At 34.4% G+C, this 57,671-nt stretch carries 53 protein-coding genes (2 of these 53 only partly in view); 25 read left to right on the top strand and 28 right to left on the bottom strand.

Features of this window, described 5'->3' with window-relative positions; genetic code table 11:
* From LPC20_RS02310 to proC, 5 genes are all read left to right on the top strand, one after another.
* Positions 1 to 118 carry the final stretch of a tetratricopeptide repeat protein gene (locus LPC20_RS02310; protein ID WP_229326100.1) on the top strand. It extends 1,661 nt beyond the left edge of the window, so 118 of the gene's 1,779 nt are visible here — the last part of the coding sequence; the start codon falls outside the window, past its left edge; the stop codon is at positions 116 to 118.
* 104 nt (positions 119 to 222) lie between these two features.
* Positions 223 to 537: a DUF4286 family protein gene (locus tag LPC20_RS02305; RefSeq protein WP_229326098.1), complete on the top strand. Its 315-nt coding sequence runs from the start codon at positions 223 to 225 to the stop codon at positions 535 to 537.
* A gap of 39 nt (positions 538 to 576) precedes the next feature.
* Positions 577 to 1,356, top strand: coding sequence for a 16S rRNA (adenine(1518)-N(6)/adenine(1519)-N(6))-dimethyltransferase RsmA (rsmA, locus tag LPC20_RS02300; protein ID WP_229326096.1), 780 nt, complete (start codon positions 577 to 579; stop codon positions 1,354 to 1,356).
* Complete coding sequence (mgtE, locus tag LPC20_RS02295; protein WP_229326094.1) at positions 1,346 to 2,698, top strand: magnesium transporter; 1,353 nt, start codon at positions 1,346 to 1,348, stop codon at positions 2,696 to 2,698. Before rsmA ends, mgtE begins: the two co-directional genes overlap by 11 nt.
* A 50-nt stretch (positions 2,699 to 2,748) precedes the next feature.
* Positions 2,749 to 3,525 carry a pyrroline-5-carboxylate reductase gene (gene proC, locus LPC20_RS02290; protein WP_229326092.1) on the top strand — a complete coding sequence of 259 codons (777 nt, stop codon included), beginning with the start codon at positions 2,749 to 2,751 and terminating at the stop codon, positions 3,523 to 3,525.
* A gap of 170 nt (positions 3,526 to 3,695) precedes the next feature.
* Here proC and LPC20_RS02285 read toward each other — a convergent pair whose 3' ends face one another.
* The 6 genes from LPC20_RS02285 to nhaA form a co-directional block, all read right to left on the bottom strand.
* Positions 3,696 to 4,115: a hypothetical protein gene (locus LPC20_RS02285; RefSeq protein ID WP_229326090.1), complete on the bottom strand. Its 420-nt coding sequence runs from the start codon at positions 4,113 to 4,115 to the stop codon at positions 3,696 to 3,698.
* A 167-nt stretch (positions 4,116 to 4,282) separates the two neighbouring features.
* The gene (locus LPC20_RS02280) at positions 4,283 to 4,423 is read right to left on the bottom strand and encodes a hypothetical protein (protein WP_229326088.1); all 141 of its coding nucleotides are present in this window, start codon (positions 4,421 to 4,423) and stop codon (positions 4,283 to 4,285) included.
* Complete coding sequence (locus LPC20_RS02275) at positions 4,407 to 4,913, bottom strand: hypothetical protein (RefSeq protein ID WP_229326086.1); 507 nt, start codon at positions 4,911 to 4,913, stop codon at positions 4,407 to 4,409. The genes LPC20_RS02280 and LPC20_RS02275 overlap by 17 nt, the downstream gene beginning before the upstream one ends.
* A 204-nt stretch (positions 4,914 to 5,117) precedes the next feature.
* Positions 5,118 to 5,474: a helix-turn-helix domain-containing protein gene (locus tag LPC20_RS02270; RefSeq protein ID WP_229326084.1), complete on the bottom strand. Its 357-nt coding sequence runs from the start codon at positions 5,472 to 5,474 to the stop codon at positions 5,118 to 5,120.
* Positions 5,475 to 5,483: 9 nt separating this feature from the next.
* Positions 5,484 to 5,777 carry a type II toxin-antitoxin system HigB family toxin gene (locus tag LPC20_RS02265; RefSeq protein ID WP_229326082.1) on the bottom strand — a complete coding sequence of 98 codons (294 nt, stop codon included), beginning with the start codon at positions 5,775 to 5,777 and terminating at the stop codon, positions 5,484 to 5,486.
* A gap of 164 nt (positions 5,778 to 5,941) precedes the next feature.
* On the bottom strand, positions 5,942 to 7,081 hold the full coding sequence (nhaA, locus tag LPC20_RS02260) for a Na+/H+ antiporter NhaA (RefSeq protein ID WP_229326080.1): 1,140 nt from the start codon (positions 7,079 to 7,081) through the stop codon (positions 5,942 to 5,944).
* Between the two features lie 85 nt (positions 7,082 to 7,166).
* Here nhaA and LPC20_RS02255 point away from each other — a divergent pair, with 85 nt between their 5' ends.
* Both LPC20_RS02255 and LPC20_RS02250 read left to right on the top strand, forming a co-directional pair.
* Positions 7,167 to 8,111 carry a 2-hydroxyacid dehydrogenase gene (locus LPC20_RS02255; RefSeq protein WP_229326079.1) on the top strand — a complete coding sequence of 315 codons (945 nt, stop codon included), beginning with the start codon at positions 7,167 to 7,169 and terminating at the stop codon, positions 8,109 to 8,111.
* Between the two features lie 14 nt (positions 8,112 to 8,125).
* The gene (locus LPC20_RS02250; RefSeq protein WP_229326077.1) at positions 8,126 to 8,407 is read left to right on the top strand and encodes a TM2 domain-containing protein; all 282 of its coding nucleotides are present in this window, start codon (positions 8,126 to 8,128) and stop codon (positions 8,405 to 8,407) included.
* Positions 8,408 to 8,498: 91 nt separating this feature from the next.
* Here LPC20_RS02250 and LPC20_RS02245 read toward each other — a convergent pair whose 3' ends face one another.
* Positions 8,499 to 10,304 (bottom strand): GNAT family N-acyltransferase, encoded by a 1,806-nt coding sequence (locus tag LPC20_RS02245; RefSeq protein ID WP_229326075.1) that lies wholly within the window; start codon positions 10,302 to 10,304, stop codon positions 8,499 to 8,501.
* 140 nt (positions 10,305 to 10,444) lie between these two features.
* On the opposite strand from LPC20_RS02245, the gene LPC20_RS02240 reads away from it, so the two are divergent.
* From LPC20_RS02240 to LPC20_RS02230, 3 genes are all read left to right on the top strand, one after another.
* Complete coding sequence (locus LPC20_RS02240) at positions 10,445 to 11,209, top strand: exodeoxyribonuclease III (RefSeq protein ID WP_229326073.1); 765 nt, start codon at positions 10,445 to 10,447, stop codon at positions 11,207 to 11,209.
* 170 nt (positions 11,210 to 11,379) lie between these two features.
* Complete coding sequence (locus LPC20_RS02235) at positions 11,380 to 12,321, top strand: OmpA/MotB family protein (RefSeq protein ID WP_229326071.1); 942 nt, start codon at positions 11,380 to 11,382, stop codon at positions 12,319 to 12,321.
* A gap of 177 nt (positions 12,322 to 12,498) precedes the next feature.
* Positions 12,499 to 13,536 (top strand): NADP(H)-dependent aldo-keto reductase, encoded by a 1,038-nt coding sequence (locus tag LPC20_RS02230; protein ID WP_229326069.1) that lies wholly within the window; start codon positions 12,499 to 12,501, stop codon positions 13,534 to 13,536.
* A gap of 160 nt (positions 13,537 to 13,696) precedes the next feature.
* Here LPC20_RS02230 and LPC20_RS02225 read toward each other — a convergent pair whose 3' ends face one another.
* Both LPC20_RS02225 and LPC20_RS02220 read right to left on the bottom strand, forming a co-directional pair.
* On the bottom strand, positions 13,697 to 15,688 hold the full coding sequence (locus LPC20_RS02225) for a transglycosylase domain-containing protein (protein WP_229326067.1): 1,992 nt from the start codon (positions 15,686 to 15,688) through the stop codon (positions 13,697 to 13,699).
* 61 nt (positions 15,689 to 15,749) lie between these two features.
* Positions 15,750 to 16,313, bottom strand: coding sequence for a 5-formyltetrahydrofolate cyclo-ligase (locus tag LPC20_RS02220; protein ID WP_229326065.1), 564 nt, complete (start codon positions 16,311 to 16,313; stop codon positions 15,750 to 15,752).
* A 117-nt stretch (positions 16,314 to 16,430) separates the two neighbouring features.
* Between LPC20_RS02220 and uvrC the strand changes: the two genes are divergently transcribed.
* The 9 genes from uvrC (at position 16,431) to LPC20_RS02175 (ending at position 30,166) form a co-directional block, all read left to right on the top strand.
* A complete protein-coding gene (gene uvrC / locus LPC20_RS02215) occupies positions 16,431 to 18,224 on the top strand; it encodes an excinuclease ABC subunit UvrC (protein WP_229326063.1) in 1,794 nt (597 codons plus the stop codon).
* A gap of 5 nt (positions 18,225 to 18,229) precedes the next feature.
* Complete coding sequence (locus tag LPC20_RS02210) at positions 18,230 to 20,560, top strand: patatin-like phospholipase family protein (protein ID WP_229326062.1); 2,331 nt, start codon at positions 18,230 to 18,232, stop codon at positions 20,558 to 20,560.
* Between the two features lie 390 nt (positions 20,561 to 20,950).
* The gene (locus LPC20_RS02205) at positions 20,951 to 21,721 is read left to right on the top strand and encodes a DUF3108 domain-containing protein (RefSeq protein WP_229326060.1); all 771 of its coding nucleotides are present in this window, start codon (positions 20,951 to 20,953) and stop codon (positions 21,719 to 21,721) included.
* A complete protein-coding gene (locus tag LPC20_RS02200; RefSeq protein ID WP_229326058.1) occupies positions 21,718 to 22,662 on the top strand; it encodes a tryptophan 2,3-dioxygenase family protein in 945 nt (314 codons plus the stop codon). Before LPC20_RS02205 ends, LPC20_RS02200 begins: the two co-directional genes overlap by 4 nt.
* Positions 22,663 to 22,665: 3 nt before the next feature.
* Positions 22,666 to 23,895, top strand: coding sequence for a M23 family metallopeptidase (locus tag LPC20_RS02195; protein ID WP_229326056.1), 1,230 nt, complete (start codon positions 22,666 to 22,668; stop codon positions 23,893 to 23,895).
* Between the two features lie 102 nt (positions 23,896 to 23,997).
* On the top strand, positions 23,998 to 25,641 hold the full coding sequence (gene pgi, locus LPC20_RS02190; protein WP_229326054.1) for a glucose-6-phosphate isomerase: 1,644 nt from the start codon (positions 23,998 to 24,000) through the stop codon (positions 25,639 to 25,641).
* Between the two features lie 242 nt (positions 25,642 to 25,883).
* The gene (locus tag LPC20_RS02185) at positions 25,884 to 29,126 is read left to right on the top strand and encodes a TonB-dependent receptor (RefSeq protein WP_229326052.1); all 3,243 of its coding nucleotides are present in this window, start codon (positions 25,884 to 25,886) and stop codon (positions 29,124 to 29,126) included.
* Positions 29,127 to 29,205: 79 nt separating this feature from the next.
* Positions 29,206 to 29,628 carry a hypothetical protein gene (locus tag LPC20_RS02180; RefSeq protein WP_229326050.1) on the top strand — a complete coding sequence of 141 codons (423 nt, stop codon included), beginning with the start codon at positions 29,206 to 29,208 and terminating at the stop codon, positions 29,626 to 29,628.
* A 58-nt stretch (positions 29,629 to 29,686) separates the two neighbouring features.
* A complete protein-coding gene (locus LPC20_RS02175) occupies positions 29,687 to 30,166 on the top strand; it encodes a septal ring lytic transglycosylase RlpA family protein (RefSeq protein ID WP_229326048.1) in 480 nt (159 codons plus the stop codon).
* 1 nt (position 30,167) lies between these two features.
* Here LPC20_RS02175 and LPC20_RS02170 read toward each other — a convergent pair whose 3' ends face one another.
* A complete protein-coding gene (locus LPC20_RS02170) occupies positions 30,168 to 30,635 on the bottom strand; it encodes a CYTH domain-containing protein (protein WP_229326046.1) in 468 nt (155 codons plus the stop codon).
* Between the two features lie 68 nt (positions 30,636 to 30,703).
* Here LPC20_RS02170 and dinB point away from each other — a divergent pair, with 68 nt between their 5' ends.
* Complete coding sequence (gene dinB, locus LPC20_RS02165; RefSeq protein ID WP_229326044.1) at positions 30,704 to 31,786, top strand: DNA polymerase IV; 1,083 nt, start codon at positions 30,704 to 30,706, stop codon at positions 31,784 to 31,786.
* 55 nt (positions 31,787 to 31,841) lie between these two features.
* On the opposite strand, the gene LPC20_RS02160 is transcribed toward dinB, so the two are convergent.
* The 6 genes from LPC20_RS02160 to LPC20_RS02135 form a co-directional block, all read right to left on the bottom strand.
* On the bottom strand, positions 31,842 to 32,603 hold the full coding sequence (locus tag LPC20_RS02160; RefSeq protein ID WP_229326042.1) for a Bax inhibitor-1/YccA family protein: 762 nt from the start codon (positions 32,601 to 32,603) through the stop codon (positions 31,842 to 31,844).
* 124 nt (positions 32,604 to 32,727) lie between these two features.
* The gene (gene pyk / locus LPC20_RS02155; RefSeq protein WP_229327115.1) at positions 32,728 to 34,158 is read right to left on the bottom strand and encodes a pyruvate kinase; all 1,431 of its coding nucleotides are present in this window, start codon (positions 34,156 to 34,158) and stop codon (positions 32,728 to 32,730) included.
* Positions 34,159 to 34,166: 8 nt separating this feature from the next.
* The gene (locus LPC20_RS02150; protein WP_229326040.1) at positions 34,167 to 34,652 is read right to left on the bottom strand and encodes an IPExxxVDY family protein; all 486 of its coding nucleotides are present in this window, start codon (positions 34,650 to 34,652) and stop codon (positions 34,167 to 34,169) included.
* A gap of 113 nt (positions 34,653 to 34,765) precedes the next feature.
* Positions 34,766 to 35,506: a ribonuclease III gene (gene rnc / locus LPC20_RS02145; protein WP_229326038.1), complete on the bottom strand. Its 741-nt coding sequence runs from the start codon at positions 35,504 to 35,506 to the stop codon at positions 34,766 to 34,768.
* A 9-nt stretch (positions 35,507 to 35,515) separates the two neighbouring features.
* Positions 35,516 to 36,769, bottom strand: coding sequence for a beta-ketoacyl-ACP synthase II (gene fabF, locus LPC20_RS02140; RefSeq protein WP_229326036.1), 1,254 nt, complete (start codon positions 36,767 to 36,769; stop codon positions 35,516 to 35,518).
* Between the two features lie 174 nt (positions 36,770 to 36,943).
* On the bottom strand, positions 36,944 to 37,180 hold the full coding sequence (locus LPC20_RS02135; protein ID WP_007137004.1) for an acyl carrier protein: 237 nt from the start codon (positions 37,178 to 37,180) through the stop codon (positions 36,944 to 36,946).
* Positions 37,181 to 37,356: 176 nt separating this feature from the next.
* Here LPC20_RS02135 and purN point away from each other — a divergent pair, with 176 nt between their 5' ends.
* The 4 genes from purN (at position 37,357) to LPC20_RS02115 (ending at position 41,462) form a co-directional block, all read left to right on the top strand.
* Positions 37,357 to 37,923 (top strand): phosphoribosylglycinamide formyltransferase, encoded by a 567-nt coding sequence (gene purN, locus LPC20_RS02130; RefSeq protein ID WP_229326034.1) that lies wholly within the window; start codon positions 37,357 to 37,359, stop codon positions 37,921 to 37,923.
* Between the two features lie 61 nt (positions 37,924 to 37,984).
* The gene (gene rnhA, locus LPC20_RS02125) at positions 37,985 to 38,464 is read left to right on the top strand and encodes a ribonuclease HI (RefSeq protein ID WP_229326032.1); all 480 of its coding nucleotides are present in this window, start codon (positions 37,985 to 37,987) and stop codon (positions 38,462 to 38,464) included.
* A gap of 106 nt (positions 38,465 to 38,570) precedes the next feature.
* On the top strand, positions 38,571 to 39,494 hold the full coding sequence (locus tag LPC20_RS02120) for a PfkB family carbohydrate kinase (RefSeq protein ID WP_229326030.1): 924 nt from the start codon (positions 38,571 to 38,573) through the stop codon (positions 39,492 to 39,494).
* Positions 39,495 to 39,563: 69 nt separating this feature from the next.
* A complete protein-coding gene (locus LPC20_RS02115) occupies positions 39,564 to 41,462 on the top strand; it encodes an amidophosphoribosyltransferase (RefSeq protein WP_229326028.1) in 1,899 nt (632 codons plus the stop codon).
* Between the two features lie 234 nt (positions 41,463 to 41,696).
* Here LPC20_RS02115 and LPC20_RS02110 read toward each other — a convergent pair whose 3' ends face one another.
* The 3 genes from LPC20_RS02110 to LPC20_RS02100 all read right to left on the bottom strand — a co-directional run bounded on the left by LPC20_RS02110 (position 41,697) and on the right by LPC20_RS02100 (position 43,551).
* Positions 41,697 to 42,305 carry a superoxide dismutase gene (locus LPC20_RS02110; protein WP_229326026.1) on the bottom strand — a complete coding sequence of 203 codons (609 nt, stop codon included), beginning with the start codon at positions 42,303 to 42,305 and terminating at the stop codon, positions 41,697 to 41,699.
* Positions 42,306 to 42,426: 121 nt separating this feature from the next.
* Entirely contained in the window at positions 42,427 to 42,816 is a 390-nt protein-coding gene (locus tag LPC20_RS02105; protein WP_229326024.1) for a hypothetical protein, read from the bottom strand.
* Between the two features lie 51 nt (positions 42,817 to 42,867).
* Complete coding sequence (locus LPC20_RS02100) at positions 42,868 to 43,551, bottom strand: ComF family protein (RefSeq protein ID WP_229326022.1); 684 nt, start codon at positions 43,549 to 43,551, stop codon at positions 42,868 to 42,870.
* A gap of 98 nt (positions 43,552 to 43,649) precedes the next feature.
* Between LPC20_RS02100 and LPC20_RS02095 the strand changes: the two genes are divergently transcribed.
* Complete coding sequence (locus tag LPC20_RS02095) at positions 43,650 to 45,197, top strand: glycine--tRNA ligase (protein ID WP_229326020.1); 1,548 nt, start codon at positions 43,650 to 43,652, stop codon at positions 45,195 to 45,197.
* Between the two features lie 121 nt (positions 45,198 to 45,318).
* Here the strand turns inward: LPC20_RS02095 and thiL are convergent, their stop codons facing one another.
* From thiL to LPC20_RS02050, 9 genes are all read right to left on the bottom strand, one after another.
* Positions 45,319 to 46,365, bottom strand: a complete 1,047-nt coding sequence (gene thiL, locus LPC20_RS02090; RefSeq protein WP_229326018.1) for a thiamine-phosphate kinase — start codon at positions 46,363 to 46,365, stop codon at positions 45,319 to 45,321.
* Between the two features lie 225 nt (positions 46,366 to 46,590).
* Positions 46,591 to 47,289 carry a DUF2490 domain-containing protein gene (locus LPC20_RS02085; protein ID WP_229326016.1) on the bottom strand — a complete coding sequence of 233 codons (699 nt, stop codon included), beginning with the start codon at positions 47,287 to 47,289 and terminating at the stop codon, positions 46,591 to 46,593.
* A 71-nt stretch (positions 47,290 to 47,360) separates the two neighbouring features.
* The gene (locus LPC20_RS02080) at positions 47,361 to 48,956 is read right to left on the bottom strand and encodes a SulP family inorganic anion transporter (protein ID WP_229326014.1); all 1,596 of its coding nucleotides are present in this window, start codon (positions 48,954 to 48,956) and stop codon (positions 47,361 to 47,363) included.
* A gap of 19 nt (positions 48,957 to 48,975) precedes the next feature.
* The gene (locus LPC20_RS02075; protein WP_229327114.1) at positions 48,976 to 50,844 is read right to left on the bottom strand and encodes a proton-conducting transporter transmembrane domain-containing protein; all 1,869 of its coding nucleotides are present in this window, start codon (positions 50,842 to 50,844) and stop codon (positions 48,976 to 48,978) included.
* Positions 50,845 to 50,848: 4 nt separating this feature from the next.
* Positions 50,849 to 53,341: a YbcC family protein gene (locus LPC20_RS02070; RefSeq protein ID WP_229326012.1), complete on the bottom strand. Its 2,493-nt coding sequence runs from the start codon at positions 53,339 to 53,341 to the stop codon at positions 50,849 to 50,851.
* Positions 53,342 to 53,839: 498 nt separating this feature from the next.
* Positions 53,840 to 55,636, bottom strand: coding sequence for a translation elongation factor 4 (lepA, locus tag LPC20_RS02065; protein ID WP_229326010.1), 1,797 nt, complete (start codon positions 55,634 to 55,636; stop codon positions 53,840 to 53,842).
* A 127-nt stretch (positions 55,637 to 55,763) separates the two neighbouring features.
* Complete coding sequence (locus LPC20_RS02060) at positions 55,764 to 56,429, bottom strand: GIN domain-containing protein (RefSeq protein ID WP_229326007.1); 666 nt, start codon at positions 56,427 to 56,429, stop codon at positions 55,764 to 55,766.
* Positions 56,430 to 56,440: 11 nt separating this feature from the next.
* Positions 56,441 to 56,797: a hypothetical protein gene (locus LPC20_RS02055; protein WP_229326004.1), complete on the bottom strand. Its 357-nt coding sequence runs from the start codon at positions 56,795 to 56,797 to the stop codon at positions 56,441 to 56,443.
* 106 nt (positions 56,798 to 56,903) lie between these two features.
* On the bottom strand, positions 56,904 to 57,671 hold the 3' portion of the coding sequence (locus LPC20_RS02050; protein ID WP_229326002.1) for a helix-turn-helix domain-containing protein. Its footprint extends 450 nt past the window's final position; 768 of the gene's 1,218 nt are visible here — the last part of the coding sequence; the start codon falls outside the window, past its right edge; the stop codon is at positions 56,904 to 56,906.

Here is a 57,671-nt window from a genome sequence, read left to right as displayed (position 1 = left end):
ATTGCCCGAGAAAGCGAAGCCATTTTATGAAAAAATAATTTTCAACCACCAAGACAGTATTTATTTTGTGGAGGCAAGGCGAAAATTTAGAGAATTAAGAGGAGATAGTAATTTGTAAAAAAGGTTATGTGTTTAATGGGTTATATGTTTATTAGTTTATTTGGTTAAGAATAACCCATAAACTATTAACCCCATAAACTATAAACTTATAAACTGAAAAAAATGATACTTTACAACGTAACAGTTAACATACACGAAAGCGTTCAAGACCAATGGTTACAATGGATGCAGCAGACACGAATTCCGGCGATTTTGGCGACAGGGAAATTTTCTTCGGCTAAGATTGTGAAAGTTTTGATTGAAGAAGAAATGGGTGGAACTACCTATTCTATCCAATTTACGACGGATAGTAAAGCGACTTTAGAAAAATATTATACAGAAGATGCACCCCGATTTCGTCAAGAAAGTTACCAGTTATTTGGCGAAAAAATGCTGGCTTTTAGAACGGAACTAGAGCTAATTTCTGAACACAATTAAAATAAACAGCGAGATGGCGTAGTGCCTCGCAATGACTCAATGGAAAAAGTAAAAGCTAAAAAACATCTCGGACAACATTTCTTAAAAGACGAAAGCATTGCTAAGGCGATTGCCGATACGTTGAGTTTGGAAGGGTACAATGATGTGTTAGAAATAGGACCTGGAATGGGTGTTTTGACCAAATATTTATTGGACAAACCCACCACTACTTACGTAATTGAAATCGATACGGAATCGGTGGCGTATTTGGACTCGAATTATCCGAAATTGAAAGATAAAATCATTTCGAAGGACTTTCTACGTTACGATTGTAATGAGGTTTTTGAAGGAAAACAATACGCTATCATCGGGAATTTCCCATACAATATTTCGACGCAAATTGTATTTAGAACCTTGGAGTTCCGCCATCAAATTCCAGAGTTTTCGGGTATGTTTCAAAAGGAAGTAGCACAGCGTATTTGCGAGAAAAAAGGAAGTAAAGCTTACGGTATTTTATCGGTTTTGGCACAAGCGTTTTATCATGCCGAATACTTGTTTACGGTAGATGAACATGTTTTTGATCCGCCACCAAAAGTAAAATCAGGGGTAATGCGTTTGCGACGAAAAGAAGACTTTAGTTTGCCTTGTGGCGAAAAATTATTCTTCAGAGTGGTAAAAACGGCCTTTCAGCAACGTAGAAAAACCTTGCGTAACAGTTTAAAAACCTTAAATTTGTCAGATAATTTAAGAGAAGACACAATTTTAGATCTTCGCCCAGAACAACTTAGTGTTGAAGACTTTATAGCACTCACTCAAAAAATCGAAGCCGATGGAATTTAAAATCAGCAAAGAACTAATCCAAGAATTAGAGCAACTCATTCAATCAAAAAACGACCAACAGCTGGAAGTTTTATTGAATGACATGCACCATGCTGATATTGCCGAAGTACTAGATGAGCTAGATTTTGAACAGGCTACCTATATTTTTAAAGTTTTAGATAGTGATAAAACGGCCGAAATTCTTTTGGAATTAGAGGACGATTTACGTGAAAATATCTTAAAACGACTTTCTCCAAAAGAAATTGCTGAGGAGCTTGACGAGTTAGAAACGAACGATGCCGCGGACATTATTGCCGAGTTATCCCAAGATATTAAAGCCGAAGTAATTTCGGAATTGCAAGACGTTGAACACGCCAAAGACATTGTGGATTTGCTTCGTTATGACGAAGACACTGCTGGTGGAATCATGCACAAGGAGTTGGTGAAGGTCAACGAAAACTGGAATGTATTGACTTGTGTCAAAGAAATGCGCATCCAGGCTGAGAACATTTCAAGAGTGCATTCTATTTATGTGGTGGACGACGAAGACCGTTTGAAAGGACGTTTGTCACTTAAAGATTTATTGACTACTTCTTCCAGAACACCAATTAACGATGTGTACATCCGAAAATTGAATTATGTAAATGTAGATACCGAAGACGTTGAGGTGGCGCGTATCATGCAAAAATACGATTTAGAAGCTATTCCAGTAGTGGACGAATTGGGGCGTTTGGTAGGCCGAATTACCATTGACGATATCGTCGATGTAATTAAGGACGAAGCCGATGAAGATTACCAGTTAGCTGCGGGTATCTCCCAAGACGTAGAAGCCGATGATAGTATTTTTGATCATACTAAAGCTCGTTTGCCTTGGTTGGTTTTAGCTCTTTTAGGAGGTTTTATTTCTGTTAGAGTATTGGGTTTATTTGAAGGAGCGATGTTGAACCATGGCAATTTATTCTTCTTTACACCATTGATTGCCGCGATGGCTGGAAATGTTGGCGTACAATCTTCGGCTATCATTGTGCAAGGTTTGGCTAACAACACTTTGAGCGGTTCTTTGTTCAATCGTTTAATTAAAGAAGTGGCTTTGAGTTTACTTAACGGAGTAATCTTGGCTACGATTTTATTTATAGGCAGTCATTATCTATTAAATGTTGAAATTATTATTGGCGTAATTGTAACCGTAGCATTGATTTCGGTTATTATCATTGCTTCGTTAATAGGTACATTTATCCCCTTATTATTGGATAAATTTGGAATAGACCCCGCCTTGGCAACTGGTCCGTTTATTACTACTAGCAATGATATTTGCGGAATTCTAATTTATTTTTCTATTGCCAAAATGATTTTAGGATTTTAAAATAAAAATCCAAACACAACAACACAACACAACCACTATAACTACACAACATGAACGTACACATTATTGGCGGAGGCAACTTAGGAGCCTCTATCGCCATTGGAATTGCTAAATTTACTACTGGCAATCAAGTTACTGTAACCCGAAGAAACACTACTAATATTCTACATCTAGATCAATTAGGCGTTACGGTTTCAAAAGACAACAAACACAATATCCAAAACGCAGATATTATTATTTTGACCATCAAACCGTACCAAGTCGATATGGTATTGGAAGAAATTTTGCCGGCAATTGCCAATAAAACCATTGCTTCTGCCGTGAGTGGATTGTCTATAGAAAACCTGCAAAATAAAATTGGCGAAACCCACCAAGCCGTGCGCATCATGCCGAATATTGCATCGCAATTTGGTGCTTCAGCAACTTGTATTGCGTTTCAAGAAACTAATAAAGAAGCGGCTCAACAAGTTGTAGCTCTTTTTGAAGGTCTAGGAACAGCACCTATCATTGACGAAAAATTAATGGATGCTGCAACTGTCTTAGCAGCCAGTGGAACCGCATTTGCCTTGCGTTACATTCGTGCGTCGATGCAAGCGGGAATAGAAATTGGATTTGACTGGCAAACGGCTTTGGCGATTTCAGCTCAAACGGTAAAAGGCGCCGCCGAAATGCTACTAGAAGAAAAAACCCACCCGGAACAATTGATTGACCGAGTAACCACACCCCAAGGATGCACCATTGCTGGTTTGAACGAAATGGAAATGCACGGGTTTAGTTCGTCTTTAATTAGAGGAATTAAAACGTCCTTGAAACAGATTAAGGGGTAAAGGTATTTTTAAATAATAAAAAAGGCTGCTGTAAATAGCGGCCTTTTTTATTTCATTATTTTAGTAGGTACGGATTAGTTCGTCTGGTCACTTCGTTCGTTTGCAAATCATTGGTATAGAGACTTATTGCTTCTTTTGTGTCGAAGATGCAACCGATTTTATTTTATTTTTTAACTCTTTATTTTGGAAATTTGAATATTTGAAAATTCGTCTGTAACTATAAAAGTTATATTTACATATTTTGCTCGATAAATTTTTACAATATTGCTATATTTTAAAATGCAATTTGTGTAAATTTTTTGAATATCATAGATACTTTCATTTTCGTAAAACAAAGAATCGTCGTAATCTTCGGCATCAATATCTAGACCATAAAAATCTAAAACATTTTTTAATTCGGACAATGTTTTATTGTAACCAGTTGGGCTTAACTCGTAAAGAAAAGTTTCAGAGCCGTTGTAATTTTTCCATTCGCCAAAAACTACATTTTTTGGTTGTGGTTTACCTTTGTTGTATGCGCTAAAAAAAGGTGTCTGATCATTCATTGAAAATCCTATCAATATAAATGCAATTGTAATTATTTTTTTCATGATTGATCTTTTAAAATGATTTTAAATGTAACGTTTAAATGAGTAGCTGTTTTGCGTATGATTTCTGAGTCAAATTATGATTTAGAATAGAAACATTAAATACACATGATGCTTTTCAATGTTTTGTTTTCTACAACAACTATATATCTATTTCACTTATTTCTGCCTTATTTTTTTTTAGTTGGTGGTGGTGGTGGATTTTTCATTGTAGGTACATGTCCTTTCAATTCTAATCTATTCCCTCCAGTATTATTTGTTGGAGTTCCACTTGTTTTTTGTGGACGTGTTGAATTATCTTTTTTGCTCATAATTATGGAATTTATTAAGATATTGATTAATTTCAATATCAGTCTCATTTATTAAATAGCTAAACTTTTTAATATCAAGTTTACAATCTAGTTCTTCAATTTTTTCCCAATCATTTTTTTTTAGTTCGAAAAATTGATTTGTTGCATTTTCTTCTGTTATTCTGTTGAAATAAAACTCAGTATAAAGTTTTTCAAGTTTGTGAAAATACTTTGTGTACATCATTTTTAAATCCCTAATCTCTTCAACTTCTTTTTCGGAACGAATAAGCTGATTTTCTATTAACGTTATAAGTTGCATTATTGAAATTAGAATAAATGCAATCCAAGCATAATCCTCGAAATATTTCCAACCCAAAATTCCGCTAACAGAAATTAAAAGTGTTAAAATGGTAAAAGTTTTTTTTAAAGAACGTTGTAATGAAAGATATTTTGTTAAATATATTTCGCCGTACTTTCTATCAATCATTTCAAACCAAATTTTTTCGTTCATTACTGTTTTCGGAATACGTTGTCAAACTACTTTTTTGCTATACCTAGCCCATACAAGCGTCAACAAACGATTTGAGTCGTTTGCAATTAAATAAAATCTGTAAAGGAATTGATTTGGAATCCAATGCAGTTTTTAGGGCTTTTCAAATGTAGCAATTTTTTTTAATGTGAAAATGAACTAATTTGAAAATTTGTAAATGGGGGTTTAGTAGTTTTGAATCAGCACATCAGTGGGAATGTGCAAGCTGGTGTGTAATTGTCGAATCATTTCCAAAGACAACTTTCTTTTTTTACTTAAAATTTCACTAGCACGGCTTTTAAGACCAATGATTTTAGCTAGATCATTTTGATTGTAGCCCATTTGTTCCATTCTGAATTTTATAGCCTCAATAGGGTCTGGTAAATCAATTGGAAAATGAGTGTTTTCATATTGTTCAATTAGAATGCTTAAAAGCTCCAATTCGTCGCCTTCAGGAGTTCCTTTTTTGGCGTCAAATACTACTTCCAATCGCTTTAAAGCTTGGTTGTAATCTTTTTCTGTTTTAATAAGTTTGATTTCCATACTTCTTATTTAAATCGTAGTGGCATTAATAGCATCATATTCTTTGTGTGTTCCAATAAATCGAATCCAAACCATTTCGTATTCAAAGTTGATTTTAACAATTAGTCGGTATTTATTTCCTTTGATATTGAATACTACACGATTGTCGTTTAAAATACTAGCACTTGGATATTCGCTTTTTATCTGGTTAGGATTTGTCCATTCTGCTTTGCTAGTTTCCCTAAACCAAGATTTTAGTTGTTGTTCGCAATCTGCATGTACTTCCCAAAAGTCTCTCAATATTTTTTTGGCTATTACTCTCACTATTTTTACAAAGATATTAATAATTTCCCAATTTGGGAATTTTTTTAAAACAAATAGCTGTAAAGGAAATGACTTGGGGTCTATTGCAGTTACAGGGGTAATTCAAATGTAGACATTTTTTTAATGTGGAAATGAACTAATTCAAAAAATAGTGTCCTAAAAGTCTATTTCTTCAAACTCATTTTTAACCATATGAAACCTAAAGTGCCTGAGACAAACGAAGCTACTAAGATGGCTATTTTAGAATAAGTAATTACTTCTACGCCATCGTTTTTGAAGGCCAAAAGCGTAATAAAAATGGACATGGTAAAACCAATTCCGCCTAACATTCCGGCTCCGAGAATGTGTTTCCATTTTAAATCTTTAGGAAGTGATCCAACACCAAGTTTCACGCAGACTAAAGCAAAAAGTGTGATTCCGATGGGTTTTCCAACAATCAAACCTACCATGATTCCGATAGAGTTGGCGTGGGTTAAACCTTCGTGCCAATTACTATCAATAGCAATTCCTGTATTGGCGATAGCAAACAAAGGCAGAATAAAAAAGGCTACTGGGCGGTGCAAAAAGTGTTGTAATCGGTAAGAAGAGGTTTTTTTCCCGCCATTTCCATACGGAATAACAAAGGCTAAAAGTACTCCTGTTATCGTAGCATGAACACCTGAATTCAGCATACAATACCACATTACAGCGCCACCAATAAGATACGGAATCAGGCTGTGTACATTTTTTCTATTGAGTATAAATAGTATTCCCATGACACCAAACGCCATACCTAAATATAGAAAAGAGATTGTTTCTGTATAAAAAAGAGCAATTACAAGAATAGCGCCTAAGTCGTCAATGACTGCCAAAGCGGTCAAAAATATTTTCAAGGAAGTTGGTACTCGATTGCCCAAAAGAGATAAGATCCCAATGGCAAAAGCGATATCGGTAGCCATTGGAATTCCGGCACCGTTTTGTGTGATCGTACCCCAATTGAATGCTAAAAATAGTCCTGCAGGGACAATCATTCCGCCAAGTGCTCCAAAAATAGGTAAAGTTGCATTTCTTATATCAGACAATTCACCTCCATACATTTCGCGTTCCAATTCCAATCCGATGAGTAAGAAGAAAATCGTCATCAATCCATCATTAATCCAATGCGTGATGGAATGATGTCCTATTTGTGTTTCCCAAAAATTGATATAGCTGGATTGTATTGGAGAATTTGCTAATGCTAAGGAAACCAAAGTAACCAATAGTAATAGAAGTCCTCCGGCTTTTTCACTTTCGAAAAAATCTTTAAATAGGCGGGTAGTTTTCATGTACATAGATTGGAATTAAGATTGCAATTTACGCATTTTACACTAATTTTTTTGTTAATTTGTTACTAGTAAACAGAAATTAGTAATGGCAGTACACATTCTTCATATCGACAGTAATCATCCTTTGCTTTGGGACCAGTTGGAACAAGCGGGTTTCGTGAATCATGAAGATTTTACGTCTTCCAAAGCGGATATTGAAGCTAAAATAAATGATTATCAGGGGATTGTTATTCGTAGCCGATTTAAAATTGACCAAACGTTTTTAGATAAAGCCACTAATTTGCAATTCATAGCACGAGTGGGTGCTGGATTGGAAAGTATTGATTGTGAGTACGCCCAATCCAAAAATATTGCATTGATTGCTGCTCCCGAAGGGAATCGTAATGCAGTTGCCGAACACAGTTTGGGTATGATTTTGTCATTGTTTAATAATCTCAATCAAGCCGATGCGGAAATTCGTGCGGGACACTGGAACCGAGAAAGCAATCGCGGACACGAATTAGACGGTAAAACGGTTGGAATTATTGGTTACGGAAATATGGGCAAGGCTTTCGCCAAAAAACTACGTGGGTTTGATGTGGACGTTTTGTGTTATGATATTCAAGAAAATGTAGGCGATGCCAATGCCAGACAAGTCCATTTTGCAGAATTTCAAGAGAAAGTAGACGTTTTAAGTTTGCACCTTCCTTGGACTCCCGAAACGGATAAAATGGTGGACAAAGCATTCATAAATGGATTTGCAAAACCACTTTGGATCATCAATACTTCGCGCGGAAAAAATATTGTTACAGCTGATTTAGTTGCTGCCTTACAATCAGGGAAAGTGTTAGGAGCCGGTTTGGATGTTTTGGAATACGAGAAATTATCCTTTGAAACCTTGTTCCAAGACGCAACGACACCCGAAGCTTTTCAGTACTTGCTCAACGCCAAAAATGTTATTTTGACTCCTCACATCGCAGGTTGGACCTTTGAAAGTCACGAACGATTAGCGCAAGTGATTGTCGATAAAATAAAAGCCCTTTATTCATAATTAAACACTAGTGTATGGAAACTGTAAAAAACGAAGCTTGGAATACTCCAACACCTCAATTTCAAAACAATAAAAAAGTAGCTTGTGGTATTTTTGCCATTTTATTAGGTCCGCTAGGAGTGCACAAATTCTACTTAGGATACACAGGAACTGGAATACTTTGGCTTATTTTAAGTATTTGCTCTTGCGGGACATTGACTGGTTTATTTGGTTTAATCGAAGGAATTATTTACCTGACTAAATCAGACGATGAGTTTTATCAAACCTATCAAGTTGGGCAAAAGCACTGGTTTTAGATTTTGCCTCAAAGGCGCAAGGTTATAAAGTAAAGTAGCAAAGCAAATTCATAATTTGATTTTTACTATTGCTATTGATTTTGCAATCACTTTACTCTTCTTTCTCGTTGGATTTTCGTTCTAATTCGGCTTGGTATTCTTCCATGACAGGTTTCATAGTGCTTTCAGGAATATCCGAGATTCTTAGGTAAATCAATCCGTCAATAGCATCATTAAACAATGGATCGACATTAAAGGCTACCAAACGCGCATTTTGTTTGATGTATTTTTTAATCAAAACAGGCAAACGTAAACTTCCAGGTTCTAACTCGTCAATTACTTTATCGAATTTATTCAAATCGGCTTCTGTTTCATTGAAAACAAAATCTTTGTCGGCGTCTTTTAATTTTACCTTGTACTCTTTTTTAGGGTGAATGTACTGCGCAATATACGGGTCGTAATAATGCGATTTCATGAATTCAATCATCAATGATTTGGAAAAATCAGAGAATTGGTTGCTGATACTTACTCCTCCTAATAGGAATTTATGTTCTGGATAATGTAAAGTAGTATGAATGATTCCACGCCACAACAAGAACAACGGCATTGGTCTTTGTTGGTATTCTTTAATAATGAAAGCTCTTCCCATTTCGATGGATTTGCTCATCATATCATGTAATTCAGGCTCAAAACGGAACAGACTATTGAGGTAAAAACCATTCATTCCGTATTTCGGATAAATTTCCCTTCCTAGTCCCATTCGGTAAGCACCAGCTACTTTTTTGGCGTCGTCATCCCATAAAAAAAGATGGTGGTAGTATTGATCGTATTGGTCTAAATCGATGGATTCATTGGTCCCTTCGCCTACTTCTCTAAAAGTTATTTCTCTCAAACGACCTAATTCATGTAACACATTTGGAATTTTATCGGCCTTTGTAAAAAACACTTCGTAGTTTTTACTTTGTAACAACCGAGCGTCAGAAGCTCTTAAAGCATCCACTTCGGTAATCATTTTTTCTGTACTGGCAGGGGTTACAATTTCTTTTTGATTTTTCTTTGTAGGGTTAAGACTAACTGTTTTTAAGAATTTATTTTTTTTCTCGAATGGATTAGCCAACATATAAGTTTTCTTTCTCAAAAATTCAGAGAAATCTTCCAATGTTTCATATTCGTTTTGTTCAGCAACCGAAATGGGTTTACCAATACGCACTTTAATAATACGGCGTTTTTGACTGAATACTTCCGAAGGTAATTTGGCAGTTCGCAAAGTGCCACTGATTTTTGAAAGGATGTAAAATAAGCCGCTATTTTTGGCGTGAAAATAAATGGGAACAACAGGGACTTGACCTTTACGAATGACTTTAATAGCGCCTTCCTCCCAAGGTTTGTCTACCATTAATTTACCATCTTTATAGCTCGAAACTTCTCCCGCAGGGAAAATTCCTAGAGGTTTTCCATCACTTAAATGGCGTAATGTTTCTTTAATTCCCACCACGCTTGATTTAGCATCCTTATGGTTTTCAAAAGGATTCACAGGCATGATGTATTTTTTTAAGGGCTCGATTCGGTGCAACAAGAAGTTAGCTATAATCTTAAAATTAGGTTCTCTTTCAAGCATTAATTTCAACAATAAAACGCCGTCAATCCCCCCTAGAGGATGATTAGAAATAGTAATATAAGGTCCTTCTTTTGGGATACGTTTTAAATCCTCTTCAGGTATTTCAAATTTGATTTGCAAGTCGTCCAATACACCATTCAAAAAAGCGACTTCGCTTAGGTGTTTGTTTCTGTCATAAACGTTATTTAACTCAGATATCTTAAGCACTTTCATCAGCAACCAGCCTGAAAAAGTCCCCAAGAATCCGTATTTATCGGCGTTGATTGCTTTCGCAACTTCTTTAGCAGTTACTAAACCCATAGTTTTTTTGTATTTGAGGCAAGTGACAAAGATAACAAAAAAGTCCATTTTCTGAATTTTACAAGGCAAACTTCTACTTTTTTATTACATTTGGGAACCCATTTATGCTTCTTTAGACAATAAAAAAACGTACTATTTCTATGAAAATCATCTCCTATAATGTCAACGGAATTCGCGCAGCAATTTCTAAAGGACTACTCGAATGGTTGCAACAAGCCAATCCAGACGTCATTTGTTTCCAAGAAATTAAAGCACAAGCTGATCAAGTGCCAACTTTAGACATTGAATTAGCAGGTTACCCTTATCATTATTGGTTTCCAGCTACCAAAAAAGGGTACAGTGGAGTGGCCATTTTATCTAAAATAAAACCCAATAACATTGTTTTCGGTACCGGAATCGAGCATATGGATTTTGAAGGACGTAACATCCGTGTGGACTTTGATGATGTCTCGGTGATGAGTTTGTACCTTCCGTCTGGAACTAATGCAGAGCGATTGGACCACAAGTTCATGTACATGGATGATTTTCAAAACTACATTAATGAAATAAAGAAGGATGTTCCTAATTTAGTGATTTGTGGCGATTATAATATTTGCCATGAGGCCATTGATATTCATGATCCTATACGCAATAAAAATGTATCTGGATTTTTGCCTGCTGAACGAACGTGGTTAGACAATTTCTTGAAAAGCGGCTTCATCGATAGTTTTCGTTTTTTAAATAAAGAACCGGATAATTATACCTGGTGGACCATGCGTTTTCCAACAGCTAGATTGAATAACAAAGGATGGCGTATTGATTATTGTTTGGTTAGCGAACCATTAAAAAATAGAATCAAACGCGCTTTGATTTTACCAGAAGCCAAACATTCGGATCATTGTCCGATTATGGTAGAAATTGAGTAGCTTTGTTGGGAGCTATTTCCTGCTATACGCTTTATCTTTTTATAAATTTCGGCTTTGACTGCCTCAGCCTCCATTATAAAAAGGATATCGCTTCTATCAGGGCTAGGGCGTTGCAATAAAAAAGAAAAAATATAGTTTAAGTTATAAATACAATATAAACCCCATTTATTATGATCAAAAAAATTTCCATCGGATTGTTAGTATTGGCGCTAAGCACCTCTTGTGTGTCTAAAAAAATCTATACCGATTTAGAAAGTAAATACACTGATTTAAAAAAAGAAAACAGAACGCTTGCTGACGAAAATGCCGCTTTAGCGAAAGCTAAAAATCAATTGGAATTAGATGGTGCAGCTCTAAAAACAGATTTAGATCAACTTAGAGCAGATCACACTAAACTGAAAGCAGAGCACGAAGCAAATCTTGATAAGTACAAAGCGTTAGAAGAGTCTTACGCGGCGCTCGAAAAAAACAGCAATGAATCGTTAGAAAGCAACATGAAGAAAAATCGTGAATTGCTGGATGAGTTGGACGAAAAAGCAAAAGCATTAGCGTTAGAGCAAGAGAAATTAAGCAAAAATGCCCAACGTTTGCAAGAACTAGAAGATATGATTGCAGCTAAAGAAGCGAGCATGAAAAAACTAAAAGAAACCTTGTCTAAAGCGCTAAATAGTTTTGAAGGTAAAGGATTGACTGTAGAACAAAAAAACGGAAAAGTATACGTTTCTATGGAAAACAAATTATTGTTTAGTTCTGGAAGTTGGGCAGTAAGTTCAGAAGGAAAAAAAGCAGTAGTTGAATTAGGGAAAGTGTTAGGGGATAATCCTGATATTGCTGTCTTAATTGAAGGACATACAGATGATGATGCCTTTACCGCATCAGGGCCTATAGGTGATAACTGGGATTTATCAACTAAAAGAGCTACTTCAATTGTAGGTATTTTGAGCGAAAACAAAACAATAAACAAACAAAACTTAACAGCTGCAGGTAGAGGAGAATTCTCTCCATTAGCGAGTAATGAAACAGCGGAAGGAAAAGCTAAAAACCGTCGTATCGAAATTATTTTAACGCCAAGATTAGATGCTATTGCAGAAATGTTGAATGAGATAAATTAAGTATTTACCGCAGATTCGAAAATTTATTACAAAAAAAGCCCAACATTATGTTGGGCTTTTTTGTGGACTATACATCCATTTCAATCATTAAGTTTACAAATTATATTCATTTTGAAATTGAACCTGACTTTTGCCATTCCTTTGTATATTTGTTTTTCAAAAAAAGCAACGTAAATCATGAAATATACCACCATTCCTAATACCGAAATCAAAGTCAGTAAAATATGTTTAGGCACCATGACTTTTGGCGAGCAAAATTCAGAAGCAGAAGGTCACGCCCAAATGGATTATGCTTTAGAACAAGGGGTAAACTTTTTTGACACTGCCGAGATGTATTCGGTGCCAGGACGCCAAGAAACGTATGGTAGCACAGAACGCATTATTGGGACTTGGTTCAAGAAAACAGGAAAACGTGATCAAGTCGTTTTGGCTACAAAAATTGCGGGACCGAATCCTGCCTTTACCTATATGCGTGAAAAAGTTGATTTTTCGCCAGAGAGTATTCAGTATGCGTTGGATCAAAGTTTACAACGCTTACAAACGGATTATGTCGATATTTATCAATTGCATTGGCCAGAACGCAAAGCGAATTTCTTTGGGCAACGCGGATTTAAAGCGCAAGACGATGCTTGGGAAGATAACATTCACGAGGTGTTAACAAGCTTAGAAGGTTTTGTCAAACAAGGAAAAATCAAACATATTGGATTGTCTAATGAGACACCTTGGGGTTTGATGCGCTTCTTGGAAGAACACAAATACCACAATTTACCAAAAATCAAAACAGTCCAAAACCCCTATTCTTTATTGAATCGCTCTTTTGAAGTAGGAAATGCTGAGGTATGTTTACGCGAAAAGGTAGGCTTGTTGGCGTATTCTCCAATGGCTTTCGGACTTTTATCAGGCAAATTTTTGAATGGACAACAACATCCTACTTCAAGATTAGCATTGTTTCCTCAAATGGCACGTTATAGTAGTCCACAATCAGCAGAAGCCACTCGCTTGTACAACGAAATTGCCCAACAAAACGGATTGACTTTAACACAATTGGCTTTAGCATTTATTGAACAACAACCATTTGTAACGAGCACTATTATTGGCGCCACCACGATGGAACAATTAAAAGAAAATATCGACACAATTCAAGTAAAACTTTCTGACGAAGTATTGAAAGCGATTGATGGAATTCAAGCAATTATTCCTGATCCAGCACCTTAGTTTCGAGGGTCGATCGTAATTAAATTATTTATCGCAGATTCGCAGATTTTTCAATATAAAATCTGTGAATCTGCGGTTTAATTTTTCTAAATAATTTAAAATTGTTACATTTTAAAATCAATCAATTGTTACATTGAAAATTCGTAAATCATATATTTACTTATTCCTCATCCGTTTCCAAAAACTCAAAATCAAAGTCTTCTTTTGGAGGAATAGAATCGATAGCGATACCAGTGGTATCTTGCGCTTTGCGAATCGTTAAAAACGAACGCGCATTTCCGGAAAGCGAAACGCTATAAGGGTTGATACTATCACTACTAGTTAAAATACCGCGGCGCAACATCAAATTACTCAAATACCGTTGGTTTTTCAAAGCAAACCCTTTCAGATTTCCTTGATCGTCAAACTGATACATGAATTTCTTTGGACTAGGAATAATAGTAGCCAAGTACAAACATTCGTTAAAGGTTAAATCAGCAGGATTTTTTTGGAAATAAAAGCGACTCGCCTCGCCAATTCCGTATACGTCTGGACCCCATTCGATAATATTGAAATAGACTTCTAGCATACGTTCTTTGCTAACAATTCGGTTATTTTCCAAAATGTAAACCAACAGGATTTCTTCCAATTTTCGAGATAATGTTTTCTCACGAGTCAAGAACACATTTTTGATCAACTGCATACTAATCGTACTGCCTCCTCGAGAGAATTTTCGCGTCTTAATATTTTTGATAATCGATTGTTTGAATGCCTCCGTTATAAATCCGCGGTGTCTAAAGAAAGAAGGATCTTCGGTGGTTAATACGCATTTTTTTAAGTACGGAGAAATTTGATCCAAAGGTGTATAATCAGGATTTGAAGGCCCCACAAAAACAGGTCGTTGACGTACATTTTTAATAATGGCACGGTACTCAAATTCGCCATTCATTTTACTTAAATTGGCTTGACCAAAACGGTAAATACGTAAATTTTCTTTATTCAATTTACTGTCAAAAACAATAGTTTCAGGTTTGTTTTTGTTGAACATAAAGTCCAGTTTATAATCAAAATTACCACTGGCCAGCATGCCTTGCACATTAGTAAATAAACCATCAGGAAGTGATGTAATGAAATCTTGTGCCGGCATTTTCGCGATGCGAATGTTCATTTTATAAACGGTATCTTCTTCTGTTTCGTAGGCCAAATAAGGTTGAATTTTTATTTTGTTCAATTGAACAGATGAACTACTATCCACCGAAATAAAATCTTCGCCAAGCAGCAAACGATAATCAAATCGGGCATTGCGAATAATTACATCTTTGCTTGCAATTTTAGGATGATTGACTTTTAAATTGGCAATCGAAGAGTATCCATCAATATGGAATTCATCCCCATCACTTTCTATATTTTCAACGTTTAAACGAATAGAATCAAAACTAGAAATTAGATTAAAACGCTCATCAAAATAAGGCACTTTTATTGGTCCGCCATCCATATTGAAAAATTGAATATCGGCTGTGCGGTATCTTGGATCAGCTTCTCCGGCAATGCGCCAACGTTGTGCAAAAGTGTTGGTCTTTACATAAATGACACTTTCCAAATCGCCACCATCCAAAACTAATTTCTTGATGTCAATAGTGGCTTTTTTCCCGTTGTCGTCTAATTTGAAAACCAGATTTTTGATATCCATATCCGAAGGAACCAAATTCAACAAGCGAAAAATGATTCGTTTAGCTAAAGCGGCATAATCTCTTTTTTCAGTGCTAACTTCTTGAGTTTTGTTCTTTTTCAAAAAAGCATCAAAGTTGCGAACATTGCCTTTTTTTATTAATTGAACCAAACCATTTTGGATTTCCAAAGTACCTAATTGCACATCGCCAATAAGCAAATGCCAAAAACTTATGCTAGTTTTCATTTTTTGGATTCGGAATAAAGTGTCGGCATTTTTGGGAGCTAAAACCACATCGATTATATTCACAGCTGAAATTCCGTCAAAAGTGGCTGTTTTTATAGTAAACTTACTATCGAAATCACGTTCCATTTTCACGGCAACTTTTTCTAAAGTAATTTTTAAAATTTCGTCTCTGAAATAATAAAATGTAGCTAAACTGGAAGCGAATAAAACTAAAAGAACTCCTAGAGTAATTGCTATTTTCTTCTTGTTGAATCTCATAAAAATGTCAAATAATTGAAGTGGTAAAGAAAGTAAAAAAAAGCGAATTTTTCGGGTGAAATTAAAAGCGGTAGCAATTCTTTGGAGTAATACAAAAATCCAAACGAATGTCTTTTTCAAAAACGTCAGTTATGGTGTTTTCGGCTTCAAAAAAAGAAAGTCCAATTTTGATAGTTTCGGATTGGCATTCTGCTAAAAATTGATCGTAAAATCCTTTGCCATAACCCACCCGATTTCCTTTAGTGTCGAAAGCTAACAGTGGCACAAAAACGACTTGAATTTTAGATGATGGTACTTCAATTCCGTCTACAGGTTCTGGGATATTATATTCGTTTTTCTTTATTTTGGTATTGTCCGTTAATAGAAAATGGGTCATTTTTCGCGTTGTAAAATCGGATTTCGAAATCACAATTTCTTTGTCTTTTCCAGAAAGCAAGTGGAGTAAGAATTCGGTATTGACTTCTTTTTGTTCCTCAATAGGTAAGAAAACATGGAAATAAGTTTTATCCCAAATATCAAGTGCCAATACGCTATTGGCAATAGCCAAACTTTTTTCTTCGATTTCGGTTTCTGAAAGATTTTTGCGTAAGGCTTTGTATTGTGTGCGTAATTCGGTTTTTGTCATTGCATGAAAAATAGAAGTTAAAAGTAGCATTAATTTTCGCGCTGCAAAAGAAAACCGCTGATTTTGATTTGCAAGAATGTTATTTGTAAATTTGAAAACAATTCGAGCCAATACAAAATGACGCCACCAAGCATTGCTTTACAAATACAAACCCTGCCGGACAATCCGGGTGTCTACCAATACTACGATAAGGACGGGAAGATTTTGTATGTGGGCAAAGCCAAAAATCTAAAAAAAAGAGTTTCTTCTTATTTTAATAAAATTCACGATACTGCCAAGACGAACGTTTTAGTCAAGAAAATTGTAACCATCAAACACATCGTTGTTCCTACCGAAACCGATGCGCTTTTGCTGGAAAATAATTTAATTAAAACCTTGCAACCGCGTTATAATGTGTTGTTGCGAGATGACAAAAGTTACCCTTGGTTGTGCATTAAAAAAGAACCTTTTTCTCGTATTTTTTCTACCCGAAGAATGGTCAAAGACGGTTCGGAATATTTTGGACCCTATACTAGTTTCAAGACCGTGCATACCATTTTGGATTTGATTAAAGAATTGTATCCGTTGCGCACTTGTAATTACGATTTGAGTGCCAATAATATCGAAAGCGGCAAGTTCAAAGTCTGTTTAGAATATCATATTGGTAACTGTAAAGGCCCTTGTGAAGGCTACGAAACGATTGCCGAATACCAGAAACAAGTCGATGCAATTCGCGAAATTCTCAAAGGTAATTTCAAAGAAAGCATGAAAGACTTTAAACGCTTGATGGTTGAACTAGCGCAAGAAATGCGTTTTGAAGAAGCCCAAAAAATCAAAGAAAAAATAGAAGTCCTCGAAAATTACCAGTCGCGCTCTACGATTATCAATCCGAAAATTACCAATATTGATGTGTTTTCGATTGTTTCTGACGAAAGTGCTGCCTATGTCAACTTTTTGCAAATTTCTCATGGTTCGATTATTCGTTCCCATACGATGGAAATCAAAAAGAAATTGGAAGAAACCGACGAAGAATTGTTGGAATTAGCCATTATCGAATTGCGAGAGCGTTTCCAGTTGTTGTCCAAAGAAGTCATCGTTCCTTTTGAAGTTGATTTGGGAGAAAATATTAAAATTACCGTTCCTCAATTGGGCGACAAAAAACAAATATTAGATTTATCTATTCGTAACGCCAAGTTCTACCGAATTGAGCAGTTGAAACAATTACAAATTGTTGATCCAGATCGCCACGTGAACCGAATTATGGCACAGATGCAAAAAGATTTGCGTCTGCCTGTAGAGCCACGCCACATTGAATGTTTTGATAACTCCAATATTCAGGGAACGAATCCTGTTTCGGCATGTGTGGTTTTCAAAGACGGCAAACCAAGCAAGAAAGACTACCGTCACTTCAACATTAAAACGGTCGAAGGACCGAATGACTTTGCCTCCATGGAAGAGGTGGTCTACAGAAGGTATAAGCGTCTTTTGGACGAAAACCAACCCTTGCCTCAATTGATTATTATTGACGGAGGAAAAGGGCAATTGTCTTCGGCATTGAAAAGTATTGATGATTTAGGTTTAAGAGGAAAAATTACTATTATTGGAATTGCCAAACGCTTAGAAGAGTTGTTTTATCCCGGCGATTCGATTCCGCTCTACCTCGATAAAAAGTCTGAAACGCTCAAAGTAATTCAGCAATTGCGTAACGAGGCCCACCGTTTTGGGATTACTCATCACCGTGATAAGCGAAGTAAGGCGGCTCTCAATTCGTCCATAGAATCTATCCCAGGCATTGGCGAGAAAACGATGACCACTCTAATTCAGCACTTTAAAAGTGTTAAAAGATTAAAATTAGCCACCGAAAAAGAAATTTCTGAGGTGGTAGGGTTGTCAAAAGCCAAAAAAATTACCGACTTTTACACTACCAAATAATTTTTATGAGCCTATCCCAGCTGTCCGTTCCAAGTCCTCTTTCAAAATTCTTTTTTTCTAAGGAAAAAAAAGGAGCTTCTATTGGCGCTCTTTTTTTTCAAGAAAAAAGAGGATTTTTTCTGTCGGAGCTTTCCTCTTCCATCTGGGGCTTAGTAGTTGCGGTAGTATTCGTATGTAGTTTTCAAAACACGTTTGCGCAAGAGCAAAAGCGACCAAAAATAGGATTAGTACTGAGCGGGGGTGGTGCCAAAGGATTTGCGCATATTGGTGTTTTAAAAGTAATTGAGGAGGCGGGAGTCAAAATTGATTATATTGGCGGAACCAGTATGGGTGCCGTAATTGGGGGCTTGTATGCTTCTGGTTACAATGCTACCCAAATCGACTCTATTTTTCAAACCACTAATTTCGATGAGTTATTAAACGATTACATACCCAGATCATCCAAGAGTTTTTATGAAAAAAGAAACGACGATTTATATGCAATAGTGTTGCCGTTTAATCAATTTAAAGTTGGAATTCCTACAGCCTTGTCCAAGGGATTATACAACTATAATTTATTAAGCAGGATTACTCGTAACGTAAGACATATTAAAGATTTTAATAATTTACCCATACCCTTTATATGTATCGCTACTAATATTGAAACAGGTAAGCAAGTGCTGCTTAACAAAGGAAATCTCCCTCACGCTATGTTGGCAAGTGCCGCATTTCCTTCCCTTTTCTCGCCGGTAGAAATTAATGGAGAGTTATTGGTTGATGGCGGTGTCGTAAATAATTATCCAATCGATGAGGTAAGAAATCTGGGAGCTGATATAGTCATTGGTGTTGATGTCCAAGACGATTTATGGGACAAATCACAGTTAAAAAACGCCACCAAAATTTTAGTTCAAATCAATAATTTGCATTCGATAGAGAAAATGAAAAGCAAAATTCTAGACACGGATGTATATGTAAATCCTGACATTAAGAATTTTGGAGTCATTTCATTTGATAAAGGGAAAGAGATCATTAGAAGAGGAGAAGAGGCCGCTTTTTCTGTTTATGAAAAAATAAAGGCTTTGGCCGACCCAAATTCAACGTATAAAAAGCCCAAATTAAAAATTGAGCAAGATCGATTGGATCTTATTCATGTAAAGAGTAATCCTTTGAGTCGTTTTACAGATGATTACATATTAGGTAAATTAAAATTTAAACCAGGTCAGCGGTTTGATTATTCAGTTTTGCAATCAGGGATCAACACGATACATGCGTCGGAGAATTTCAATGCAATCAGTTACTCTTTTGAAAAAGATGACAAAGGAGAAAGTCTTCACTTGAATTTAATTGAAAACCCTACGAAAACCTATTTGAAATTAGGATTGCATTATGACGACTTATTTAAAAGTGGGGTTTTACTAAATATTACCAATAAAAACACTTTTTTTAAGAATGATTTGGCCTCCATTGACCTAGTTTTAGGAGATAATTTTAGGTATAATTTGGATTACTATATTGACAATGGATTTAATTTTAGCTTTGGCTTTAATTCGCAATTGAACCAATTCAACAAAAATATTTCACCGAATATCACAGAACGCTTGTTGAATCCTAATGGTTATAATACAATAAATGTTGATTTTTTAGATTTAACTACGCAGGCGTATTTACAAAAAGGATTATCTCAAAGTTTTTTGGTTGGAGCAGGTGTTGAGTTAAAGTATTTACACATTAATTCTCCAACCTTATCCAATATTTATATAGATAAAAGTAGTTATTGGAGTGCTTTTGGGCATTTGAAATTCGACTCTTTTGACAAGAAAATTTTCCCAACCAAAGGTTGGTATTTAACAGCCGATTTTCAATCTTACCTATTTTCATCCGACTACAATAATAATTTTAAACCTTTTTCTATTGTAAAAGCTAATTTTGAAAGAGCCGTTAAATTGAGCAATAAAGTAGCTGTAAAATTTCAAGGGGACGCAGGTTTGCCAATAGGAAATGAAGGAATTTCATTCTTTAATTTTGTTTTAGGAGGTTATGGATTTAATAACATCAATAATTTTAAACCTTTTTATGGATATGATTTTTTAAGCATTGCCGCTAATAGCTACATTAAGTTAGCTAGTACAATTGATGTTGAATTTTACAGAAAAAACCACCTTAATTTTTCTGCCAATTATGCCAATCTAGGAAAGAATTTATTTCAATCAACAGATTGGATTTCGCTACCTAAATATTCAGGCTATGCAGTAGGTTATGGATTAGAAACCATAATTGGTCCAATCGAAGTAAAATATTCATGGTCTCCTGAAAATTCGAGAGGATTTACATGGTTTAGTGTCGGTTTTTGGTTTTAAATGATGTTTTTTCGCAAAAAAAGCCTCTTTTTCATGTTAATTTTTGAATAATTTTCATCGAAACAGCAGATTATAATTATTATATTCATTAAAAAAGACAATTATTTTTTCACAAAATAAAAAAATAAGCGTTTTCAAACTTTAAATTGATAAAACTTCTGTTAAAGTAAAATTTAACCAAAATAATATAGTAGACATAATTTAAATTTGTATCAGAAAAAACCGAAGGGGTGGTTTCCTTTGCGTTTTTTATATAAATTTCATAATTTATAGTTTTTTGGTTAGTTAATAGCACAAAAACTCAGTCAATATTTGACTGGGTTTTTTTGTTTTGATACATTTGATATTTATAATCATTTTTTAGGCTAATTATTAACCTGTAACTTCACTATGAGAAAAGCAATTCTTTGCTTACTACTATTGACCACATTTGGTTTTGACAATCCAAAAGAAAGTTCCTTTGGTGTTGGGGAATGGTTTAAATTCCGAATTCATTATGGTTTTGTAAATGCAGGTTATGCAACATTAGAAGTTAAAGAAGCCGTGCTTCATAACGAAAAAGTGTTTCATCTTATTGGCAAAGGACAAACTACTGGAATTTCTCGTTTTTTTTTCAAAGTAGACGATTTGTATGAAAGTTATATTGATGAAAAGACCTATGTTCCCTATCAATTTTTAAGAAAAATTAATGAAGGCGGCTACACTAAAAATCAAGAAGGTTTTTTTACGCCTCAGCAAAATAAGATTACTGTAAAAGACTACAAACACAAAACAGAGAAAACTTTTGCGATACCAAAAAACACTCAAGATATTTTATCCGCGTTTTATTATTTGCGAAATTTTGCCACTATAGATGACATAAAGCCAGGAGAATACATTGCAATTGATATGTTTTTTGATGAAGAAACTACAAAGTTTAAGTTAAAATTTATTGGTCGAGAAAATATTAAAACTAAATTTGGCACCGTTGCTTCCATGATTTTTAAACCCTATGTTTTTTCAGGCAGAGTTTTCAAAGAACAGGAAAGCGTTACAGTTTGGATTTCAGATGACGATAATAAAATTCCTTTGCGAATTCAAGCTAATTTAGTTGTAGGTTCAATAAAAGCAGATTTAGAATCCTACAAAGGCTTACGATTCCCATTAAAAAAACGAACATGACATTAGATAAAAATAAATCGGAAACAGTATTAGATGCTATTGATTCAAAGTACCAAGCACTACATCAAAAAACCGAAACGCATCTTGAAGGATTACTTTGGTCAAAGCCAATGACCTATTGGGATTATATCCAAACAGATGCATTGTTGAGTTTACAAACGCAACGCACCACACTCCCTGATGAAATGGTTTTTATCATGTATCATCAGGTGAATGAATTGATTTTTAAAATGATTTTGTGGGAGATGCGTCAAATTTCCTATTCTGAAAATTTAACCACCGCTTTTTTCACAGAACGGTTACAGCGCATTAGCCGTTATTTTGAAATGTTAACTACCTCCTTTCAAATTATGGAAAACGGAATGGAAGTGGAACAATATATGAAGTTTAGGAATACACTAACTCCAGCAAGTGGTTTTCAAAGTGCGCAATACCGACTCATTGAGTTTTGCTCAACGGATTTAATCAACTTAATTGATTATCGTTTTAGAGCTTCAATTGACAGATCGACTTCGTATGAATATGCATTTGAGCATTTGTATTGGCAAGCAGCTGGAAAAGATTATACTACCGGGAAAAAGTCATTCCTTTTAGAAGAATTTGAACGAAAATACAAGCCCGTATTTTTGAGTCATATGCAAGAATACAACACTATTAATATTTGGCAAAAATTCCAACAACTTCCTTTAGAAGATCAAAAAAATCAAGCTTTGATTGACGCAATGCGCCATTTAGACTATACTGTTAACATCACTTGGGTCATGCAACATTTAAATGTAGCTATTAAATACATTGATAATAGTGGCATAGGCGATGGAGCGGCAACGGGTGGAAGCGATTGGAAAAAATACATGCATCCAAAATACCAACGAAGAATCTTTTTTCCTGAATTATGGTCGGCTGAGGAATTAACTCATTGGGGTGAATCTGAAAAAATGTAGTGTATGACAATCAAAAAAACCACCTTTTTTCTTTCTTTTTTCCTACTTGTACTAGTGTTTTCTTGTGATAAAAAACAAGAGAGTATTGAGGATGTGCAGGAACAAAAGAAAATTAAAAAAAGTGAGTTTGGTTTTGTGTATTCCGAATTCAATGTGGTTCATGATACGATTAAAAACGGAGATACATTTGGGAGCATCATTGAAAAGCAAAATATTGGCAACAAAAAAGTGTACGATATTATTGCAAAAGTTAAAGACACCTTTGATGTCCGAATTATGCGCTACAATAAGCCGTATGTGCTACTTCGATCTAAACACAAAAAAAATAAATTACAAGTTTTTATTTACCAACCTGACGCAGTAAATTACTACGTGGTAGACCTGCGTGACTCATCAGTTGTGGCGTATAAAAAAACGAAACCAATTACAATTAAAAGGAGAACCATTGGCGGGGTGTTAAAGAGTTCGCTGTCTGAAACTCTTCAAAGTGCCAAAGTAGAAGGATCTTTAGCTAGTAAAATAACCAAAATATATGCCTGGTCTATTGATTTTTTCAAATTAAAAAAAGGCGATCGTTTTGCACTCACTTTTACCGAAAGATATATTAACGATTCCATTTATGATGGAGTAGATAGTTTGCAAGCCGCTTTTTTTGAATACAAAGGCAAGATTGTATATGCTTTTCCTTTTGCAACTTCTTCATCAGGGAAAATTGAATATTATGATGATGAAGGAAAAACACTGAAAAATTTCTTTCTAAAAACCCCAATCAAGTTTAGCCGAATTACCTCTAGATACAGTTCGAACCGATTGCATCCTGTTCAAGGAATTTGGAAAGCTCATAAAGGAACTGATTATGCAGCGCCACACGGAACACCAATAACGACTACTGCCGCAGGAATTGTCGAGCAAACTGGATATACCACAGGAAATGGAAATTTTGTAAAAGTGAAACACAACGGCACTTTCTCTACACAATACTTACATATGTCTAAAATTTTAGTTCGTAGGGGTCAATATGTAACTCAAGGGCAAATTATAGGCAAAGTGGGAAGTACGGGACTAGCTACTGGACCACATGTTTGTTATCGATTCTGGAAAAATGGCGTTCAAGTAGATGCACTGCGTTTAAAATTACCTACAGGCGAGTCTATGGTAGGCGCTTCTAAAACACGCTTCCTAAAACAAATTGAACCGCTCAAAAGAGAGTTGGATAGTGTGGCCAATTTATAAATCACACTTTTGAACTGAAAAATGTGATAGGATTTGAGTACAAGTTGTATTCAAACTAATTTCAGTATTTTTGCTCCGAAAATAAAAACAATTACCTAAACAATGGCTTTACAAACAATCAACCCAACTCAAACTGCTGCTTGGGCAAAATTGCAACAACATTATAATGCAATCGCATCGACTACAATGCAAGAATTATTCCAATTAGATGATTCACGTGTAGCTAAATTCAACTTGAAGTGGAATGATTTTCTTTTGGATTATTCTAAAAATAGAATTAATGAAGAAACAATGTCTTTGTTATTGGAATTAGCCAATCAAGTTGGTCTTAAAGAAGCGATAACTGCTTATTTTGGAGGAGAGTTGATCAATCAAACAGAGAATAGAGCGGTGCTTCATACGGCTTTGCGTGCCAAAGAATCGGCAGTAATTAAGGTTGATGGTCAAAACGTAATGCCTGAGGTCTATGCGGTTAAAAATAAAATCAAAGCCTTTACCAATGAGGTGGTTTCAGGTCAGCGAAAAGGATTTACAGGCAAAGCGTTTACAGATATAGTTAATATTGGTATTGGGGGTTCTGATTTAGGACCTGCAATGGCAGTAGAGGCCTTACAGTTTTATAAAAATCATTTGAATGTTCATTTTCTTTCCAACGTGGATGGAGATCATGTCAATGAAATCATCAAAAAAATAAATCCGGAAACCACTTTATTTGTCATAGTTTCTAAAACGTTTACGACTCAAGAAACCTTAACTAATTCAGAAACCATTAAAGAATGGTTTTTGAAATCAGCCAAACAAGAAGATGTAGCCAAACATTTCGTAGCGGTTTCTACTAATTTAGATAAAGTAACAGGGTTTGGAATTAATCCAGACAATGTTTTTCCAATGTGGGACTGGGTTGGTGGTCGTTTTTCATTGTGGAGTGCGGTAGGCCTTTCTATTAGTTTAGCTATTGGATTTGAAAACTACAATGCCTTGTTAAGCGGTGCTAATGAAATGGACGAACATTTCAAGACAACTGATTTTGATCAAAATATTCCTGTAACCCTAGCTTTATTGAGCGTTTGGTACAATAATTTCTTTGGCGCTGAAAGCGAAGCTTTGATTCCGTACACGCAGTATTTACAAAAATTAGCGCCTTATTTACAACAAGGAACAATGGAAAGTAATGGTAAAAGTGTGGGTCGCGATGGTGAACCGGTTAATTATCAAACTGGAACTATTATTTGGGGAGAACCCGGAACCAACTCGCAACACGCCTTTTTTCAATTGATTCACCAAGGTACAAAAGTAATCCCGGCTGATTTTATTGGATTTGTGAAACCATTATATGGAGACGATAATCACCATGATAAATTGATGTCGAACTTTTTTGCACAGACAGAAGCCTTGTTGCATGGCAAAACCGAATCTCAAGTGCAAGCTGAATTTGACAAACAAGGTTTGTCTCCTGAAAAAGCATCGACATTGTTACCTTTCAAAGTATTTGAAGGAAATAAGCCAACTAATTCTTTATTAATTCAAAAATTAACGCCGCAGTCGTTAGGTTCTCTAATTGCGATGTACGAACATAAAATATTTGTGCAAGGAATCATTTGGAATATCTTTAGTTTTGACCAATGGGGAGTAGAATTAGGAAAACAATTAGCGAATTCTATTCTGGATGAAATCAATAGTAAAACAATAAATAACCACGATAGTTCTACATCATTTCTTTTGAATCATTTTTTGAAAAACAAGTAAACTATATTTTTTAGATTATAAAAGCGATTGGAATCTTCCAATCGCTTTTTTGTTACAGAGCAGATTTCTATCTTCTTGTTTTTGCTTAAGTTATAAAAAACTCAAAAATTTGGACTCATCAATCGCACTAAAATCAATAATTGTTCAAAAAAACTCGAAATTGTTTATTTTTTTTAACGTTGTCTTAACGTATAAAGCTAAAAATGTTATAATTTTGCCAAAAATTAATTAACAAAACAACGATGAAAAAATTATTTAAAGTATTTTTATTTTTAGTTGTGTTGGGTTCTTCAAGTAGTTTATTTGCTCAAGGGAATACAACATCTTCGATTAATGGTATCGTATATGACACTGACAAACAGTCTTTGCCTGGTGCTACCATTTTAGCTGTTCACGGCCCTTCTGGGACTCGTTACACATCAACTACTGATTTTGACGGTAGTTTCAGAATTTCGAATATGAGAGTAGGTGGTCCTTATAAGATCACAGTTTCTTATGTTGGATTTAAATCGTTTCAAGATAATGGATCTTTCCTTCAACTGGGGGAGTCTAATACTTTGAAAGTGGTTTTAGTTAGTGAGTCAAATGAATTGAAAGAAGTTGTAGTTACAAGTTCTAGAGATAACACATTTAACTCTAAAAGAACTGGTGCTCAAACAGTTATTGATTCTAAGAAAATTAATGCTTTACCTACTTTATCAAGAAATATTTCTGACTTTGCACGTTTAACTCCACAAGCTCAATTGAGAGGCGATGATGTTTTGTCAATTGGTGGTCAAAACAACCGTTTCAACTCTATTTACATTGATGGAGCAGTAAGTAATGATGTTTTTGGTCTTGCTGCAAATGGAACAAATGGTGGTCAAACAGGAGTTAGTCCTATCTCAATTGATGCAATTGAACAATTTCAAGTGAGTGTTTCTCCTTTTGATGTTAAATTATCAGGATTTGCTGGTGGTGCAATTAGTGCAATTACTAGATCTGGAACTAACGAATTTGAAGGTTCTGCTTATTTTTTAAATAGAAATCAAAATTTAGTTGGAATGACACCTCCTTCATTAGCAGGGACTTCAAGAAGATCTAAATTAGCAGATTTTACTGCTCAAACTTACGGTATTCGTGCTGGAGGTGCTTTGAAGAAAGATAAATTGTTTTATTTTATCAATTACGAAAGACAAGACAATGAAACTCCACAACCTTTTGAGTTGTCAACTTATACAGGTGACTCGAGAAATAGATTAGCAGAGCTGAGAACTAAGTTGGCTTCTTATGGATACGATCCAGGTTCTTTTGAAAATAATGTAAGAACTTTAGTTAGTGATAAGTTAACTACAAAATTAGACTGGAATATCAACGATAATCATAAATTGTCTTTGAGACACAGTTATGTGAAAGCTGAAAACTTCTCTCCAAACCGCTCTTCTGCAACGGCAATCAATTTTATCAATGGTAGTCAATTATTTGAATCTACTACAAATACTACTGCTTTAGAGTTGAGCTCTAAATTTGGAAATAAATTTTCTAATAATTTAGTTGTGGCTTATACTGATGTTAATGATGATAGAGATGCTTCAGGATCTCCGTTCCCAACTGTTCAGATTTTTGACGGAGCTGCTCCAAGTATATTTTTTGGTGCTGAGGCTTTTTCAACTGCTAACTTGTTGAGACAAAAAATATTAACAATAACGGATAATTTAGAAATCAATATTGGAAGAAACACCCTTACTATAGGTACGCACAATGAATTTTCTAACTCTAGAAATGTTTTCTTTGGAAATAATTTTGGTTCTTACCGTTATAATAATTTAAATGATTTCTTAAACAATGCTAAGCCAAATAGATTTCAATTAAACTACTCATTAATTGGTGGTGAAGGGGATGATTCTCAAGGAGCGGCTGAGTTTGGAACTATGCAATTTGGAGCATACATCCAAAATGACATGCGAGTTAATGACAATCTTAAAGTTTCATACGGTGTTCGTGTAGACGTTCCAGTATGGGAAGATGGTTTAGTAAATAATGATTTCAATACCAGAACAGTTGATTTGTTGACAGCAGCTGGTAAGGATTTGCAAGGGGCTAGAGTAGGTGAAGCTATAAGAACACAAGCACATATTTCTCCAAGAGTTGGTTTCAACTATGATTTGAATGGTAAGAAAACTACTCAGTTTAGAGGGGGTGCTGGAGTATTTACTTCAAGATTACCTTTGGTTTGGCCAGGAGGAACTTATAATAATAATGGTTTATCGCAAGGAGCAATTCAAATTACTTCTGCAGCCGATATGCCTGTGTTTAATCCTAATCCTAGTGTTGCAAGTCAGCTAGCTCCATTACCTAACACTAATTTGTATCCAAGACCTGGATCAGGTTTACCTGGGGGTAACATAGATTTATTTGCAAAAGATTTTAAATTACCACAGGTTTTTAAAGCTAGTTTTGCTGTAGATCAAAAATTACCTTACGGTTTTGTATTGTCATCTGAAATAATATATAATGATAATATTAGTGCGGTATTATACCAAGATTTAAACATAAGAGCAGCTAGTTCTAATTTAACAGGTCCAGATACACGTCCGCGTTTTAATGGAAACTCTCGTGTAGATCAAAGATATTTAGGAATTTACTTAGGGTCAAATACTTCTGAAGGTAAATCACATAATTTATCGTTTACGTTGACTAAAAACTTTAGATCTGATTTTATTGATGCTAATGTTTCTGGAACGTATTCTTATGGTAAATCTACCGTATTGATGGACGCTACTTCGTCTCAAAATAGTTCTCAGTGGAGAAATGTTGAAAATGTTAATGGAGCTAATAATTTAGTTTTGTCACGTTCTGATTTTGATCCAGGAAGAAGAGTTATTGCAAACGGTAACGCTACTTTCAAATGGAATGAGTTTACTAAAACAACTTTAGGATTGTTTTATGAAGGTGCACAAGGTACTCCATTCAGCTACGTATATAATGATGCTGGAAGAATATCTCAAGATACATTTTCTAATTCTGCATTAATTTATGTTCCTGCAACAAAAGCAGACATTACATTTGTAACTGCTAATGGATTAACTCCAGATCAACAATGGGATGCATTCAATTCATTTGTAGAAGGGAATGATTATTTAAGAAGCAGAAGAGGTAAGTATGCGGAACGTAATGGAGACCGTTTGAAAACATCTCACATTATCGATTTGAAATTTGCTCAAGATTTTACAATTAAAGTAGGTAAAAAGAAACATACATTGTCTTTCACAGCTGATATCTTTAACTTTACTAATTTGTTGAATAAAGATTGGGGTAAAAGATATTTTGTAAATAATGATCAAGTGCCATTGTTAACACAAGTAGGGTCTACTATTGCTGCAGGAGCTAGACCAGTATTTAGTTTCAACCCAGTGACGGCTGCTAACATTAATCAAGTTGATGATGTAGGTTTAAATTCATCAAGATGGCAAGTTCAAACAGGTTTACGTTATACTTTTAACTAGACTTTTTAAACTAAAATCAGACCCTTATTTCATTGAAATAAGGGTTTTTTTATTATATTTGATTTTCAAAAATAAAAACATGTACAATTTCATTCAAAAATTTCATTCCGGTTGGGCGTATTTAGCCATTCTACTTTTAGTGATAGCTGTAGTAAATTCTTTTATTGGTAAATCCTCTCAAAAAGAGTTTACCGCCAAAGACCGTAAAATTGCCTTGTTTGCTTTAATAGGAATTCATATTCAATTACTAGTTGGTTTAGTGTTGTATTTTGTATCACCATTAGGATCAGCTGTTTTTGGACAAATGAAAAACGAAGCGTATAGATTGACTTCTTTAGAACATCCTTTGATTAATATCATTGCTATTGTATTGATTACCATTGGGTGGTCTAAACATAAAAAAGCGGCTACTAATGAAGCTAAGTTCAAGTCTATTGGTATTTTTTACGGTATAGGTTTGGTTTTAATTCTGAGTAGAATTCCTTGGAGTCTATGGTTCTAAAATACAAAGTCCTGAAAAGGACTTTTTTTATCCCAATTTTTAATTAAAAAAAGCAAACATGAAAAAAGGTTTGATAGCATTGTGTTTAGTTCTTGCGGTTGCTTTGGCTTGGAGCCAATCCAATACATTGAACAAACAAAAAACTACAATTGCAAAAGATACCCTTAAAAAAACGAAACCTGCTGCAACAGACGTAATTGTTGAAGATAGTATTCCAGTAAAACCACTTCAGTTAAAGCCCTTTAAAAAGTCGGTTATTGCTTCTTATTACGCAGACAAGTTTAATGGAAGACGAACTACTAGCGGTAAAAAATTCAGTAATAGTGGTTATACTGCAGCGCATAAAAAATTACCGTTTGGCACCAAAGTAAAGGTGACCAACGAAGCTAATGGTAGATCCGTTATCGTAGAAATTACTGATAGAGGGCCTTTTGTCCGTTCGAAGGAAATTGATTTAACAAAGCGTGCATTTATGGATCTTGCAGACAATAAAAGAAGTGGAATGTTGCGTGTTAAAATTGAAATTATTGAAAACTAAATTACCAACTGGTAAAAGGGTTTTGGCTTAAATACGAATTGTAATAGCGATGATCTTGCGTTACTTCAATGCCTAACCAACTTGGTTTTTCAAATATTTCGCTTTCTGATTGTAATTCTACTTCAGCGATAACCAATCCTTCGTTTTCTCCTAAAAATTCATCTACTTCAAAGAGGTGTTCGCCAACTTGTATTTCGTACCTGATTTTTTCAATTACACCTTTTTCGCATAATTCTAAAAGTTGTTTGGCTTCAGCGACTAAAATTTCTTTTTCCCATTCAAAACGAGATAATCCAGTTTCATTCGATTCTCCTTTAATAGTTAGATAACCTTTTTCGCCTTTTATACGCACTCGTACGGTACGTTCTGTATGCGCACTCAAATAGCCTTGAGCAATGTTGTTTTTGCGCAAAGCATCGCTTTTAAATGCGTTTGAAGCTACTAAAAACTTTCGTTCTATTTCAATCATAATCCAATTCTATTTCTTGCTTCAAAGTTAGTTGATTTTGACTAAACCTTTTTGTATAAATTTGTGTCATGTCTGAAACTCCACAACATAGAAAAATCATTCACATCGATATGGATGCCTTTTATGCTTCGGTAGAACAAATGGATTTTCCAGAACTACGAGGCAAACCCATTGCTGTTGGAGGTTCTGAAAACAGAGGAGTAGTAGCGGCAGCGAGTTATGAAGCGAGAAAATTCGGTGTGAGGAGTGCCATCAGTGGTGTTTTAGCCAAAAAAAATTGCCCCGAACTTATTTTTGTAAAACCACGTTTTGATCGGTACAAAGAAATTTCCAAAAAAATCCACTCCATATTTTTTGATTACACAGATTTGGTAGAACCTCTTTCGCTTGACGAAGCCTATCTTGATGTGACTCAAAATAAAAAAGGAAATCCCAGTGCGACTTTAATAGCACAAGAAATCCGAATGCGAATTTTGAACGAAGTTGGTTTGACTGCTTCGGCAGGAGTTTCGGTCAATAAGTTTGTTGCTAAAATTGCGAGTGATTACAACAAACCTAATGGACAAAAAACAGTCAATCCAGACGAAGTTATTCCTTTTTTAGAAGAATTACCAATCAGGAAGTTCTATGGTGTAGGGAAAGTGACCACTGAAAAAATGTACCAATTAGGCATTTTTACCGGATTGGAATTAAAGAGCAAATCGGTGGAGTTTTTATCAACCCATTTTGGTAAATCAGGAGCGTTTTATTATCAAGTTGTTCGCGGAATTCACACTAGCGAAGTAAAACCAAATCGTATTACTAAATCTGTTGCGGCAGAACATACTTTTGATGCTAATTTATCATCTGAAATATTCATGTTAGAACAACTTGAAACCATAGCGACAAATTTAGAACGACGTCTAAAAAAACAATCAATCGCAGGTAAAACGGTTACTTTAAAAATAAAATATAGTGATTTTACGCAACAAACACGTAGCAAAACGGTTCCGTATTTTATTTCTGATAAAGCATTGATTCTAGAAAATGTAAAAGAGTTATTGTATCAAGAACGAATGAAGGATTCGGTTCGGTTACTCGGAATTTCATTAAGTAATTTGAATACAGAACAAAAGAAAACAGTAGTGGTGCAATTGCAGTTTGCCTTTTAAATAAAAAAGCTCCATTATGAATTCACAATGGAGCTTTAAAATGAGGTCGACAAAATTAGTCTCTACTATTTAACTTAGACAATAATCGTAAGAATTCGATGTACAACCAAACTAAAGTAATAATCAAGCCCATGGCGCTATACCATTCCATGTATTTAGGCATTCTTCTCTTGGTTCCTTCTTCAATTTGATCAAAGTCTAAAAATAAATTCATTGCGGCAATTACTATCACAAAAACACTAATTCCGATGCTCCACATGGAATTCCCATGATGAACAGGTGTAAAGCTAGTGAATAAAGAAATTAGCCAAGAAATAATGTAATAGGTTCCAATGGCTAAAGTCGAAGCGATTATAATAGATTTAAATCGTTCAGTAACTTGTACAATTTTAAAACGATACAGCCCTAAGCACACTGCAAAAGTAACTAAAGTAGCACCTGCAGCTTGTGTTACAATACCAGGATATTTGATTTCAAAAATTGCAGAAATCCCTCCAATGAATAAACCTTCAAAAACCGCATATCCAGGAGCTAAATAGCCTGAAAGTTGTGGTTTGAAAGCGGCAATTATTACTAAAATAAGTCCCATTACAGCACCACCTATCATTGGAACCATAGGACTTTGTCCGTTGTTTGCCATCCACCAGGTAATCATAGCAGCAGCGGTAAGCAGTAAAAACAAAATTAAACTTTTGTTCATAGTTCCCGCTATGGTCATAGTTTGTTCATGCCCAATGATTGTTGCTTCGTGAACTTCTGTTTTACTTGATGTAAACGCTTTATTGTTTAAAAACGGATTGTTAGAATTTGAACTCATAATAATTTAGATTTAGTACTTCAAAAGTAAAATTTATTTTGATATGAAAATGTTTAAATATTCATAAAATTTTTACAATAAAAAAGCCCTCTACACGAGGGCTTTTTTAAATATAATAGACTTATTATTCTATTTCAGAAACTCTTAAGGTGTTTACCATTCCTTTATCGGTTACAGGCATTGCTGCAAGGTTGATTAAGAAATCTCCTTTCTCTACAAATCCTTTTTGTCTTGCAATTTCATTTACATCCGTTACAGTATCATCTGTACTCACTGATTTAGCATAGTAGAAAGATTTAACTCCCCACAATAAGTTCAATTGAGTTAAGATTCTTTTGTTAGATGTAAAAACTAAAATATGAGCTGAAGGTCTCCAAGATGAAATTTGGAAAGCAGTATACCCACTATTAGTTAAAGTACAAATTGCTTTTGCTTTGATTACGTTAGCCATTTGAGCAGCATGTTGACAAATGGTTTTAGTAATAAAACGATTCGTTCTAACTTGTGGTGTGTTTTGTGGCACTTTAATTAGCGGAGAATCTTCTACCGCTTCTATAATTTGCGTCATTTTTTGGATTACTTGAACAGGATAATTCCCTGCTGCAGTTTCTCCAGAAAGCATTACTGCATCAGCACCGTCCATAACCGAGTTAGCCACATCATTTACTTCGGCACGAGTAGGAGTTAAACTAGTAATCATTGTTTCCATCATTTGTGTTGCCACAATAACTGGGATACGAGCGGTTTTAGCTCTTACAATTAATTCTTTTTGTACCAATGGTACTTCGTGAGCAGGAAGTTCAACCCCTAAATCTCCACGAGCCACCATTAAAGCGTCGCAATAAGCCACAATTTTGTCCATGTTTTCTAATGCTTCTGGCATTTCGATTTTGGCAATAATTGGAATTTTAAATTCTGAATGCTCCGCAATTAATTCTTGAAGGTCTTGCAAGTCTCTAGGTGTTTTCACGAATGAAAGCGCAATCCAGTCTACTTGTTGTCCAATTGCAAAAATAGCGTCAGCAATATCTTTTTCAGTCATTGCTGGAAGTGAAATTTTAGTATTTGGAAGGTTAACCCCTTTTTTAGACTTCAATTCACCACCTTGGATCACTTTAGCAACTACCTCTGTTTTTTTATCCGTAGACACAATTTCGAAAAGTAATTTTCCATCATCTAACAAAATTCTTTCTCCTGGATTTACATCGTTTGGAAAGTTTTGGTATTTCATGAAAACACGTTCTTTGGTTCCAATGATATCTTCAGCAGTAGTAAAAGTAATTAAGTCACCATCGTTAACAACAACTCCTTCTTCCATTACACCAACACGAAGTTTAGGTCCTTGTAAATCAGCAAGAATTCCAGTTGTATAACCGCACTCTTCATTAATGCTGCGAATAATACTAATTCGTTCTTTTACATCTTCATAATCAGCATGCGAAAAATTTATTCTAAATACATTAACTCCAGCCTCAATCATATCTTTGATGATTTCTCTTGTATTACACGCAGGTCCGAGTGTGGCTACAATTTTTGTTTTTTTGTTTGTTTTAATCATTTTTATTAAAAAATTAAATTGTTTTTAGATTTTATAGTTTCAGTATCAACCACATAAACAGTTGACAAACTTTTAATTGATTTCAGGTTTTTTACAATCTCATTTATTTGAAGATCGTCGTCACTTTCTATTTTTAAAAAATAGTCCACTTTTTTCAATTCGGGAAGTAAGAACACTTTTGTGGCTACTTCTTGAGTACTATTTGAAAATAAATCTTGGTTTGTTATTTCTTTTTTCCCAACAACCTCATTCTTGTTTTGAATCAGATTCCAAGAGATAAAATTATCTTCATCATCAAAGTAAAATCTCGAAAATTGAGTATCACCTTGTTTAATACTGATAAGAATTTCTTCTTTGCTTTTACTTAAATTTACTGGAAGATGTTGATTAATGAAATAGGCTAATCGGTAGTCTTCCAATGTTGTGTGGATAGCAATTAGATGGTAATCTATTTCATCAAATTCGTCAAGATCTAATTTATGTATTGCCATTACTTCACAAAATGAGGTGTAAATATACTATTTCTAATGTAGCTTGGCGCTTGTAAACCTTGATGTTTTTGTTAAATTATCAACGAAAACGTTATAGATTGAAGGAAATTGTATTATTTTTTGTCTATTTTTTCTTGAAATGCAAAATAAGCTCTTTGGGATGCTTTTTCTTCTGCTTTCTTTTTTGAAGTGGCTCGGGCTTTTCCAACTACTTTTTCGTCAATGCTTAATTTAACACCAAAAAGTCGTTCGCCGTCAATGCCATTGTCTTCAAAAATATCAAAATGGAATTGCTTCTTTTCTTTTTGGCACCATTCAATTACTAAACTTTTGTAACTAATGACTTTGCCTTCTAATCGGGTTATATCGACATAAGGAACTACTACTCTTTTTTGAATGAACTTTTCGCAGTATTCATAGCCACGGTCTAAATAGATGGCGCCTACTAAAGATTCGAAAATATTACCATGAATGTTGTCACCAAAATGTTGAACAGGGACTTTGCTTTCTACAAATTGAACTAGATTTAGGTCCTTGCCCAATTCATTGAGATGGTCTCTACTTACAATTTTAGAACGCATTTTAGTTAAATAGCCTTCGTCACCAGTAGGAGCTTTGTCGAAAAGGTAAGCGGCTATAACGGCACTTAACATGGCGTCTCCTAAGAATTCTAACCGTTCGTAGTTGCTTGGATTTCCAGTAGTGTCAATAATGTTAGAGGAGCGATGGGTAAATGCTTTTTTATAAAACTCGAGATTTATGGGAGGGAAACCTAAAATTTGTTCAATAGCACCAAAAAAAATCCCGTCTTCAAGAGAACGGGATTTTCTAAATATTTTTTTAATAATACGCATAGTACTATTTTAGATGTCTAATTTTTTAACCAATACACAAGCATTGTGTCCACCAAAACCAAAAGTATTACTCATCAATACTTTTACGTCTCTTTTTTGAGCTGTGTTAAAAGTAAAGTTAAGTTTTGGATCAATGTTCTCATCGTCTGTGAAATGGTTAATTGTTGGAGGAATTATTCCGTATTTCAAAGATAAAATAGACGAAATAGTTTCAACAGCCCCAGCTGCACCAAGTAAGTGACCTGTCATTGACTTAGTGGAATTAAGATTCATGGTATAAGCGTGATCTCCAAACACTTGTTCGATTGCCTTTGATTCGGCTAAATCTCCTAATGGTGTAGAAGTTCCATGCATGTTAACTCCGTCAACATCTGTTGGTTGTAAACCAGCATCTCTTAAACAATTCAACATCACATTTCTGGCTCCTAATCCTTCTGGATGCGGCGCTGTAATATGATACGCATCAGCTGACATTCCGCCTCCGCCAATTTCACAATAAATTTTGGCACCACGTGCTTTTGCATGTTCGTATTCTTCCAAAATTAAAGCTCCGGCTCCTTCACCAAGTACAAATCCATCACGGTCTTTATCCATTGGTCTTGAAGCGGTTTTCGGATCATCATTTCTTGTAGAAAGTGCATGCATGGCGTTAAAACCACCCATTCCAGCAATAGTGACTGCGGCTTCAGAACCACCAGTTACCATTACATCAGCATGACCAAGACGAATATAATTGAAAGCGTCAATAATTGCATTAGTTGAAGATGCACAAGCAGAAACTGTTCCAAAGTTAGGTCCTCTAAATCCGTACTTGATTGAAATATGTCCACAGGCAATATCACCAATCATTTTTGGGATAAAAAACGGATTGAATTTTGGCGTTCCGTCACCTGCGGCAAAATTTAAAACTTCAATCTGAAAGGTTTCTAAACCGCCAATTCCTGAACCCCAAATTACTCCAGCTCTGTCTTTGTCTAACTTTTCTAAATCAAAATTAGCATCCTCCATAGCTTCTGTAGAAGAGACCATAGCATATTGTGCATATCGGTCCATTTTCCTGGCTTCTTTCCTTTCGATAAAATCTTCAACATTGAAGTTTTTTAATTCACAAGCAAATTGTGTTTTGAATTTTGAAGCGTCAAAATAAGTGATAGGTGCTGCACCACTAACGCCGTTGATCAGTCCGTTCCAATATTCTTGTACGGTATTCCCAATAGGAGTTAGTGCTCCTAAACCAGTAACCACAACGCGACGTAATTCCATAGTCTATGTATTTAATGCTTTAAACAAACAAAACCCACGCTTTAATCTTTAAGTTGCTTGTACATAAAGAGCTGTGGGTGTTGATTTTATATGGTTTTGATTGAATTTCAATCACAAATTTAAATGTAATAAAAATAATAACACCCGAGACAAAATGAAACGGGTGTCTTAGTATTATTTTTTAGCTTCCTCAATGTAAGAGATTGCTTGACCTACAGTAGCGATATTTTCTGCTTGATCGTCTGGAATTTGAATATCAAATTCTTTTTCGAATTCCATAATAAGCTCTACAGTATCTAAGGAGTCAGCTCCTAAATCGTTAGTGAAGCTTGCTTCTGTTACAACTTCGTTTTCGTCAACACCTAATTTGTCTACGATAATCGCTTTTACTCTTGATGCAATGTCTGACATAATATTTTAATTTTAAAATTTAATTTGTTGGCAAAAATAAAAAACTTTATTTTAAAACAACTATTTAGTTAATAAATGTGCAAACGAAAATATAAAATTTATTGTAACAAAGGTTTGACATTGCTATTTTTTTCCATTTATTATCCCTTTTTTTGCATAACAAATAGCTTGAAGACATGAAAAAAATTGTAATTTTTGCCTCGGGATCAGGCACTAATGCCGAAAATATTATTCGGTATTTTGATAGTTCTAAATTGGCAAAAGTGGTAAAAGTATTCACAAACAAAGCCGATGCTCAGGTAATTCAAAGAGCAAAAAACTTTAACATTGGTACTGAAATTTTTTCCAAAAACGATTTAGAAACAGGAAAAGTACTACAAGAAATTAATACATTTCAACCTGATTTAATTGTGTTGGCTGGATTTTTATTAAAATTCCCTGAAACAATAGTTGCAGCCTATCCTGATAAAATAATTAATATTCATCCTGCTTTGTTGCCTAAATACGGAGGAAAAGGGATGTACGGGATGCATGTGCATCGCGCTGTAGTAGAAAATAAAGAAAAAGAAACCGGAATTACCATTCATTATGTCAATGAAAATTATGACGAAGGAAATAGTATTTTTCAAAAAGAAGTAGCGGTTTTAATTGGCGATACTCCCGAAGTAGTTGCTGCTAAAATTCACGAACTGGAGCAAGAGCATTTTCCAAAAGTGATTGAAAAATTGATCACTAACGTATAGTTAAATGCATTCTCAAGATTATATTCATAACCTCATACACCAATAACCTCATAACCTTTCTATGTCACACCAAGTACATATTTATACCGATGGTGCAGCCAAGGGCAATCCAGGTCCTGGAGGCTATGGTGTGGTTATGGAATGGGTAGGCAAACCGTATAAAAAAGAATTTTACGAAGGATTTAGGCATACTACTAACAACAGAATGGAATTGTTAGCAGTTATTGTGGGTCTCGAAAAATTAAAAAATCCCAATACTAAAGTTCTCGTAGTTTCTGATTCGAAATATGTGGTCGATTCCGTAGAAAAAAAATGGGTTTTTGGCTGGGAGAAAAAAGGTTTTGTAGGCAAAAAAAATCCTGATTTGTGGAAACGGTTTTTAGTAATTTACAAAAAACATCATGTCGATTTTAAATGGATTAAAGGCCACAATAACCACCCTCAAAATGAGCGATGTGATGAATTAGCTGTAATGGCATCAACACAAAAGCAACTTTCGGTAGATGAATATTACGAAAAAGAAGACGAGAAGTTGTTGTAATACTCCATTTTGAAGAATGTAAAATTCTCTTCACTTTGCCTCTTTGAACCTTTGCAACTCTAAAACTTATAAACTATCTTTGCCTCTTAATTTCGAAACTAAAATAATGAACAAATTATTGATTGTTGGAACAGTTGCTTTCGACGCTATTGAAACTCCTTTTGGGAAAACAGATAAAATTTTAGGTGGTGCTGGAACCTATATTGGTCTTTCAGCTTCTTTTTTCAATTTGCAATCAGCTATTGTTTCCGTAGTTGGAGACGATTTTCCACAAGAATATTTGGATTTATTGACGGCTAGAAATATAGACATTTCAGGTCTTGAAATTGTTAAGGGAGGTAAAACGTTCTTTTGGAGTGGTTTGTACCACAACGATTTGAATTCTAGAGATACCTTGGCAACCGAATTGAATGTTTTGGCTGATTTCCAACCAAAAGTACCTCAAAATTTTAAAGATGCTGATGTAGTGATGTTGGGGAACTTGCATCCATTAGTTCAAAGCAGCGTTTTGGACCAAATGGAAGTAAAACCTAAATTGGTCGTTTTAGACACGATGAACTTTTGGATGGATTGTGCCTTACCAGAATTATTGGACGTGATGAAACGTATCGACGTTATTACGATCAATGATGAAGAAGCGAGACAATTGTCAGGAGAATATTCATTGGTGAAAGCAGCAGCTAAAATCCATACAATGGGTCCTAAATATGTGGTTATCAAAAAAGGAGAACACGGCGCACTTTTATTTCATAACGGTGAAGTGTTTTTTGCACCAGCATTGCCTTTAGAAGAAGTTTTTGATCCAACGGGAGCTGGAGATACTTTCGCGGGTGGATTTACAGGATTTATTACACAAAGCGAAAATGTGTCTTTTGAAAATATGAAAAACGCAGTAATTTATGGTTCCAACTTGGCTTCGTTCTGCGTAGAGAAATTTGGAACAGAAAGAATGCTAGCTTTAGATAAAAAAGAAGTAGTGTCTAGATTGCAACAATTCAAATCATTGACACAATTTGATATCCAATTATAATTACTCATGCCTCGAAATTTTCGGGGCTTTTTTTATACATAACACAACACAACCAATTACAATACAACAATGAGCGACGCTTTACAACACGAATGTGGAATTGCCTTAGTGAGGCTTTTAAAACCGCTTGAATTTTATAAAGAAAAATACGGAACTGCTTTTTACGGGATACAAAAAATGTATCTGTTGATGGAGAAGCAGCACAATCGTGGTCAAGATGGAGCGGGGTTTGCGAGTATCAAATTAGACGTAGAGCCAGGAGAAAGATACATCAGCCGTGTGCGTTCTAATGCAGCACAACCAATACAAGATGTTTTTGCTCAAATTAATGAAAGAATTAACTCAGAAATGAGTTCACATCCAGAATATGCGAATGATGTAGCGCTTCAAAAAGCAAATATTCCTTATTTAGGGGAAGTGTTTTTAGGACATGTGCGCTATGGTACTTTTGGTAAAAATAGTATTGAAAGCGTTCATCCTTTTTTGCGTCAGAATAACTGGATGCACCGAAACTTAATTTTGGCTGGAAACTTTAATATGACGAATGTTAAGGAATTGTTCCAAAGTTTGGTTGAATTGGGTCAGCACCCAAAAGAAATGGCGGATACGGTAACCGTAATGGAAAAAATTGGACATTTCTTAGATGATGCTGTAACCGATTTGTATCAAGAATGTAAAAATGCCGGCTTAAATAAAAGAGAGGCGTCACCGGTTATTGCTGAGAAATTAGATGTTGCCCGAATTTTAACTCGTGCTTCTAAAAATTTAGATGGGGGTTATGCGATGGCAGGACTTTTAGGACACGGAGATGCTTTTGTGTTTAGAGATCCAGCGGGAATTCGCCCAGCGTATTATTACCAAGATGATGAAGTAGTAGTAGTAGCTTCAGAACGACCAGTTATCCAAACAGTATTTAACGTTCCTTTTGAAAGCGTTCAAGAAATTGAACCAGGAAATGCGTTGATTATTAAGAAAAACGGAAACATTTCGTTAAATCAAATTTTAGCACCTACCGTTAAGAAAGCCTGTTCGTTTGAACGTATTTATTTCTCTAGAGGAAGTGATGCTGAAATTTACCAAGAACGCAAAACACTTGGAAAATTAATTTTGCCTTCAGTATTAAATGCGATAGATCAAGATACAGATAATACGGTATTTTCGTATATTCCAAATACTGCTGAAACGTCTTTCTACGGATTAGTGGAAGCGGCTCAAGATTTCTTGAACCAAAGAAAAAATGATTACATTTTAAAAAACAGAAATACGTTAACAGCGCAAACTTTACAAGAGCTTTTAAAAGTTAAAATTCGTACAGAGAAAGTAGCGATTAAAGATGCTAAGTTAAGAACGTTTATTACAGAAGATAGTAGTCGTGACGATTTAGTTGCTCACGTGTATGATGTAACTTATGGAGTGATAAAACCAACGGATAATTTGGTCATTATCGACGATAGTATTGTTAGGGGGACTACTCTGAAAATGAGTATCATCAAAATGATGGATCGTTTGAAACCTAAACGTATTGTGATTGTGTCATCGGCACCACAAATTCGTTATCCAGACTGTTACGGAATTGATATGGCAAAACTAGAAGGCCTAGTGGCTTTTAGAGCAGCTTTAGAATTATTGAAAGAGCGTAATTTATACTCTATTGTTGATGAAGTTTATACTAAGTGTAAAGCGCAAGAAAACTTTATAGATGCGGAAGTGGTGAATTATGTTACTGCAATTTATGAGCCATTTACACCTCAGGAAATCTCAGATAAAATTGCAGAGATGTTGAGCTCTCCAGAAATAAATGCCGAGTTAAAAATTATTTTCCAAACGGTAGAAGATTTACATATTGCTTGCCCGAAAAATCTAGGGGACTGGTATTTCACTGGAGACTATCCAACACCAGGAGGGAACCGAGTAGTCAATCGAGCTTTTATGAATTTCTACGAAGGGAAAGATGCACGTGCGTATTAAGCTAAAAAATACCGTTTGTCGATTTTTTTAGGCTTTCGTCTAAATAAAATTAAAGACAACAAATCTAAAGTTATATTTACACTACCATTAACAATAGAAGGTTAAGTTTGTGGTAGATTTGGGGCAAAAGAGGAGGAAGTATTTCCTCCTCTTTTATTTTACTTAAATTAGGAAATTAAGACAAAAAAAAATCCGCTGAGGTCATCAGCGGATTTTTTATGTATTAAACAAAGACTATTTCTCTAAAGCAAAACGTCTTGTAACTTCTGTCCAGTTAATTACATTGAAGAACGCTTCGATATAATCAGGTCTTCTGTTTTGGTAGTGCAAGTAGTAAGCGTGTTCCCAAACATCCATCCCAAGGATTGGAGTTCCTCCACAACCAACTTCTGGCATTAATGGATTGTCTTGGTTTGGTGTTCCGCAAACGTCTAATTTTCCGCCTTTGTGAACACACAACCACGCCCATCCTGAACCAAATTGAGTTGCTCCCGCTTTAGCAAATTTTGCTTTGAATTCTTCAAAGGTTCCAAAAGAAGCTTCGATAGCTTCTAATAATTCACCAGTTGGTAAACCACCACCGTTTGGAGTCATTACAGACCAAAATAAATTGTGATTGTAAAAACCACCACCGTTGTTACGAACAGCAGCATTGGTTTTGTCTAAATTAATCAAAATATTTTCGATAGTTTTTCCTTCTAAATCGGTACCTGCAATTGCAGCATTCAAGTTAGTTGTATACGCATTGTGGTGTTTTGTATGGTGAATTTCCATAGTGCGTGCATCAATGTGCGGTTCTAACGCATTGTAAGCATAAGGTAATGGTGCTAATTCAAAAGCCATGATATAATTATTTTAAGTGAAAATTAATAAGTGAAATCAAAATTAGGCATTTAACTTCAAATAGAAAACATCATTGTGTGATAATTTTGTTAAAAGAAGTTTAATCAAATGAATCTGAAAATTACAACCTATAAACTGCCTTCTTATTTTTACTCAACACAAAACCTTTGTCTTGTGATAAAGTGTAGGTGCTATTTTTCCAAATTCCTTTTGAAGAACGGTTAAGAATCACGCTCGTTTTCTCTTCTTTCAAGAAGATTTCAGCCTTGGATTGGTTTTTGTTAAAAAGGACTGCGGCAGTGTAATTGCCTTTGGTGGCAATTTCTTTCAATTGTATTTTTTGTTCAAACGTGCGAATGCATTCTTTTTTTAGTTGCGAGTAAGTGTAACCTGCTGAGGCAATACAGCCGTGGGTGTCTTTGTCGGCACCTGCTTTTGGTTGAGTTTGTTGGGCAAAAAGCGCTGAGGTTCCAGCGAATAATAGGGCGAAAAAGAAAGTTTTAGTTTTCATTGGGATTGGGTATCAAATAGGGATTAATTGAAACAAATATAAATTTATTATTTAAGAATCGGCCATTGCCATACAAACAATACTAATTTTCGCTCCGGGAATTTTCAACAACGCTTTGGCACAAACTTCTAGTGTAGCACCCGTAGTAATGACATCATCAATCAAAAGAAAATGTTGGTTATGATCACTTTCAGAGAACGAAACATCAAAAACGGAATCAATTCCTTCGGTTCTGCCTAAACGATTTTTTTGGGATTGGGTTTTGGAATATACTTGCCGAAATAAAATTGTATTGTTTACTGGAATATGTAGTGATTTCGCTAATGCATTTCCAAATTCAGTTACTTGATTGTAACCTCTTTCACGCAACTTTTTTGGATGTAAAGGCACGGGAATAACAGCATCAACTGTTTGGAGCAAATGGTGATTTTTTAATTCTTCTGCATACCATTCGCCTAAAATGGTGCCAATGGCTTCTTGGCCTCGGTATTTCAAACTATGAATCAATTCTTGAACAATTCCTTTTTTATGAAAATACAACAAAGCCGAAACTTGTTCAACAGGAATACGCCCGTAAAATTTCTTGAATGCTTCATTTTCAGGGTTCAAATGGTGTTGAGTGAGCGGCATTTCATGTCGGCAATTGGTACAAATTACATTTTCATTGGTAATCAAAACGGTTTTGCAACCTGCGCAGCTAGGTGGGAAAAATAGATGAATGAGGCTTTGAAACATAAGATTTGGGTTAGGAAACATAAAAATAAGAAAATCAGTGATTCAAACTTGAACTATTTCCTTTTTTTTAAGGACACTTTTTATATTTTTGCAGTACTATGGCAAAACAAGAAGATTTATTTAAGAATGTAGTTTCGCACGCAAAAGAGTACGGATTTATTTTTCCGTCAAGCGAAATATACGATGGATTGAGTGCAGTATATGATTATGCACAAAACGGAGTAGAATTAAAGAAAAATATTCGCGAATATTGGTGGAAATCAATGGTGCAAATGAATGAGAATATCGTTGGTTTGGACGCGGCCATTTTGATGCACCCGACGACTTGGAAAGCATCAGGTCACGTTGATGCTTTTAACGATCCATTGATTGACAACAAAGATTCGAAAAGAAGATATAGAGCCGATGTTTTGATTGAAGATTATGCTGAAAAGCTCAATCAAAAAGCCATCAAAGAAATCGAAAAAGCACGGGTGCGTTTTGGAGAAGCGTTTAACGAACAAGAGTTTGTGACTACCAATGCTCGTGTGATGGAATACAAAGCCAAGGAAAGAGAAATTCTAGAAAGAATGGCTCGTTCTTTGGGCAATGAAGATTTGGAGGATGTAAAAGCCTTAATCGAAGAATTAGAAATTGCGTGTCCAGAATCAGGTTCAAGAAATTGGACTGAAGTACGTCAATTCAATTTGATGTTTGGAACTAAATTAGGTGCTTCAGCTGATTCGGCTATGGATTTGTATTTACGTCCAGAAACGGCGCAAGGAATTTTCGTTAACTTCTTGAACGTTCAAAAATCAGGACGAATGAAAGTGCCTTTTGGGATTGCTCAAACAGGAAAAGCCTTTAGAAACGAAATTGTAGCAAGACAATTTATCTTCCGTATGCGTGAATTCGAACAAATGGAAATGCAATTTTTTGTGCGTCCAGGCGAAGAAATGCAATGGTACGAACATTGGAAAGCTACCCGTTTGAAATGGCATTTGTCTTTAGGTTTAGGAAAAGAAAGATACCGTTTTCACGATCACGAAAAATTAGCACACTACGCTAATGCCGCTGCTGATATCGAATTTGATTTTCCTTTTGGATTCAAAGAATTAGAAGGAATTCACTCGCGTACTGATTTTGACTTGAAAGCACACGAACAATATTCAGGAAGAAAATTACAATATTTTGATGCCGAACTGAACCAAAATTACGTGCCTTATGTTGTAGAAACTTCAGTAGGATTGGATAGAATGTTCTTGGCTGTTTTTGCTACTTCATTAAAAGAGGAAACTTTAGAAGATGGTTCTACACGAACTGTATTGAGCTTGCCAGCAGTATTGGCGCCAACTAAAGCCGCTATTTTACCATTGGTTAAAAAAGATGGATTGCCAGAAATTGCACATCAAATTATTGCCGATTTGAAATGGGATTTCAATGTGACTTATGACGAAAAAGATGCAGTTGGAAGACGTTATAGAAGACAAGATGCTTTAGGAACTCCTTTCTGTATTACTGTAGATCATCAAACTATCGAAGACCAAACGGTTACCATTCGTCATAGAGACAGTATGAAACAAGATCGCGTTAACATTGCCGACTTGAAAAACATTATCGAGAACGAAGTGTCAATGAAAAATTGGTTGATGAAAATGAACGACTAAACTACGATTTCAATAGTCGAAATAGGATATAAAAAAGTCCCGAATTCAATTGAGTTTGGGACTTTTTGATTTACTTAATAATGAATAAATCGTATATCAAAATCGTATATCGTAAATGTGATTATTCTGCAATAGGATTCCAGCCTCTAGCTTTCAATGCAATTTTAGTGTTGGCACGGGTAACTAAATGTATGCCTTCGCTTTCTTGTGTCATATGACCAATTATTGAAAAGTTCGGATTGCCTTTTATTTTATCAAAATCTTCCATTGCAATCGTGAAAAGTAATTCGTAATCTTCACCACCATTAATCGCAACCGTTGTGCTGTCGATATCAAATTCTTCACACACATTAATGAATTGAGGATCTAAAGGCAATTTTTCTTCGTATAGATTACATCCAACCTTAGATTGTTTACATAAATGGATAATTTCCGAAGATAACCCGTCAGAAATATCAATCATAGAAGTGGGTTTGATTTCCAAAGCGTGCAATAAAGTACGTACGTCTTTTCGCGCCTCGGGCTTTAATTGGCGTTCGATTAAATAGGTATACGCATCTAAATCAGGTTGCGAATTGGGGTTCACCAAAAACACTTGTTTTTCTCTTTCCAAAACTTGCAATCCCATATAAGCCGCGCCAATATCGCCTGTCACTACTAATAAATCAGTGGATTTAGCGCCATTTCTATAGGTTAATTCGGTTTCATCGGCTTCGCCAATTGCTGTAATCGAAATGATCAATCCTTTTTGTGATGAAGTTGTGTCTCCACCAATAACATCCACTTTGTATTCATTAGCTGCCAAGGTAATTCCTTCAAACAACTCTTCTAAGGCTTCTAGCGGAAAACGATTGGAAACAGCAATCGAAACCGTGATTTGTGTTGCTTTGGCATTCATCGCACAGATGTCCGATACATTCGAAACCACTGCTTTGTAGCCTAAATGCTTCAAAGGCATATACGCCAAATCAAAATGGACTCCTTCTACTAACATATCTGTTGAAACGACAACTTTTTTGTCTTTAAAATTCAAAACTGCGGCATCGTCTCCAATTCCTTTTAAAGTAGAAGCTTGTGTGATAGCAAAGTTTTTGGTCAAATGGTCAATCAATCCGAATTCGCCTAATTGCGAAATGCTGGTGCGTTGTGGGTTTTTATCTTCAATCATAATAGAGTAGCAAATTTTAAAGGTCCAAAGGTACAAAGTTTTTTAGGCTTTGATTAGCCGAAATGAAAAACAAAACCCAATAACGAAAGTTGTTGGGTTTTATCAAAGAATAACCATATTGAGTTTATCAAGATATACAATTACAAATTAATTACCTTAATTCATCTAATGTATTTGTCTAATTTCAATTATTCACAACAAGCTCTTTTGATATTGTAACTAAATTCAGGTATGATTTTTTTTTAAGTTAAAATTTGTTATATAAGAAACCCTAACAGTGGGATTACTTTCTTGAAAAGTATTTGAGTAATTCCAAATATTTTGATGTATGTAATTCAGTTGAATTTGTTGGGTTATACTAATATTATAACCTAATCCACCAATAATTCTATTTTGATTTAATAAAGATTTCCCTGCATTTGATCCAATATTTAAAAAGACCTCATCTCCCAATATTCCATATAGTTTTACTTTATTTTCTTTTTTAATTAGTGTATAATTCAATAAATACATATAACGCAATCTATTTCTATAATCATAATGATCAATTGAATATTCTGGACCATTTTTTATTGCAATTCCAACAAATCTATTTTCATCTCTTAAACGATGTGTAAATTTAAAATTACCTTTAGAATTCACAAATGAGCCTTGAATCCAAACATGATCTTCCGGAATATCAGTTTTATTTAAAGAGGGACTGCCATATACATAGGTATTGTAATGAGAATAACCTACACTGCCATTAAATTTTTTAGTAACTTGAATATCTAAGGAAGGTCTTATAAAGTATTGTTGTTTCTCTGAAAAGCTATTGGCATATCGCGTACTTGCTTCAAGTGTAAACGATATCTTGTTGGTTATCATATTTTTTCCAACATAATGAAGCCAAATGTTCTCATTACTAGCTTTGGTCTGTGTCATAGCATTATTTGGCAATATAATTACTAGTAGCCCGATTAGAGCTACTAGGGAATTTCGATATTTTTTCATGGTTATACTTTTCTAGAGGATAATGGATGGCTTGATAAAGGTTTATGATTATCTAACCCTATAATTATAACCTTACTATTACTATTCGATTCATAATCGTGTTTAAAATGTTCCAAATTTTCCATAACGGAGTGATCAACTAATTTGGTTTTTCCTAAATCTATGGTAATATTAAATCCTGATGGAATTTCTTCTAGTTTTCTTTTAATACCTAAAAAATTAGTAAAAATAGCAGCTTTGCTAATTTTTACATAATATTCATTTCCTTCAAAGGAAACTTCTGTTGGAGCATTAAAAAACGATGAAATTGGTGTTCCGTTAATTAAATGAATAATCATTTTTAATAGTATACCAGCAGCTATACCTACTAATAAATCTTCAAATAAAGTAAAGAATATAGTGACTAAAAAGATGGCTAATTGTTCTTTTCCTATTTGAAAAGTATGAATAAATTCTTTTGGATGTGCTAATTTGATGCCTACTGTAATAAGCATAGCTGCTAATGCCGCATTCGGAATCATTTCTAATAAGGGTGAGGCAACTAATAAAAAAGCTAAAATAAAAAATCCGTGAAAGAAGTTTGCCCAACGTGTTTTTCCGCCGTTATTCACATTGGAAGAACTACGTGCTACTTCTGCAATCATTGGTAAGCCACCTAAAAAGGCTGCAAAAACATTTCCAATTCCAACTGCAATTAAATCTTTATTGGCGTTCGATTTTCTTTTAAAAGGATCAACTAAATCTATAGCTTTTACAGTTAATAAACTTTCTAAGGTTCCGATTAAAGCAAACATAATAACGAATTTGATAAAAGTTCCTATTTGTGAAATACCTTCAAAACTTGCATTGATATTTATATTATCTACTAAATTTCCAATTTTTACTAAGGAATAAGTGGGTTCAGTATGTGCGAAATCCATATATAATTCTGCTGGAATAGCAAATAATAAAACCACAAGTGGTGCTGGAAACATTTTGATGTATTTATTTTTGATGAATGGCCAGCCTAGCATAATGGCTAAACTTACCACACCAATAATAGTAGCTTTATAGTCTAAATTCATAATAAAATTCGGAATGTTAGCTAATAATTCTAACGGTCCTTTTCCTTTTGCCAATGCTGGATTGTCATTTAATAATACCGGAATTTGTTTCGCAATAATAATGATTCCAATGGCGGCTAACATACCATGAATGGCAGAAAGCGGAAAAAAATCGGCTAGTTTTCCAAGTTTTAAAGCACCAAATAAAATTTGAACAAAACCCGCAATAACCATGGCGCCTAAGGCTAATTTCCAGCCTAAAATTGGATCGCCTTGTCCAAATTCTGCTACAGCACTTGCTACAATTACAATTAATCCAGCAGCTGGACCTTTTATAGTTAAACGTGAACCAGAAATTAAGCTGACTAACAACCCGCCAATAATGGCAGTAATTAATCCCATAATTGGTGGGAATTCTGATGCTTTTGCAATTCCTAAACTTAAAGGTAGTGCTAATAAAAATACGATAAAACCAGATATGGCATCTGATGAGAAATTTTCTTTTAATCCCGCAATTCCGTCTGCTGGGATGAATTTATTTATTTTTGAGTTCATATAAATGAATGTGTTTTAATTAAGATGATTTATTAGGTAATTCGTGATAGGTTTTGATGTGTGTGCCTAAGAAAAGTCTGGTATAAATTCTAACGCCAGCAATTCCGGAAACCACAAAACTACTTGCCACTAAAAAAGCTAAAACTACTTGGTGACTTTCAATGTGGCTAAACAATAAATCTTCGCCAATAAAAGTGGAAGTAATTGGGAAACCGGTAACACCAAGTGCTGCTAATAAGAAAAAGAAAGCAAATTTTGGATGTTCATATACGTGTCCAGAATGTTGACTTAATAAAATTCTTTTTTCCATTGTTTTTAATTTCAATAAAGCGATATAACCAATAATTCCCGCAATTACAATTCCTGTGATATAAAGAGATATTTCGTAATAACTTACTTTTTCGTTAAACAAAATGGCTAACACAATCCAGAAATGGTTAAAAACAATTAGTAACCAAGCTACAAACGGACTTTTTCTTTCTGAAAATGCTTTGAAAACTAATACTAATCCTATGGTAGCGAAGATTTCAGGTAAATAATTAGTTACATAACTTGGAATTGAATTTTTGTTGTACAAAGTGATACTTCCAATAAAATAGGTGCTTAAAAACAAGAAGAATAGTTTTCTTAAGTTTAAGAAATTTAATTTGTTACCAATTGTATTTAATGGATTCCAAAGAAAAATTCTAATAATTTTTTCCAAGTGAAATTCGTTTAAACTTAACACATACAAAGCAATTTCTAATTTTTTAGGAATGATACTTTTGCTTACTTGTTTAGGTACGAAATTGTAAAATTGTTCCCGGATTAAATAACTTACTACAGATGGTGAAACTAATAATTGATAGGTTCTTAAAAACGCATTTCCAGCGATGTGAAATAAAGCTAATGTTTCTAATCCTAAAGCAATTTCAATAAATATCAATCCAATTTGAGAAATCGAACTATAAGCAATTTGACTTTTTACGGAGGATTGTACTCTAGCAATTAAAGTGGTAATGATACTTGTTGTGAAGCCCATTATGCCAATGGCAATCCGCATAGATGTTTGGTGTTCCAAAAAAGGCATGGTTCGTAACATTAAAAAAGCACCTAAATGCACAGAAAGTGAACCATAAAAAATAGCACTTGATGGCGTAGGACCTTCCATAGCTCTTGGTAACCAAGAAGAAAAGGGTACTTGAGCCGATTTTACAGCAGCAGCACATGCTAAACACAAAGCAATAAATGATCCAATTAAGGTATGATTTTGCAAATGTTCGTTCACCAATTCGTAATTGTGCAGTCGGATAAAAGTGATGTTTTCATGGAACAAATGATGACTTGCCCACATCGCTAAAATAATTCCAACATCACCAATTCTATAGATTGAAAATACTCGGAAGGCGTTTTTTACAGGTAAATAACGTTCTCTGTAAAAACCAATTAGTAAAAATGATGAAATTCCGATAATTTCCCAACCGATAAATAAGGTTTCGAAATTTCCAGATAAAATGGCTAAATTATATCCAAAAAAGAAGAATAGAACCGTGATAAAAAAGCGTTTGTATCCTTTTTCTCGATGTAAATAATAGCGACTATAAGTAGTTATCATTGAGGTTAATAAAGCGCCGATGAATAAATACACCGCAGTTACTTTGTCGAAATAAAAGTCTATGAAGAAGTCGTAATCATTCGTTTTGACTAACGATACTTCGAATAAATTTAAATCTTTGCTGCCGTTAAATATCCAATAGAAAATAAAAAAACAAAGCAATAGCAATTGGACAAAAACAGTTGTAAATGCGGTCCTAGATAACCAGGATTCTTTCCTTTCAGGAATAAAAAAACTAATCAAAAACCCTAGTATAGGAATAATGATAAATACTAATAAAAATTCATTTGTCATCATCTTATTTTATTAGAGTTATGTTTAAATTTTCTGAACTAGTCATAGCATATTCCAATGAATTATTTGTTGTTTTTATATCAAATGAAATTGGATTATAAAGTACAAATTCACCATCTACAAAACGGAAAAGTTCTTTAGTTTCAGGATAAATTACTACTAAATTTACCCAGTTATTAATAAACCATTCGTAGGTTGCAGGAACTTTTGTTATGGCATATTTTACTATTTCAGGAAAATGTTCTACTACAATTAACAAGCGTAATGGATCATGAACTTCAATCATTTGACTTGGCAAACCAGGTCTTAAATCTCCGTCAATTCCATTAGCAACTCCAATTAATCCCATTACATTATGTGGTAATTTGGATCCCGCACCGAGTTTTTGATTGTCAACTCTAGAGAAGTAATATTCTAAATTAATTCCGCCTCCTACTGGCGCTACTGCATTCAAAATTCCAGCTAAATAATCACCTTTTGGATCTACTTCATAATCAAATGAATTCATAAACGAGCGACGGTCTAAAAACACATGGTCTGAAACACTTCTTCTTCCCACAATACACATGGCATTTGTCGCATGATTCAATTCAGGTCGAGGTTCAAATAATGAAACCGAACGATTTTTTATTTTTTCATGAACTTTTGAAATACTTTCGTCAGAATTAATGGTGTCAAATCTTCTAGAGCGTTCTTTGGCGTTATTTGCAAGCGCATTGGTAAATATTTTACTGTTTTTTACATGAAATATTTTATTTTTTTCAGATAAATAAGTCTCATCGTAAAAAACAATTTCATCTCTAGTAGTATCATGTAAAGCCGGTAGAAACTGCGTGTCTTTTGGAATAATAATACCTCTTTCGGCTAGAATGTCACGTACTTTCAAATGATTGGCAGCGAAACTTAATACTTTTGCATTTACGCTACTTGGTCTTCCGCTGCATGCGCCACAATCGTAACCTGCAAAGTGAGTATTGTTTACACTAGTCGCTCCATGTCCTACTACATAAACTATGGGAGCAAAATTCTTAACCAAACCAATAGTTTTCAGGATGCCTTCTACACGATTTGCCATTTCTTCAATAGAAAATCCTACTTGTAAACCGTCTATTTTATCTTCTGGATTGGTGTTTTCAATTACTAATTGTGACTTTTTATTCAAATGTTTGAAGGAAGCTGAAGTAGCAGGAGACATACTTGGTTTAAAAATATTTAAAAATAATTTAAACGCTGAGGTATACCCTAAAGTTTGAGAAATAAGCCAACCAAATATTAAAGAATGAGATTTTTTATGGTAATGATAATCTTTTGCACTTTTCTTTTTTCTCGGTAATTCTTTAATTAAAAATTTAGGCGTAACCGGTGCTGGACATAATTTGGTAAAGAATTTTCCATTTATGGGTTGATAGAAAAATTCGAAGTTAAAAAATGCTGCTACTCCAAAGGTTTTTACACTAGGTTCTAAAGCTTCTATATGTCTTCTGAATGAGCATTCTCTGTCGTCCATACAAAATAAAGCTTGAAATTTTGTGGTTTCTTCTGAGATTTTTACACCCGTTTTATCTTGTAAGCCAGTTAAAGCTTGATTGTAAAATGTCCATTCAAAAGCTTCTTGCCAAATAGAAAGTACTTCAAAATATTCTGAATAAGGTGATTGTGAAAATAAATTTTCAGCATCAAAATTAATTTTAGTGATTAAAGGTTCCCAGTTTTCTCCAAACTTTTGATCCAAAGTATCAATCTCTAAAAGCAATTCAAAAGTGATCATTTCTTTTAAAGTTATTTTTCTTTCATCTAATAACGAAGTGGGATTGTTTTCTAAAGTTGCAATCATGCCGCTCCATCCAGGATGAGAAAATTGTTGATCAAAAAGATAATTTTCAAAATACAAACCCTCTCCAACTATAATTTGAAGTAATTTATAAATGGAAGTATTTTCATTTAGTAATTTCTTTGCTCTTGCCGTTGAAAAAATACTAAAAACACCATTACTTTCTAATTCTTTTATTGAAGCTAAAAATCCGTCTTTATGAACAGGAAATGTCCAAACCGAAATACCTTGATCTAAATAACTACACAAAATTCTGAAAAGAATACCATGAGAAGATTTATCTAAGTTTATGGCGTATTTCTCTTTCCAAAGACTTCTTAGTTTTCCAATTTTTGGATAAACAGCTTCGTCGTAATTTTTATGTAGAACATTTTCTTTCCAAGTAAAAAAGTTGTCTTCTCCTTTTTTCTCAAAGATGATTTTATCTAAAATGGCAGCATTTATTTTATTGCTTTTTAACTTCTTTCTAAAATCCGAAAGAGGTAAAAATGTTTTGTAACCAAATATTTCAGATGATTCTTGTAATGCAGTAAAAAAGTCTTTATCCTGAAAAGCATGTAATGTGTTATGATGCACAAAGTCTTTCAACGGATTTTGTGCAGGCAGAAAATGCGAAAGTTTGTGAAGAGTTACTTCTTCTACAAATCGCAATGAAGTTAAATTCATTATGAGCTAATATTAAGTTAATAACAATATTGGTTTGCTAGTTAGCAAACAGTTTAGGAATATCGTATTAGCTTATATGTAGCTTCCAGATACAAAAAAGATCGTAAAGAGGGATTTTTTTATGAAGAATACAAAAAAGTGAAGTATTGTAACTTTTTTGTTTTTTGAAATAAGAACCTGAATTAGAGTCTGAATAAATAGGAGCAAACTGTTTTTCTAGATCATCATCAAATCCGTTGTCCTCTTCAATATCAAAATTGATAAATTGAAAATCATTTTCGATTTCATTTATAGCAGAAAATCTATGATTTTTTTTAATCTCAAATTTGTAATTCTTATAATTACTATAGTTAAGCAAATTATTACTATACAATAAGTTACCACATACAGAGTAGGTGAGAATTGTTAGTATAAATAATATTTTTTTAGTCATTATAATTGAAAGGGATTGTCGTACAAAACTATTAAAAAAATATCAAAATAGGAATGAATAAATAATTAATCGTTCAATTTCAATACCGCCATAAAGGCTTCTTGTGGGATCTCTACGTTTCCTACCTGACGCATACGTTTCTTCCCTTTTTTCTGTTTTTCTAATAATTTACGCTTACGTGAAATATCTCCTCCATAACATTTAGCCGTAACGTCTTTACGTAAGGCTTTGATGGTTTCACGAGCAATGATTTTAGCTCCAATAGCTGCTTGAATTGGAATATCAAACTGCTGTCTTGGAATTAATTCACGTAATTTTTCGGTCATTTTTTTACCAATATTGTAAGCATTATCTTCGTGGATCAAAGCAGAAAGTGCATCTACCGTTTGCCCATTTAACAATACATCTAGTTTTACTAATTTAGAAGTTCGCATTCCAATTGGTGAATAATCGAAAGACGCATATCCTTTAGATACCGTTTTTAAACGGTCGTAAAAATCAAATACGATTTCTGCCAATGGCATATCAAAATTCAACTCCACCCGTTCAGTAGTCAAATACGTTTGATTAGTAATCAGTCCGCGTTTTTCAATACACAAACTCATTACGTTTCCAACGAAATCGGCTTTAGTAATAATTGTGGCTTTAATATACGGTTCTTCTACTCGGTCTAATTTAGAAGGCTCAGGCAAGTCAGAAGGGTTGTTTACAATAAGTGGCGTTTCAGGATCTTTTTTGGTGTAAGCCAAATACGAAACGTTAGGAACTGTAGTAATAACAGTCATGTCAAACTCACGTTCCAAACGCTCTTGAATAATTTCCATGTGCAACATTCCTAAGAATCCGCAACGGAAACCAAATCCTAAAGCTGCCGAACTTTCTGCTACAAAAACTAACGACGCATCGTTCAATTGGAGTTTTTCCATTGACGAACGTAAGTCCTCATAATCTTCAGTATCAACAGGATAAATTCCGGCAAAAACCATTGGTTTTACATCCTCAAATCCTGTAATCATATTTTTTGTTGGGTCTTTGGCATCGGTCAAAGTATCACCCACTTTTACTTCTTTGGCTTCTTTAATTCCTGATATTAAGTATCCAACATCTCCAGCTGAAATGACTTGTTTCGGAACTTGATTTAATTTTAATGTACCAATTTCATCAGCAAAATATTCATTGCCAGTAGCCATGAATTTAATTTTTTGTCCTTTTTTGATTTCGCCATTAATGACACGGAAAATAACTTCTATTCCGCGGAAAGGATTGTAAACAGAGTCAAAGATTAATGCCTGTAAAGGTTCGTCTTTGTTTCCTTTTGGCGCCGGAATTTTTTCGATAATGGCAGCTAAAATGTTTTCAACACCAAAACCTGTTTTCCCTGAAGCGTGAATAATATCTTCTAGTTTACAACCTAATAAATCAATAATATCGTCGCTTACCTCTTCTGGGTTAGCACTTGGTAAATCTACTTTGTTCAAAACCGGAATAATTTCCAAGTCGTTTTCCAAAGCCAAATATAAATTAGAAATCGTTTGTGCCTGAATACTTTGCGCCGCATCTACAATCAGCAAAGCACCTTCGCAAGCCGCAATAGAACGAGAAACTTCATAGCTAAAATCCACGTGTCCAGGAGTGTCAATCAAGTTCAAGATATACTCTTGACCTTGGTAAGTATATTCCATCTGAATCGCGTGACTTTTAATGGTAATTCCACGTTCACGTTCCAAGTCCATATTGTCCAGCAACTGCGCTTTTTCTTCACGAGCAGTTACGGTTTGTGTCGCGCCAAGTAATCGGTCGGCAAGCGTACTTTTTCCGTGGTCAATGTGGGCAATTATGCAAAAATTTCTAATGTGTTTCATTATTCAATTTCAATATCAAGTTCAAAATTCAAAAAGTAATTTGAGAAGGCTTTTAATCTGCAAATATAGAGTAAAAACTTTGATTGTAGATTGAACAATAATTAATGTTGAGTATTGAATAAAAATTTTATTGTTCGATAAGTCTTGCGTTTCCTGATTTGGATGATTGGGCATTAAATTGGGCTATCCCAAAATTGAAAATCGTACTATTCCCTGTAGCTTTACCATTTAAATCATTAGAGACATTTAGATAAACATTGCCGTTTCCAGAACACTTTATTTTTGCATTTTTTGAAAGAAGTTTTTCGGCTTTGGTGTTACCATTTCCAGTGTTAATTATTTCCAATAAATCAATTGACCCAGAAATTTTTATTATTCCGTTTCCAGAATTTTTAAGTTTGAAATTGGTTCCTGATAGATTTGAAACAATTAAATTACTATTTCCCGAATGATTTAATTCGAGAATTTTTGGCATTGAAATCATGATTTTGATGTTTGTGTTTTCAATGTATTTTTTGTTATTAGCGTTATTTTTGAAAAATAATTTTAGTTCATTCTTTGAATTATTTTCTTCGAAACCTAATATTGGAAATAAATTGTCATCAATTATAACCGAAATACTAAATTCTTTTCCTGTTTCGACCTCAATTTTACCGTCTAAATCTTGAAATGATAGTTTGTCGAAATTATTATAATCATAAGTTTTTGTGATTGTTTTTCCTGAGCCTCGTAGTTGGGCGTTTGTAAAAGTTGACAGTAAAGCCATTATTAAGGTTACGATTAATTTTATCATAATTATAAAAATTAGTTTTTATAACCCATAGATAACCCAATATCGCCAGTTACTTTTAGCATAACATTAGCTTGCTCAGAGGATTTATTCTCAATAACTAAAGCTGTATTTTTATCTGCTTTTACTTTTACAGTCTCATTTGGCACAACAACAATAGGAGAGTGAGTGCCTCCTGAAATGGGCGCCATAAAAATTCTTAATTCATGATTTGAAATATTCTTCAATGTAACTTTAAATGCCCCGTGTTCATTATTCCCTAGAACAAAACTATCGTTAGGTTTAATAGTTGTGTTGGAATTTAGAGAATTAAAAATACCGCAAGAAGAAGTGAGTAATAGAATAACAAATAATGTAATAACTGTTTTCATGATTTAAATTTTAATGATTAATAATAGGGCAAAGTTGCACCATTAGTCATCATCAATCGCTTCAAATTATGATTTGAGACTAATTAAATAAATTTGCAAAGCATTGTTAATGTATAGGATACAACATTTCTATAAATTCTTTTGGAGTTGTTCCAGTATTTTTTTTGAAAGCACGGTTGAAAGTTGCTTTAGAGTTAAATCCGCAATCGTATGCTATTCCTAATAACGTAGATTTTTTGTGTTCGCCTTCAGCAAAACTATTTTTCACAGCTTCAATTCTATAATTATTGATACAGTCGTTAAAATTCATTTGAAAACCTTGATTGATGGTTTTGGAAATTACAGAAGCATTTGTTTCTAGTTTTTTTGCCAAATCGTTAAGCGTTAATTCAGGGTTTTGATATAATTTTTCTTCTTGAATTAAGGTTTCAATTTTAGATTTCCAAAGAGAAATTTCGGGCGAATTTGATTCTTGAAATATTTCGTGTTCAATATCAATTACTGTTTCAGTTTCATTCTCATTGTGTGAATCAAGTAATAGAATCGGATTTTTATCAAAAAAAGACATTTTAAACGGAATTGTTGAATTTACTGGATTTGAAAATCCAGTAACAGCAATGTAATACATTACAATTGAAAAGAATAGAAAAAACCACCAACTTCCTTGATATGATTTCATTTCAGGAAATAAAAACCCCATAATATCAAAAGTAATTGGTAAAAGCAACATTATTAAAAAAGCAATTAAATAGGTTTTTACCCATTTGAATAAAATAGAATCTGCATAACTTACAACCTGAAACATCAGTTTTTTGTATACATTATAGTATCGAATACTCAAAATAAAATAGGTAACCATAGAAATCAAGCCGAG

The organism is Flavobacterium ammonificans, from assembly GCF_020886115.1.
Lineage (GTDB): Bacteria > Bacteroidota > Bacteroidia > Flavobacteriales > Flavobacteriaceae > Flavobacterium > Flavobacterium ammonificans.
This window is presented reverse-complemented; position numbering and strand designations above follow the sequence as displayed.

Excerpts from the sequence above, each read along its gene's own strand:
- LPC20_RS02180 (WP_229326050.1), top strand. The coding sequence starts at position 29,206 with ATGTACAATTTCATTCAAAAATTTCATTCCGGTTGGGCGTATTTAGCC.
- proC (WP_229326092.1), top strand. The coding sequence starts at position 2,749 with ATGAACGTACACATTATTGGCGGAGGCAACTTAGGAGCCTCTATCGCC.
- LPC20_RS02235 (WP_229326071.1), top strand. The coding sequence starts at position 11,380 with ATGATCAAAAAAATTTCCATCGGATTGTTAGTATTGGCGCTAAGCACC.
- LPC20_RS02305 (WP_229326098.1), top strand. The coding sequence starts at position 223 with ATGATACTTTACAACGTAACAGTTAACATACACGAAAGCGTTCAAGAC.
- LPC20_RS02110 (WP_229326026.1), bottom strand. The coding sequence starts at position 42,305 with ATGGCTTTTGAATTAGCACCATTACCTTATGCTTACAATGCGTTAGAA.
- LPC20_RS02085 (WP_229326016.1), bottom strand. The coding sequence starts at position 47,289 with ATGACACAGACCAAAGCTAGTAATGAGAACATTTGGCTTCATTATGTT.
- LPC20_RS02185 (WP_229326052.1), top strand. The coding sequence starts at position 25,884 with ATGAAAAAATTATTTAAAGTATTTTTATTTTTAGTTGTGTTGGGTTCT.
- LPC20_RS02205 (WP_229326060.1), top strand. The coding sequence starts at position 20,951 with ATGAGAAAAGCAATTCTTTGCTTACTACTATTGACCACATTTGGTTTT.
- LPC20_RS02105 (WP_229326024.1), bottom strand. The coding sequence starts at position 42,816 with ATGAAAACTAAAACTTTCTTTTTCGCCCTATTATTCGCTGGAACCTCA.
- LPC20_RS02210 (WP_229326062.1), top strand. The coding sequence starts at position 18,230 with ATGAGCCTATCCCAGCTGTCCGTTCCAAGTCCTCTTTCAAAATTCTTT.
- LPC20_RS02285 (WP_229326090.1), bottom strand. The coding sequence starts at position 4,115 with ATGAAAAAAATAATTACAATTGCATTTATATTGATAGGATTTTCAATG.
- pgi (WP_229326054.1), top strand. The coding sequence starts at position 23,998 with ATGGCTTTACAAACAATCAACCCAACTCAAACTGCTGCTTGGGCAAAA.
- LPC20_RS02200 (WP_229326058.1), top strand. The coding sequence starts at position 21,718 with ATGACATTAGATAAAAATAAATCGGAAACAGTATTAGATGCTATTGAT.
- LPC20_RS02075 (WP_229327114.1), bottom strand. The coding sequence starts at position 50,844 with ATGACAAATGAATTTTTATTAGTATTTATCATTATTCCTATACTAGGG.
- LPC20_RS02195 (WP_229326056.1), top strand. The coding sequence starts at position 22,666 with ATGACAATCAAAAAAACCACCTTTTTTCTTTCTTTTTTCCTACTTGTA.
- LPC20_RS02220 (WP_229326065.1), bottom strand. The coding sequence starts at position 16,313 with ATGACAAAAACCGAATTACGCACACAATACAAAGCCTTACGCAAAAAT.
- LPC20_RS02270 (WP_229326084.1), bottom strand. The coding sequence starts at position 5,474 with ATGGAAATCAAACTTATTAAAACAGAAAAAGATTACAACCAAGCTTTA.
- LPC20_RS02245 (WP_229326075.1), bottom strand. The coding sequence starts at position 10,304 with ATGGGTTTAGTAACTGCTAAAGAAGTTGCGAAAGCAATCAACGCCGAT.
- LPC20_RS02115 (WP_229326028.1), top strand. The coding sequence starts at position 39,564 with ATGAGCGACGCTTTACAACACGAATGTGGAATTGCCTTAGTGAGGCTT.
- LPC20_RS02230 (WP_229326069.1), top strand. The coding sequence starts at position 12,499 with ATGAAATATACCACCATTCCTAATACCGAAATCAAAGTCAGTAAAATA.
- purN (WP_229326034.1), top strand. The coding sequence starts at position 37,357 with ATGAAAAAAATTGTAATTTTTGCCTCGGGATCAGGCACTAATGCCGAA.
- rsmA (WP_229326096.1), top strand. The coding sequence starts at position 577 with ATGGAAAAAGTAAAAGCTAAAAAACATCTCGGACAACATTTCTTAAAA.
- LPC20_RS02170 (WP_229326046.1), bottom strand. The coding sequence starts at position 30,635 with ATGATTGAAATAGAACGAAAGTTTTTAGTAGCTTCAAACGCATTTAAA.
- LPC20_RS02175 (WP_229326048.1), top strand. The coding sequence starts at position 29,687 with ATGAAAAAAGGTTTGATAGCATTGTGTTTAGTTCTTGCGGTTGCTTTG.
- LPC20_RS02120 (WP_229326030.1), top strand. The coding sequence starts at position 38,571 with ATGAACAAATTATTGATTGTTGGAACAGTTGCTTTCGACGCTATTGAA.
- LPC20_RS02255 (WP_229326079.1), top strand. The coding sequence starts at position 7,167 with ATGGCAGTACACATTCTTCATATCGACAGTAATCATCCTTTGCTTTGG.
- LPC20_RS02275 (WP_229326086.1), bottom strand. The coding sequence starts at position 4,913 with ATGAACGAAAAAATTTGGTTTGAAATGATTGATAGAAAGTACGGCGAA.
- LPC20_RS02240 (WP_229326073.1), top strand. The coding sequence starts at position 10,445 with ATGAAAATCATCTCCTATAATGTCAACGGAATTCGCGCAGCAATTTCT.
- LPC20_RS02225 (WP_229326067.1), bottom strand. The coding sequence starts at position 15,688 with ATGAGATTCAACAAGAAGAAAATAGCAATTACTCTAGGAGTTCTTTTA.
- rnc (WP_229326038.1), bottom strand. The coding sequence starts at position 35,506 with ATGCGTATTATTAAAAAAATATTTAGAAAATCCCGTTCTCTTGAAGAC.
- LPC20_RS02135 (WP_007137004.1), bottom strand. The coding sequence starts at position 37,180 with ATGTCAGACATTGCATCAAGAGTAAAAGCGATTATCGTAGACAAATTA.
- dinB (WP_229326044.1), top strand. The coding sequence starts at position 30,704 with ATGTCTGAAACTCCACAACATAGAAAAATCATTCACATCGATATGGAT.
- LPC20_RS02095 (WP_229326020.1), top strand. The coding sequence starts at position 43,650 with ATGGCAAAACAAGAAGATTTATTTAAGAATGTAGTTTCGCACGCAAAA.
- LPC20_RS02280 (WP_229326088.1), bottom strand. The coding sequence starts at position 4,423 with ATGAGCAAAAAAGATAATTCAACACGTCCACAAAAAACAAGTGGAACT.
- LPC20_RS02150 (WP_229326040.1), bottom strand. The coding sequence starts at position 34,652 with ATGGCAATACATAAATTAGATCTTGACGAATTTGATGAAATAGATTAC.
- thiL (WP_229326018.1), bottom strand. The coding sequence starts at position 46,365 with ATGATTGAAGATAAAAACCCACAACGCACCAGCATTTCGCAATTAGGC.
- fabF (WP_229326036.1), bottom strand. The coding sequence starts at position 36,769 with ATGGAATTACGTCGCGTTGTGGTTACTGGTTTAGGAGCACTAACTCCT.
- lepA (WP_229326010.1), bottom strand. The coding sequence starts at position 55,636 with ATGAAACACATTAGAAATTTTTGCATAATTGCCCACATTGACCACGGA.
- uvrC (WP_229326063.1), top strand. The coding sequence starts at position 16,431 with ATGACGCCACCAAGCATTGCTTTACAAATACAAACCCTGCCGGACAAT.
- LPC20_RS02060 (WP_229326007.1), bottom strand. The coding sequence starts at position 56,429 with ATGATAAAATTAATCGTAACCTTAATAATGGCTTTACTGTCAACTTTT.
- LPC20_RS02160 (WP_229326042.1), bottom strand. The coding sequence starts at position 32,603 with ATGAGTTCAAATTCTAACAATCCGTTTTTAAACAATAAAGCGTTTACA.
- LPC20_RS02070 (WP_229326012.1), bottom strand. The coding sequence starts at position 53,341 with ATGAATTTAACTTCATTGCGATTTGTAGAAGAAGTAACTCTTCACAAA.
- nhaA (WP_229326080.1), bottom strand. The coding sequence starts at position 7,081 with ATGAAAACTACCCGCCTATTTAAAGATTTTTTCGAAAGTGAAAAAGCC.
- LPC20_RS02100 (WP_229326022.1), bottom strand. The coding sequence starts at position 43,551 with ATGTTTCAAAGCCTCATTCATCTATTTTTCCCACCTAGCTGCGCAGGT.
- rnhA (WP_229326032.1), top strand. The coding sequence starts at position 37,985 with ATGTCACACCAAGTACATATTTATACCGATGGTGCAGCCAAGGGCAAT.
- LPC20_RS02080 (WP_229326014.1), bottom strand. The coding sequence starts at position 48,956 with ATGAACTCAAAAATAAATAAATTCATCCCAGCAGACGGAATTGCGGGA.
- LPC20_RS02055 (WP_229326004.1), bottom strand. The coding sequence starts at position 56,797 with ATGAAAACAGTTATTACATTATTTGTTATTCTATTACTCACTTCTTCT.
- mgtE (WP_229326094.1), top strand. The coding sequence starts at position 1,346 with ATGGAATTTAAAATCAGCAAAGAACTAATCCAAGAATTAGAGCAACTC.
- LPC20_RS02250 (WP_229326077.1), top strand. The coding sequence starts at position 8,126 with ATGGAAACTGTAAAAAACGAAGCTTGGAATACTCCAACACCTCAATTT.